Origin of the sequence: Amphritea atlantica (genome assembly GCF_900111095.1) — a bacterium.
Lineage (GTDB): Bacteria > Pseudomonadota > Gammaproteobacteria > Pseudomonadales > Balneatricaceae > Amphritea > Amphritea atlantica.
On sequence record NZ_FOGB01000004.1, the window covers coordinates 121,867 to 179,537 of the forward strand.

Sequence of the window (57,671 nt, forward strand, 5' to 3'; positions counted from 1 at the left end):
CTGAAATGTTCACTGCCGAGCAGGCAGCTTAGAAATATCGCCGCGAGCACTGCTTCGGCAATCAAACGTTCACTGCCGAGCAGGCAGCTTAGAAAGCAGGAACGGAGAGTTCTATCCATGAGAATTCGTTCACTGCCGAGCAGGCAGCTTAGAAAAGAACCATAACCTACAACGGCATGCTTCATTCGTTCACTGCCGAGCAGGCAGCTTAGAAAAAGGCCACAACTCACGTATTCTGTCGATGGTGGTTCACTGCCGAGCAGGCAGCTTAGAAAATTTCATGCCGGGGCGGTTTTATCGCCTGCGAGTTCACTGCCGAGCAGGCAGCTTAGAGAATGCTTATCGCCACTGCAAGCGGCTCCTACACTATGTGCTTTTCTCTGTGCTCTCTGTGTCCTCGGTGGTAAATACGCTTTTGAGTGGTGGTGTTTTTGTGCGAGGTGCGCCTCGCGCCGATTGCAGCTAAAAGTAATCGCGACGGGGTACCCAGAGGGCATGCTAACGTCGCTCCCACAGGTAACGACTGAGCATCGCGACGAGGTAACCAGAGGGTTGAGTTTGATCAGTGTTTTCTGCCGAACACGACTCCAGGGATGGAGGAGGTAGAACGAAGCAGGCAGCTCGAGTCGAGGCCGCTTAGAGAATGCTTATCGCCACTGAAAGCGGCTCCTACACATGTGCTTTTCTCTGTGCTCTCTGTGGCCTCGGTGGTAAATATGCTTTTGAGTGGTGATGTTTTTGTGGGAGGTGCGCCTCGCGCCGATTGCAGCTCAAAGTAATCACTCCCACAGGTACGACTGAGCATCGCGACGAGCTACCCAGAGGGCTGAGTGTGATCAGTGTCTTAGACCGCTACCATGTCAAGGTAGGGGAATAGAAGCGGCTTTCAGAAGGTATGCTGGTGTACTCAAAATGGCGTCATGAAACGAACTAATGTGTTGGAAGCAGTATAAACTTAGTTCTCAATCTAAACGTAAAACCTCTGTTCCTGGGGAGCGTGAGGTTTTATCTGATAGACTTCAACTGTTGCACTGTCTCGCTGGACCGCACTTTCAGGCCGCTGATTATTATCATGGAAACTCCGGGTTTTAGTATTAACAGCCATCGTCAGATGGATCATCAATGTTGGGCGGACCATAGTTGTGGGTTTGCAGCGCGTCTTGTTGTGTTGCTGTTAGTGCTGTTGATCAGTACCTTTTGTCAGGCTCAGCCGCTGATTCATCTGTCATCCAGCATGGCGGATGTCAGCACCGGGATGAGCGTTCGCTATCTGGAAGATGCCGACCATGCTTATACGCTGGAACAGGTGCGCCGCGAGCCGCAGGCTTCTCGTTTTGCGCCGCTGCCGGATGGTAAGAGTAACTTTGGTGTCAGTGGCTCCGGTTTCTGGTTGCGTATTGATCTGAAAAACAGTGGTGACGAGCCTCTGGTATCGCTGCTGGAAGTCGTTCACCCCCACTGGGATCATGTGACTTTCTATACTGATGGTGGCGCAGTTCAGAGCGGTGGTGATCACCTTCCAATCGCTAATCGTGCCGTTGCTGCAGAGAGCAACCTTTACCCTGTAACGACACCATCCGGGGGCGTGCAGAGGGTATGGGTGCATCTCTCATATAATCAGCCGGGGCTGGCTGAGACCAAGTTGTCCCTGTGGACGCCTGATGAGTTCGCCCAGCATTATGCCAAGCGTTATTTTCTTATCGGGTCTTTCATCGGTATGGGCGTTCTGGTGGTGTTTTATAATCTGCTTATCGGTTACTCCACCAGAATGCCCGAGTATATCTGGTATACCCTGTATATTATGGCGGCGATGATGGCTCTGCTGGCCAATACCGGCCTGGGTTATCGTTACCTATGGCAGGGAAGTACAGAGTTTGTTGATTTAGCGCCGATCCTTTTTTCATTGCTGACGCTGGTGTTGGCAACCCAGTTTACCCGCAGTTTCCTGAATACCCGAGGGTCACAGAATATTGACCGGCTGCTGCAATCCCTGTTTGTTTTCGCTGCACTGGCGATGCTCTGCTATCTGTTTGGTGAGCGCGGATATGCGTTAAAACTTACGCTGCTGTATGCGCTGGCGACGGTACTGTTTCCACTGATCGGTATCTGGCGATATAAAAAGGGCAGGAGCGATGCCCGGTTTTATGTGCTTGGCTGGAGTGTCTGGAGTCTGGCAATGCTTATCGCGGTGACGCGCAATGTTGGCCTTATCCCCGCTGATTTTGTCACCAACTTTTCACCACCACTGGGTTTCTGTATCGAGGGTGTGCTGCTTTCCCTGGCACTGGCAGACCGGATTAATTATCTGAAACAGCAAAAAGAGGCGGCTGAATTGCTGCATATTACTCATCTGCAGCAGGAGCAGGAAGAGCTTGAACGGCTGGTGTCAGAACGTACCGCTGCACTGGAACAGGCGATGAAGCAGGCTGAGTTGCTGGCGCAAACCGATTCACTGACCGGGGTTCTGAACCGCAGAGCCTTCTATGAGCTGGGTGAGAAAGAGCTTGAGAGAGCCCGACGTTATCAAACACCCCTGGCGGTGGTGATGATCGATCTGGATATGTTTAAGCAGATCAATGATAACCACGGCCATGCGACGGGGGACAGGGTGCTGATTGCGGCCATCAATTTATTGCAGACGCTGACGCGTTCCGCTGACCTGTTTGGGCGCATCGGTGGTGAGGAGTTTGCACTGCTGATGCCGCAGACCCATCTGCATGAGGCTGCAGAATTGGCTGAACGGTTGCGGGCGGCACTCGAGGGGCTGGAAGTCTGTGTTGCTGCGTTGACGGTCAGGGTAACGGCCAGCTTTGGTGTGGCAGCTATTGATGTGTCAAATGAATCACTGGCTGAAGCGATGGGACGGTCCGATGAGGCGTTGTACCGGGCCAAAGCCCATGGTCGTAACTGTGTTGAACTAGCGTCTGCTGCAACGATAAAAAACGCTGCACTTTCACAGACCCGAACATAAAACAGATTAACCACCCAGAGCACAGAGAATACCAAATAACGGGCACTTCTCCGTGTCCTCTGTGCTCTCTGTGGTAAAGCCTTATGCTATGTCTTTTCAGAGAGAAACATCCAGATATATGTGTACAGATCTATAGCATCCCGACATTAAGTTCGTAACCTGTAGCAGCTGCATCCTGCAGCGATCCGCTCTATGCCCGTACACCCAGAGGGCATGCTAAAGCGGCTCCCACAACAGTTGGCAGATCATCGATCATTGCAAAGTGGAGTTATCGCTTTAATCGTAGGAGCTGCATCCTGCAGCGATAAAAACCGCAGCACTTTCACAGACCCGAACATAAATCAGATTAACCACCGAGAAAACCAAATGACGGGCTCTTCTCAGTGTCCTCTGTGCTCTCTGTGGTAACGCCTAGTATTGTGTATTTAATCGCTTGAACCTGGAAGAGCTAAGGCGTGCGCCCTTTATTCAGTTTTTTCCCCAGTAGCAGCAACAGTGACGAGACCAGTTTTTCCCGGTAGCCCGCTTTTGATTCATCGGTGGGGATCGGTCGGCACAGGGCGGCGCACTGAATACCGATACGTGAGGTGGCGATACAGGCGCCGGCACCCTGCAGTGCCTTGGCGCCGATATTGAGGGCAGGGAAGTTGGACAGGTCGAGCATATCCAACCCGGTTTGGGACAGGCCGGAATAGGCGGTGCTTCTGCCAACCCGGTAGAGCACTCGCATGCGATTACCCACGTTTGGCCGGATGCCATAGGTGTCTGAGATCTCTTTGATCATGATGCTGGTGCGCCACAGGGTGAGCAGAGCATCCAGCGAGGGCATCGGGCTGGCGGCCACGGCTAAGCCGGTTTGCACACTGTGCTTGCGGATAATGTTTTCGACCCGCTTATCCAGAGGTTCGATAAAGAGTGTCTCCAGGTGTCGCAGCCGTTCGGCATCATCGAGATAATCCGGCATTAAACTGAGCGCCTTATCGAGCTGTTTTTCCTGTGGCGTATCGGTGTAGAAGCTCACCAGACTGTCGACAAACGGGGTGATCTTCTGACTGTTCTGCTGTTGCTGTAACGCCCGCGCTCTCTTTTGAAACTCCGCTATCTTGTCGATATCGTTGCTACCCCGGGCCCATTTGAACAAACCAATCCCCGATATCAGGATCAGCACTGCCAACACGGCTGATACGGCGACACCAAAGGCCCAGTGAAGCGCAGATGCGTTGTTGATCATCGAGATCAGGTCGTTAATCAGCGTCAGGCCGAATACACCACCCAAACCGATGGTGATCAGTTTCATCGTTCTGGAAAAGAGCGGCTGAGGGTGACTATTCCAGCTGACCGGGCCGGTGTTGCTGGGTGGGTATTCAATCTGTTCAGACTCAATCGAGTCGGGAATCATGCCCTCCAGATCGGTTTCCGATATTTTGAAGGTGCGCGGGATGCGGGTATCGCCATCCTGTTGAGATTTTATCGACATATATCACCCATTAAATTGTGCAGCACCTCATCCATACGGATGTGGGGTATCGCCTGGTCCTGATGGGCACGAATACCTTTCGGTGGCTTCAGTTCTGGTAGTTTCCAGTCTATGAACGCAGCAAACTCTGCTTCAGAGGGGATGTGATCAGGAATCCGGGGGTTAACAAAACCAATGGCTTCACCTTCAGTCGAGATCCCTTTGAGGATCTCCTCATTTCCCTGTGTCTGTGCATGGGAAGAGCGCACCGAAGCCACCGCTTCCACCCGCAGGTCAGCCTGTGCCCCCTGAATTCGTTCGAGGGACTTTCGCACAATACAGCTGAGCAGGTGGCGGACATTATCGTGATCCTGCGACACAACCTGATCTACCTTGGTGGCGGCATAGAGCACTTTTTCGATCCGCGAACGGAACAGTCCGCCGTTGTATTCGAAGCTTTCACCAATCGCTTCCAGCGCATGCATCATCTCGTGGAGATAGGGTTCGCCACCGTGCAGCACATTGAGGACATCGACCAACACCACCTGACGGTCGATTGGTTCGATAAACTCTTTGAAAAAGGGCTTTACGATATCCGACTTGTAACGCTCGAATATCGCTTCTAACTGCTTAAAGTTGCTGTTTTTACCGGCACTCTGCAACTGCGCTTCACTATAACCGGCACAGGCGATCAGGGGCACGAAATGCAGTGCAGGATGACCGGCCTGGGTGCCGGGTTCTATAAATCGTCCCGGTTGAATAATGGTCAGTGGCGGCGACTGTTTTTTGCAGGCGTGCAGGAAATCGATATAGATGGCGCGCTGAGTTTCGATGGTCGCCGGGTTATAGTCAGCAAACGGGTCAAGCTGTTTAAGCGACGCCTGTGGGTTATCACTAAAGCCACTTCGGGGCGCCCGCGACAGCTGCTTTTCGACCAGGACACACCAGTCGCGAAAGCTCATCTTCAGCAGTGGCAGGTCGACCAGCCACTCTCCCGGATAGTCTCTCAGTTCAATAAAAACACTTTTCGAGGTTTTTCTTCCAAACCAGCCCTGGTCTGCCAGTTTGATTTCCAGTAGCACGCCACTGATATCCCGGGTCGGCACCGGCCACTGGGGAGAACTTCCCGACAGACTGTCCACCGCCTGCTCATAATCAAAGCGGGGCAGATAGCGGTTTTCCAGCGGATGCTCTGTCACCTGGATAATCCTTTTTTTTAACCAGGGGGAGAAACCACCCAGCCGCGAGTTTTTCGCGCCATGCTGTTTAAGCTGGTTGATCAGGCTGGTGATAAAGGTTGATTTACCGCTGCGGCTCAGCCCGGTAATGCCGATACACACCCGATTCTGTATCGCCCGATTGATCAGGGTTTTCGCATCATCTGTCACATGGTGTAGCTTTTTTAAATAATCCGACTGTCCGTTGTTAGACATAGTGTTTCCAGGTTCTGCGTAAAAAATTGATCAACCGGTGTGGTTTTGCTGCAAAGAGCTGTATTCACCTATATGGCCGTGGTTAGCCCTCATTTCAAGGTCTGACCTGAAACAACGTCTTACTTGCAGCAACGCCTGAGGCTGGAGAGGTATTTGTAGCGCGCATCACTCGTTAGTCAAACAGATTACCGCGGTAATCTGCACAGTTACACCCGTGATATCAGGCACTACACAGCGATGATACTGACGACCATCAGCGCTGAATCACTGGTGTGCCTGCAGACCTGGAGGTTGTCCGCTTTACTCAGTCCTTTGATACGTTGCTGCTATTGCGGATATTGGCGGTGCGAAGTCGCTGGATGATGGTCAGCACTAATACCGACAGCGTCAGGATCAGGGTGACACTATTGGCAAGCAGTACCGGCATATCCTGGATAACAAAGCCGTAGATAACCCAGAGCAATACACCGAGAGTAAATATTGAGTACATGGCAACAGAGATACCGGCGGTATCTTTGCTTTTTAATATCTGCACCACCTGGGGCACGAAGGAAGCGGTTGTGCAACAGGCGGCTGAGATGCCGATGAATGAAGTTATATCCTGCACGGTTGGCCCCAGGTCAGAGTATCTGGTTGAATTCCAGCTTTTCGCCATCCGGCCCGCGGATCGCAAAGTACTGGCAGCCGTTTTTCCAGAAATCCAGATGGATGGGGGCCGTTTCGATAATATCTTCTCCGGCGGTTTTCATCTCGTCAAAGGCTGCCTGAATGTCGGTGACGGAAAAGGCGATATGATCCACAGTGCCATCGCGTCTGTTTGCGATCTCTTCCAGCTGGCTTTGCGGCAGCTGATAGAGTTCGATGATGACCCCGGCTCTTTGCATCATAATCGCGGTGGTTTCGCCATCGCCTTCCGGGAAGGTTTTCTCCATGACAGCGGTAAAACCAAGGCGATGGTAGAAGGTGATAGAACGCTGGATATCGGTGACCGGAATGCCGATATGTTGCAGGCCGTTAAAATTGTTCTCAAGCAGTATTTTCATCGTGGTTATGCCGTTTTTTTCTGTTTTGCTGTTGCCTGAGGAGTGATCGGTGCATTGCTTTTTGCAGCGGCAGGCTTTCGGGCAAAGTGCTGTTTAACCATCTGCATCAGGCCCTGAGTTGAGGCGTCGTATTCCGAACTTTTATTCTCAATATTGCGGCTGATCTCGGTTGCCAGCCGTTTACCCAGCTGTACACCCCACTGGTCAAAGGAGTTGATATTCCAGATTGCGCCCTGAACAAATACCTTATGTTCATAGAGGGCGATCAATGCCCCCAGGTTGTGAGGATTCAACTGATCCATCAGCAGTACATTGCTCGGTCTGTTACCGGGGCAACTGGCAAAGTCCTGGCGGTTATCTTTGGCATCGCCGTTCATAAACGCATTCGCCTGCGCCAGCATATTGGTGAGCAGGGCAAAGTGGTGGGCTTCGGTACCTTCATCGACCTGTAGCGAGGCGATGAAGTCGATCGGTACAAACCGGGTGCCCTGATGCAGTAGCTGGAAAAAGGCGTGCTGGCCATTGGAACCGGTCTGGCCCCAGACAATCGGCCCGGTGGCATAATCCACCGGATTACCCTCCATATCTACCGACTTTCCGTTACTCTCCATATCCAGCTGCTGTAGAAATGAGGGCAGTTGATGCAGTGCCTGATCATAGGGGATCACCGCCTGGGTTTCGGCGCCAAGGAAGTTGATATACCAGATGCCGATCAAAGCCAGAATCACCGGCATATTCTGATCCAGCGGCGCATGGAGAAAGTGCTGGTCCATCTCGAAGGCGCCCTCTAACAGTTCGATAAAGCGGTCGTAGCCGATGCTCAGGGCAATAGGCAGTCCGATACTGGACCAGAGGGAGTAACGTCCGCCGACCCAGGCCCAGAACTCAAAGATACAGTGCTCGCTCACACCAAATTCCATGGCAGCAGCTTTGTTGGTGGACACCGCGACAAAGTGTTTGCCCAGATCCGCCCCCGGGCAGTTGCTCTGTGCCAGAAACCACTGTTTTGCGGTGTTAGCGTTGAGCAGGGTTTCCTGAGTTGAAAAGGTTTTGGTGGAAACGATAAACAGGGTAGTCTCAGGATCCAGCCCCTTAAGAATCTTCTTGATATGTTGTCCATCGACATTAGAGATAAAGTGAAACTTCATCTCCGGGTGCTGATAGGGCAGGAGCGCCCGACAGACCATGTTGGGGCCAAGATCCGATCCGCCAATACCGATATTGACGACGTTACGAATACGCTTGTCGCTGTACCCTTTCCACTCACCACTGCGTACCTGATCGGTAAATGCCTGTAGTTTTTTCAGCCCCGCGCGGATCTCCGGCATCACATCCTGACCATTCACCACCACCGGTTCATCTCCCCGGTTACGTAACGCGGTGTGCAGCACCGGGCGCTTCTCGGTAACATTGATAATATCGCCGGAGAACATCTGCGCCTGGCGCTGGCGAAGCGGAGAGTGTTCGGCCAGTTTAATCAGGGTTTTGAAGATATCGTCGGACAGTCTGTTTTTAGAGTAATCCAGAAACAAGCCGCCCAGCTGCAGGCTCATCTTGTTAAAACGATCTGAGTCTGCGCTAAAGTAATCTGAAATCCGGTCATTTTCGGTTTGCAGGGCTAACTGCTCGAGTTTTTTCCAGGTGACAGAGGAGCTGAGAGTGTACATTGATGGCCTCGCGATATTTTATGCAACCGACGACATGCCGGGACCCGTTATCTGTGTCATTAGAACCGGGTGAGGTAAACCAGAAATGAACCGCTTCAGCGTGGTTTGTAATAATTGAAATTTTTATGGCGCATGTTTGTGTTATTTATACACTTATAAGAAGAATAAAATTGGAAACGTCTATGACAAACGCTGTCCAGCAAAAAATTTTGGTGGTCGATGATGAGATCGACATGCGGGAGTTGTTGCAGGATCTTCTGGAAGATAGCGGCTTCAGTGTCACCGCCGTGGCCGATGGTGGGGCGATGCGGCAGACGCTGGATACGGCTCCCTATTCGCTGATTATTCTTGATCTCAGGCTGAAAGGTGAAGATGGTATGCAACTGGCCCGGGAGGTGCGGGAACATTCCAGCATCCCGATTATGATGCTCACCGGCAAAGGGGATGAAACTGACCGGATTCTGGGGCTGGAGCTGGCCGCCGACGATTTTCTGATGAAACCATTCAACAACCGGGAGTTGCTCGCCAGAGTGCGGGCTATGTTGCGCAGAACCACCCAACTAAGCACTCCGGTGATACGTAAAGAGGATGCCTACAGTCACGAACGGTTGTCGTTTGATGGCTGGGTGATGGATCTGACCAGCCGGGAACTGACCGGCGTCGATGGTGAGCCGGTTTCACTCACCTACGGCGAGTATGAGCTACTGGAGATGTTTGTCCGCTCGCCTAACCGGGTGTTCAGCCGTGACCAGCTATTGGACGCGACCCGGGGGTTTGACTCAGATGTCTATGACCGTACTATCGATGTGCTGATTCTGCGGTTGCGCAGGAAGATTGAACCGAATCCGAAACAACCCTCCTATATCCGTACTGAACGGGGTGTGGGGTATATCTTTAATGCTTCAGTGATGCAGTGCTGATGGGGCATCGTGACAGCGAGTTGAACAGATGATCCTGTCGATCAGCCCCTTTAGTCGCCTGCGAGCACGCACCCGGTTATTGCTGGCGTTTACCATCCTGTCTGTTTCGGCGATGATTCTGGCGCTGGTGGGCTGGCAGGGGCTGAGCAACACCGACCGGGCGCTGAATATCTTTGAACAGCAGGCGTTGCCGGATATCTCCCGCTCTCTCGAACTGGCTGAACGTACCGCCAACCTGGCGGCGATCGCCCCCTATGTCACCAGCGCCGGTACCCCCTATATGTTAGAGGGGCTGAGCCAGACGCTGAAAGCCAAAATTGAAAAAGTGCTCTCACTGGCGCAGCGTATTCCACAACTGGACGCTGCCGCCCCTAATCTTCAGACGCTGCTGCAGCGTCTCGATAGCACCGTGAATGAGCTGATCGATCTGACCCGCCAGCATCTGTTTCTGCGGGAGGATCTGCGGGAATATGAATACCGCCTCCGAAGTCTGATGGATGGGGCTGAGCCGTTTGATACCGTGCATAGTGCGACACCCGTGACGCGGCTGGCTGAGATGCTGATGACGGCGTCCCATAGCCAGTCGGCCGATAGCCTGGCCATCACCCGGCAACGCTTTATCCGTCAGCTCGACAGTTTTCATCGCTCTGCCGTCGGTGGTGCTGATCACGATTATAACGAACTCTATGCTGTGGGGGTGGGGCCGGAAAACCTCTTTGATCTGCGGCTGAAGCAGTTGAGTCTGGAACAGCGCAGCGCTTTTCTGCTGGCTTCAACCCGGGCGATCTCCGAACAACTAAGTGGGGAGGTGCAACACTTTGTCGATCAGATTCAAAGCCGCATATCCCACGAAAGTCAGCGGGTGGGGGCAGCGGTCAGCTCGGGTAAAACTGGTATTTTACTGATCAGCTTCCTCTGTATTGTCGCGGCACTGGGGGGCGTGTGGATGGTGCGCGAACTGGTGATGAATCTGGCGTCGGTTACCCTGGTGATGAGCCGTCTTGCCGAAGGGGATACCCATCAGCAGACCCCGGCTATCGAGCGTAGTGATGAGATTGGTGATCTGGCCCGGGCATTTCAGGTATTTCGTGAGAATGCGGTTCAGATCGACCGGATCAGTCACGATCTGCAGGAACAGTCGCATCTGCTGGAAACGGTGTTCACCAATATCAATGATGGGTTGAGTGTTTTTGACAGAGAGGGGCGGCTGATCGCCTGGAACCCTCAATACCTGCTGATTCTTGAGTTGCCCCAGAACAGTCTGGAAAAAGGGATGTCGATAGAGCAGGTGCATGGTTTGTTGTCGAAAGAGGCGCAGGAGAGCTGGGCGCTGGATGGTATGGCGCTGGATAAGGATGAGGTCAACCAGATGCGACGACAGCAACCGCAACACTTTGAGCGGCACTTTGCCAACGGGCGGGTGGTTGAGTTCAGAAGCAGCCCGATGCCGGATGGTGGGTTTGTGACCCTGTATAGTGATCTGACGGAGCGTAAAACCGTTGAAGCACAGTTGCGCCAGTCTCAGAAGATGGAGGTCCTGGGGCAACTGACCGGTGGGGTTGCTCACGACTTTAACAATCTCCTGGCAGCGATGTATGGCAACCTTCAGCTGCTGGAATCGACACTTTATGATGCCCCCAAACCGCTTAAATATGCCCGCCGGGCGCTGGCCTCAGCAGAGCGGGGGAAAAACCTGACGCAGCGCTTATTGGCGTTCTCCCGGAAACAGCACCTGACGCCGGAACCGACAGCCGTTGACCCGCTGATTGAAGGGATGCTGGATCTGATTGAATACAGTGTGGGGTCGGCGATTAAAATAAAGCTGGAGCTTGGCGCCGCTGACTGGCTGGTGGATGTCGACCCGGGGCAGCTTGAAAATGCCCTGCTGAACCTGACGATTAACAGCAGTGCCGCGATGCCTGACGGGGGGACTCTGACATTCTGTACCCGTCAGTGCCATGGGATTGAGCTGAATGGCGGCGTCTGCGATGCGGTGCATATCGAGGTTGCTGATACCGGCTGCGGTATCTCCGAGGCCCATCTGCGTCGGGTGTTTGAACCCTTCTTCACCACCAAAGAGATCGGCCAGGGCAGTGGGTTGGGGCTGAGTATGGTGTATGGCTTTGTGAAACAGTCAGAGGGGGATATCAGGGTTCAGAGTCAGCAGGGGCAGGGGACGACGATCGGTATCTATCTGCGCCGCAAAGCTGAGTCAGCCGCTTTACCCAGAGCAGATACGGTGACTGCGTTCAATGATGGCCAGAATCGTTGCGTACTGATGGTTGAGGATGATCATCAGGTGAGAGAGGCGGGACAGGCTCTGCTGGAAAAGCTTGAATACCGGGTGATCGCAGTGGCATCCGTCGATGAAGCGCTGCAGCAGCTTCATCAGCGGGATGATATCGATATTGTGTTTACGGATATCAACCTGGGCACTGCCGTTAATGGTTTACACCTGGCGAAAAAAATTGACAGTCAATGGCCTGAAATACCGGTGCTGCTGACCTCGGGGCTGAGTGTTCAGCATCTGAGTGAGCAGTACGGTTTGCAACAGACCGGTATTGTACTGGCTAAACCCTATAAGCTGGAGGAGCTGGCAATGGCGCTGGATAGCACATTTACACGGCATACAGATCAGGGAGGCAGAGACCTGTGAACAGAATTAAGCGGGGCATGAGGGGCGCGCACCGGTTGCTGGCGGCTCTGCTGTTGGCCGGAGCTGCGCTACCCTCTGCTGCCGCAGAGAAGACCCTCTCTATCGGTATCTCCGTCTCGGATCTGGGTAACCCCTATTTTATTCAGATCGCCCGGGGCGCTGAAATGCAGGCAAAACAGCTGGTGGGCGATAATGCTGAAGTGGTGGTTGTTTCCAGCGCCTATGATGTTAAACGTCAGATTGAACAGATAGAAAGCTTTGTCGCGCAGGGGATGGATATGATTCTGCTGTCCGCCGCCAGTTATGATGGTGTTGAAGCCGCAGTATTAAAAGCCCGGGAAGCCGGGGTTAAAGTGCTGGCGGTGGATGTCAAAGCGAAAGGTGCCGATGCGACCATCACCACTGATAATACTCAGGCCGGCATGATCGCCTGTGACTACCTGGTGAAACAGCTGGGAGGGAAGGGCGATGTGGTGATTATCAACGGTCCCAAAGTGTCCTCGGTAAAGGACCGGGTGGCTGGGTGCAAAGCGGTGCTGGCGCAATCCCCAGGTATTCAGCTGCTGTCCAGCGATCTGAATAGTGGCGGGGGACGTGAAGGCGGGCTGGAGTCGATGACCTACCTGCTGACCCAGTTTCAACAGATCGATGGCGTATTTTCCATCAATGACCCCTCTGCACTGGGTGCACAGGATGCCGCACAGTTTGCCGGTCGGGGTGAGTTTATCATCGCTTCAGTCGACGGCGCACCGCTGGCGCAACAGCAACTGCGCCGTTCAGACTCGCTGATCTGCGCAACGGCGGCACAGTTTCCCAACTATATGGCGGCAAAAGCGGTAGAAACCGGTTACCGGTTAATGCAGGGCGAGACACTGGAGCAGACCACCATACTGATTCCCGCAAAGCTGATTACCCGGGAAACGGTGGATAGCTATCAGGGGTGGTGAAACTTAGACGCAGTTATCAATATTGAAAGGTTCAATGTACCTGATATACTGTGTACAAAGTACATGGATTGTTATGTTTACATTTATAGAACTAAGCGGCTTCAGTAAACACAGAAAGGATTTACTGAGCGATGATGAGTTCAGCGAGTTGCAGAGGGCATTAATTGCAAACCCGGAATGCGGTAGCACAATATCCGGTACTGGTGGATTCCGAAAGCTTCGATGGTCCAGGCCAGGTATGGGAAAAAGTGGTGGAGTAAGAGTGATATATTATAATTTATCTACTCAATCGGGGCGGTTATATCTGGCGCTTATTTATTCTAAAAATGAAGCCGATAACATCACCGATGCCCAAAAATCCCAACTAATGAAAGTCTCAGGCAGGCTAAAATAGCGATGAAACAAACAATGAAAGATGAACTGTTTGCTGACCTTCTTAGCAGTGCTGAAGAGATGGTTGCGATTGAAAAAGGTGAAATAATACCCGACAGTGGCGTCGTACATCACTACGAAACGCTGGATGTTAAAGCGATTCGTGAAGCATCAGGTAAAAGCCGTAAAGAGTTTGCCGATATTATTGGTGCTAGTTATGAAGCGGTAAAAAGCTGGGAGAATAAACGGAGAAATCCCACCGGCCCCACAAAAAAGTTGCTGACGCTGGTGAGAGAAAATCCCCGGCAGATGGTAGCGATTCTCGAACAGGAAAGCGCTTAACCGTATAAGCGATTTACTCCGGGTTAAATAGCTGACTAAGTGCTGTATGCATCACTCCGGTGTCCACTGTGATACCGGTCCAGTAGTGGATGCCGATAGCGCCCTGATGAACCAGCATCTGCTGTCCATTGACGAATTGACAACCCTTTTGCTGAGCCGTTCGCAGTAGCGGCGTCATCGGCGGATTATGGATACCGTCGGCGACCACCATATCCGCGCTTAGCGTTTCCCAGTCAATATCAAGCTGTTGGTCGATATTTGGGTAGAGGCCGATGGAGGTGGCGTTGATTACGATGTCGGTGTCTGCGGGGAGAGGGAAATCGCCATCCCATATTGCAAACGTTGCTGTGGCTGGTGTTTTTTCGCAGATCAGTCGGGTCAGTTCTTCGCCCCGTTTACGGGAGCGGTTAACCACCGTGATATGGACCGCTCCGGCAAAGGCCATCTCCACCGCGACAGCACGGGCTGCGCCGCCCGCGCCAAACAGAACCACCTGTGATCCCCGTGGATCGGTCACCTCTGTCAGGGCGGTAACAAAACCCCGGCCATCGGTGTTTTCGCCAATATAGTCGCCCGTGGCACTGCGCACTATGGTGTTGACGGCACCGATAATCTCTGCCGACTGTCCGAGTCCGTCCAGATGTTCGATCACCGCTACTTTATGGGGGATTGAACAGTTAAAGCCCGCCCAGCCCATCGCCCGGGCGCCGCGTACCGCATCTTTAAGATGCTCCGGTGACACTTCGCAGTTGATATAGCGCCAGTCGAGCTGGTGGTGCTGATAAGCGGCTTCAACCATGGCGACGGTCGGGTTCTCCATCGCCGGCATGGCAAATGAACCGGTCAGATTGCTGAGAAAATTGATCTTCATTGGCTTTTCCCAAAAAAAGCCCTGATGTTGAGTCAGGGCCAAGGCTTTACTTTGTTCAGACTGCGAATGCGCCTGCAGCATGTTCATGAGGGTCCATCGCCCCGGTCATAATCGCCACGGCTTCAGACATAGTGTGGGTGTCCGGTTTGATCACCGCATGGCGTTTGCCCAGCCGGTGGATATGGATGCGGTCGGCCACTTCAAATACATGGGGCATGTTGTGGCTGATCAAGACCACAGACAGGCCCCGGTCGCGTACATCTTTGATCAGATTGAGCACCCGGCGGGACTCTTTTACCCCCAGCGCCGCGGTGGGCTCGTCCATAATCACCACATGCTTGGCGAAGGCCGCCGAGCGGGCCACGGCCACCCCCTGGCGCTGACCGCCGGACAGGGTTTCCACCGCCTGGTTAATGTTCTGGATAGTTAACAGTCCCAGCTCGGATAGCTTCTGACGGGCGTTATCGTGCATCGCTTTCTTATCCAGCATACGGAACACCTTCCCCAGAATACCTGGCCGCAGTTGTTCACGGCCGAGGTAGAGGTTATCGGCGATATCCAGCGAGGGGGCGACGGCGAGGTTCTGGTAGACGGTTTCGATACCGGCGTTGCGGGCGTCCATCGGGCTTTTGAAGTTCACCGTCTCATTATCCAGTTTGACGGTGCCCCGGTCGGGTACCAGCGCACCGGACAGGGCTTTGATCAGAGACGATTTACCGGCTCCGTTATCACCGATGACAGCCAGAATTTCACCTGGATAAAGGTCGAAATCTGCGCCATCCAGGGCGGTAACATGACCATAACGTTTAACCAGTCCGCGTGCCTGTAATACTGTAGATTTACTGTTATTCATGATTACACCTTCCGAATCCACTGGTCCATGCCAACGGCAACTATGATGAGCAGGCCGACGGTAAACTCCTGCCAGAGTACATCGACTCCAGCCAGCGCCAGACCGTTGCGAAACACCCCGACAACCAGGGCGCCGATAAGTGTGCCGAAGATGGATCCCCGGCCCCCGAACAGGCTACAGCCGCCGATCACCACGGCGGTGATACTGTCGAGGTTAGCGGTCATGCCCGCTTGTGGGCTGACCGAACCGATGCGGCCGATCAGTGCCCAGGCGCCGATGGCGCAGATCGCTCCGGCAACGATATAAACCGACATCAGGATACGGTTGGTACGGATGCCTGCCAGACTGGCGGCGCCCGGATCATCACCGGTGGCATAGACATGCTTGCCCCAGGCGGTCCAGTTGAGGGCGTACCAGATCAGCGCAAACAGCGCGAGCATCAAAAGTGAGCCGTAAGTCAGTTTGGCTCCGAACAGCTCGATGGTGTGTCCGGTCCAGTGCAGTAGCGGTGCAGTTTGTTCAATGGCCTGAGAGCGGATGGTTTCGCTTTTGGAATACCACAGGTTCAGGGCAAAGAAGATGTTCCAGGTGCCCAGGGTGACGATAAAGGGGGGCAGGCGGAACAGGGTGACCAGTATGCCATTGATGTAACCGGCGATGGCGCCGGCAGCGATACCGGCCAGCAGGGCTATCTCGGGGGGCAGACCGACGTCGATCGCCATCTTACCCATGATAACGGAGGTTAGTACCATGATAGCACCTACCGACAGGTCGATACCGGCGGTGAGAATAATCAGGGTCTGGGCGATACCCAGAATACCGATGATGGTTACCTGCTGAAGAATCAGCGACATGTTGAAGGGGTGCAGAAAACGGTCGCCGATAATCATGCTGAACGCGATCACGGCGAGTAACAATACGATGGCGGGAGCCGCCGTTGGATTTGCATGGAAAAAGCGGTGAGTCTTCTCAACAAATGACAGTGTCTCTTTTTCAAATGAGGCAACTTCCCCACCTGCAGAAGCGGCGACCAACTCGTGATCAGCTGTCTGTGTCGTTTTGAGTGTGCTTGAGTCAGCCATGGGATTCTCCTGGTTTTACCTGATAGCCAGCAGGGTATGGCTACCCTGCTGTTGTGTCGTGCTTATCTGTCCGGGCTTAGCCCCAGCACATAGACAGACCTTCAGATGAGCTCCTGGCATCGATATGACTGACAGGCTTATCGGTAATCAGCTCAACGCCGGTATTGACGAAATCCAGTCCCTCAGTGGCCTGAGGCTTTTCGCCGGTCTGGGCAAATTTGAGGATGGCATCGACGCCCATTGACGCCATGCGCAGCGGGAACTGCATCGAGGTGGCACCGATCACGCCGTCTTTGACGTTCTCAACACCGGGGCAGCCGCCATCGACAGAGACGATCAGCACATCATCGGCACGGCCAGCAGATTTAAGCGCTTCATACGCGCCAGCGGCAGCCGGTTCATTGATGGTGTAGACCACATTGATTTCGGGATCTTTCTGCAGCATGTTTTCCATCGCCCGGCGACCCCCTTCCTCAGCACCGCTGGTGACATCGTTCCCGACAATGCGTGGGTCGGTTTCATCGCCGATACGGTTTGGGTCATTCAGGTCGATACCGAAGCCTTTCAGGAAGCCCTGATCACGGGCAACATCGACCGTGATCTGGCTGCTGTTCAGGTCCAGCATTGCTATTTTAGCCGTTGCTGCTTTATCACCCAGGGTTGCGGCCGCCCACTGACCGATCATCTCACCCGCTTTAAAGTTATCGGTGGCAAAGGTGGCATCTGCTGCGGTTGCAGGACTCAGTGGTGTGTCCAGCGCAATCACAAGAAGACCGGCTTCACGGGCACGATCGATGGCGGGTACTATGCCTGCGGGGTCACTTGGAGTAATCAGAATGCCTTTCGCGCCAGCTGAGATCAGGTTTTCGACCGCCTGCACCTGAGACTGGTTGTCACCATCAAACTTGCCGGAAAAAGTGCGCAGATCAACACCCATCGCATCGGCTTTCTGTTGCGCGCCCTCACGCATTTTGACGAAGAATGGATTGGTATTGGTTTTGGTGATCAGGCCTACGACAGGTTTGTCGGCTGCCATGGCGAAAGGCGCAGACAGGGCTGTGGCCAGCATCATAGCTTGAACAACTGATTTCTTATTCATGGCGTACTTTCCTTTTATTTTTATCTTTCTGGTTGTCGTAAAACGGTGGATTCAGAATCCGTTGTTCATCAGTCCTTATGAGCAAGGTTATGAATGACGCTGCTCTGATGAATCTCAGTGTCTATTTAAAAGGAGGGGAATTAACGGGGAATTTCTGCTGTGAGTTATCGTGTTAACAATTGAAATATTGTGCGCTTCCGAGCTGAACTATCAGGGGGCATTGCTATGAAAAGACAGGTTTTTATGAGATGACAGGTGCTTGGGGTGAGTAAGCTCTTTTGACTAAATCTGCCTGTTTCAGGCGTGATTAGAAAACGGCGCGATCAGGGATGGATAGTTGATCCTGGTTTAAACAAAAAACCGGCACTCACGGTATTGAGTGCCGGTTTCACTGACCGTATTGTATGCAGACCCCCGAAGGGGGTGGGGGTCCGGATGCGAAGGTCAGGCCCTGTTTATATGAGCCATGAAAACGGGGTCTTCAAAGGCCAGTTAAAAGGTGTAGTTGAACCGAACCCGGGCTGCAGTGGTTTCATCGTCCACGACATTTGATGCGCTCGAGTAGGAACCGGCAAAGGTGACGGTTGCTTCTGGAATACCAAACAGAGGTACTGAGTAAGCGATATAGCTGGTGGTCACATCAGGGTCAGGACCGGTGGCGTTATCCTCGTCGGAGCGGATGATACCCGCGCCCAGATTGCCGTAGGTGAAGTTCGCCGCATAGGAGTTCACTGTCTGGTCGGTGTTGTCATCTTCCAGACGGGATGCAGAGATATTGACGTTAGCGCCGGACAGATCAAAGTTCGCCGTTAATGCATAACCGGTCTGATCAACATTGCCGCCCGCGGTCAGGTCGTACTTAACACTTTCAAAACCTGCCGTCAGGCTGAAGGCGTCAGCGCTCCAGGTAACAGAAGGGCGGTAACCGGAAACCGCGGTACCATTGTCACCGGCGGTGTCATCATCACCATAGAGGGTATCCAGTTCAAACTTCAGGCTGTCCGAGGCTTTGAAGTGCAGGGCGATCTGACCCCCATCGTCACCGGCAAAACCGCGCACTTTGTTTGCTTCATAAACCGATACGCCACCGGCATGGGCAACCAGGGTGTCTTTACCCAGAGGGAATAGATTGATCGCCTCGAAGCGGCCGATCTGCGCATCCCAGCTGTTGTTGCCCAGCTGAATATAGGCATCACGCACCACCACATTTTTATCGCCATCGGTGGTCAGACGCACGCCGCCTTTGGCAGCAACGAAGTATTCTCCGTTTTCATGTTTTGAGGCGACATTCAGTTCGACAAAACCGTTCTGGTCATAGGTTGTGGAGGAGGTTGCGGTATCAACCGCATCGGTATCCAGTTCAAGATTTGCATCAAACGCAAGTTGTGCCTGTGCCAGGCCTGATAGCGTGCAGCCAAGAATTGCGCCGGTGAGTAAAATTGATTTATTCAAAGTGAAACCTCTTACGATTATTATGTTTATTTTTCGTATTTTTGTTTATCAGTTTTATTTCTGTGATCTGATGAGATTTATTTAATAGGAGGTGGATATTTTGAACAAATACAAAAATGATGGATGTTGTGTATTTTTTTGACTATGGATTATATCTGTACTTTTAGGTGTCTGAATTTATACTTTTTTGATTGTTTGATTAGTCTGTTTTTAGGGTGTGATTTTTTATGGTTGGGGCTTCCCATATATCAGATTCTGGCCTGTATCAGAGGCATGTCGTAACTATTTGTCGTAACTGTTTGTCGTAACTATGTTTCGTAACTATTTTTCGTAATTGTGAGTCGTAACTATTATGGATTTTATGGTATGGCTTTTTATGGATGATTATTGTTGGCAGGCGGCTAAAGGTTTTTGTGATGGTATCTGTTGTGATTTTTTTTATGAGATAGAAAAATGCATTGGAAGATGGTTATTCTAATGCTTTCTGTTTTTAAATTATTTATCAGGCTGGCTTGGTTGAAAAAGGTTTATTAAAAAAATGGCACTCATATTTAAAATATAAGTGCCCAAAGACCTTTGTATACACTCAGGTCATTCCGCGAACGAGCAGTTTTTCAGACAAGCTAATCAGATAAGCTGTTTAAGTAAGCCTTGCAGCTTAGACTCTCACCACTTTCATGGTGTTGGTGCCTCCCTGAGCATTGAGGTAATCACCCTTAGTGATAATAACCATATCCCCTGGCACTACGATTTTACGCTCAATCAGTTCCTGGACCGCCTTGGTATTGATCTCTTCGGGATCATACTGTTCGGCATAAAAGGGGATGGTGTAGACACCGCGATAGAGGCCCACTCTGAACTGCGTATCTTCACGGCCTGACAGGGCGAAGATCGGCACTGAGGTGCGTAAGCGCGACATCAGTTGGGGGGTAGCACCCGACTCGGTCATGCTGATGATCGCTTTAATGCCTACCAGATGGTTGGCCGCATAGATTGCAGACAGCGCGATGGTTTCATCGATGTCGTGGAAATCTTCATTGATCCGGTGCTTTGATCGTTTCGATGATGGGTGGCGCTCAGCCCCGAGGCAGACCCGCTCCATCGCCTGGACGGTCTCTGTTGGATAGTCCCCTGCGGCGGTTTCTGCGGATAGCATGACCGCGTCGGTATAATCCAGCACAGCATTGGCAACATCCGAGACTTCAGCACGGGTAGGCATTGGGCTGCTGATCATCGATTCCATCATCTGGGTGGCGGTGATCACGACGGTATTCAGGGTGCGGGCACGGGCGATGATATGTTTCTGTACCGCGATCAGTTCCGCATCACCAATCTCCACTGCCAGGTCGCCCCGGGCCACCATCACCGCTTCTGAGGCGCGGATAATATCGTCCAGTACTTCAGGGTCGGCGACGGTTTCTGCCCGTTCAATTTTAGCGACCAGCCCGGCAGTCGAACCGGCGGCCTTAAGCAAAGCCCGTGCTTCATGCATATCAGCGGCATCCCGGGGGAATGATACTGCCACGTAATCCACGCCAATAGCTGCAGCGGTTTTAATATCGTCTTTGTCTTTATCGGTGAGCGCCTTTGCCGAGAGTCCGCCACCTAAGCGGTTAATCCCCTTGTTATTGGACAACCAGCCGCCAACCAGAACCTCAGTATTCAGCTTGTTTTCGAACGTTTCAGTTACTTTTAATTCGATACGGCCGTCATCCAGCAACAGAATGTCGCCCACGCGGGCATCTTCTATCAGTGCTTTGTAATCAAGGCCCACCCGGGTGACATCGCCGGCATCACGATCCAGTGTTGCATCCAGAGTAAATGGCTGGCCAATTTTCAGTTTGACCTTTTGCTCAGCAAAGCGGGAAATACGGATTTTCGGACCCTGAAGGTCGCCCAGAATGGAAACAAACCGGCCGTGCTTTCTGGACAGTTTACGTACCAGTTCTGCGCGTTGACGGTGGTCTTCCGCTTCGCCATGGGAGAAGTTGAGGCGCACTACATCAGCCCCTGCGAGAATCAATTTTTCGAGTTGCTCTTCACTGCTGGTTGCAGGTCCCAGCGTGGCAATTATCTTAGTACGTCTCAACATTTTCATCATTTCCTCAGGCTGGCGCGTGCATCAGGGCCAGAGTGTTATCCAGCATACGGTTGGAGAACCCCCACTCGTTGTCATACCAGGACATCACTTTTACCAGTCGTCCGGATACCTTGGTTTGAGAGGCATCGAAGATTGAGGAAAGCGGGTTATGGTTAAAGTCAACTGACACCAGCGGAGCTTCGTTATAACCCAGCACCGCTGAGTGGGCGGCAGCGTTGGCAAGCAGTTGGTTGACTTCATCGACGCTGGTTTGCCGTTCGGCGATAAAGCTCAGGTCGACCAGAGATACGTTAATGGTAGGCACCCGTACCGCCATGCCATCAATTTTGCCGGCCAGTCCGGGCAGCACCAGGCCGACCGCTGCTGCTGCGCCGGTTTTAGTCGGAATCATTGACTGAGTGGCAGACCGTGCCCGGTACAGATCAGAGTGATAGACATCGGACAGGTTCTGATCATTGGTATAGGAGTGAATAGTGGTCATCAGGCCGCTCTCAATACCGATCTGCTGTTGCAAAACCTGAGCTACCGGTGCCAGGCAGTTGGTGGTGCAGGATGCATTTGAAATCACTTCGTGAGACTGACGCAAAATCTGATCGTTGACGCCATAGACCACGGTGGCATCAACGTTTTTGCCGGGGGCAGAGATAATCACTTTACGTGCCCCCGCAGTGATATGTTGCGCGGCTTTAGCGCGTTCGGTGAACAGCCCGGTACACTCAAAAACAACATCGACGTTCAGCTCTTTCCAGGGAAGTTCCGCTGGATTGCGTACGGCGCTGATGGTGATATTGTCACCGTTGACGACAATATTTTCATCGTCGTGGCTGACTTCGCCTGTAAACTGACCGTGAACCGTATCATACTTAAACAGGTGGGCGTTGATAGTGGCATCGCCCAGATCATTGATGGCGACCACCTGAATTTTATCGCGGTAGTTATTTTCATAAAGTGCCCGGAGCACATTGCGGCCGATGCGGCCAAATCCGTTGATTGCTACGCGAATTGTCATTGAATATACCTCGGTACTGGCGTTGTAAGTGTTATTTGTTGTTAATATTACGTAGTTTTATGCAAAAATCAATGGAGCTTTGAAAAATAAATTAGTAAACTTACCGATATAAAGGTATCGAACACAGGTTATATTGCAGGCTTTATACTCAGTTTGCGTCTGACCAAAGAGAAGCTCAGGAGTTACTATGCACACCGTTGTTAAACAGGTTACAGATCGAATCATTGCGCGCAGCCGGGCAACCCGTGAAGACTATTTAAGCCAGATGCAAGGCGCAGAAGAGAGGGGGGTGCACCGGGCCCGTCTATCCTGCGGTAATCTGGCGCACGGTTTTGCAGCCTGCGGGGCTGAAGATAAGCAGGCGCTGAAAATGGTTAACGCGGTGAATGTTGGTATTATTTCGTCATATAACGACATGTTGTCCGCCCATCAGCCGTTTGAACAGTTTCCTGATCAGATTCGTGAAGCGGTGCATGAGCTGGGGTCTGTGGCACAGTTTGCCGGGGGGGTGCCCGCTATGTGCGATGGTGTCACCCAGGGGCAACCCGGTATGGAGCTGAGTCTGTTCAGCCGTGATGTGATTGCGATGGCGACCGCGGTGGGCTTGTCGCACAATATGTTCGATGCTGCGCTCTATCTCGGTGTCTGCGATAAAATCGTGCCCGGCTTGCTTATTGGTGCATTACGATTTGGCCATCTGCCAACGCTGTTTGTGCCAGCAGGCCCCATGCCGAGCGGTTTGCCGAATAAGGAGAAAGCTAAGATTCGCCAGCTCTATGCCGAAGGAAAGGTGGGCCGTGATGCATTGCTGCAGTGTGAATCCGATTCCTACCACAGCGCCGGTACCTGCACCTTTTATGGCACCGCGAACAGTAACCAGATGGTGGTTGAGGTGATGGGCCTGCATCTGCCGGGTTCCTCCTTTGTTAATCCGGGTACTGAGATGCGTGAAGCGCTGACCCGTGAGGCGGCCAGGCAGGCTGTTCGTCTGACGGCTCAGAATGGCGAGTTCACTCCCCTGTATAAAATTGTTGATGAACGTTCTCTGGTGAATGCGGTGGTTGCTTTGCTGGCAACCGGCGGCTCCACCAACCATACCATGCACCTGATCGCGATCGCCCGGGCAGCGGGGGTGATTATTAACTGGGATGATTTTTCTGACCTGTCTGCTGTCGTGCCTTTGCTGGCAAAGGTTTATCCCAACGGTGAAGCGGATATCAACCACTTTCAGGCGGCGGGTGGTGTAGGTTATCTGGTCCGTGAACTGCTGGCTGGCGGCTATCTGCATGAAGATGTCATGACCGTCGTGGGGCAGGGGTTGTCACGCTACACTCAGGAGCCCTTCCTTGAGAATGGCAAACTGGTATGGCGCGAAGGGGTGCAGGAATCGCTGGACCCTGCCGTGCTGAGTTCCGTGGAGCAACCCTTCAGCCCGGATGGTGGGTTGAAACTGATGCAGGGTAATCTCGGTCGCGGTGTGATTAAAGTATCTGCCGTTGCACCTGAACATCAAATCGTCGAAGCCCCGGCGATTGTGTTTGAAGATCAGAATGAGATCGGTGCGGCCTTCGAGCGGGGTGAGCTGGAGCGTGATTTTGTTGCCGTGGTGCGTTATCAGGGGCCAACGTCCAATGGTATGCCAGAGTTACACAAGCTGACGCCCTTTTTAGGTACGCTGCAGGACCGGGGCTTTAAGGTGGCGCTGGTGACCGATGGACGGATGTCCGGCGCATCGGGTAAAGTGCCGGCTGCGATCCATGTCTGGCCAGAAGCCAGTCTGGGTGGGCCGTTGGCGCAGGTGGCCGATGGTGATCTGATCCGGGTTGATGCGACCACTGGCACTCTGGAACTGATCGCTGAAGATTCATCCTGGTTATCCCGAGGCCTGACGATGCCAGCTTCTGCGGCACAACATCATCATGGGATGGGGCGTGAGCTGTTTGCGCCGATGCGCGAGCAGGTTTGCTGTGCAGAAGAGGGTGCAACCGTTTTTAATTTTTCTGGAATAAAGTGAATGATCCAGTACGCACTCGTTGGTGACATCGGTGGCACTAATGCCCGTTTTGCATTGGTCCGGCCTGGCTCCGTGGTGTTAGAGCATGTGGATACCCTGCAATGTTCTGAGTATGACAATATTGATGCGGCATGCAGCGCCTATTTCAGCCGTGTCGGTATCGCCGGAATTGAGCGGGCCTGTCTGGCGTTTGCCTGCCCGGTGCAGGGTGAAGTGATTAACATGACCAACAATCACTGGCACTTTAGCCGCACAGGTCTGGCGCAACAGCTTGGCCTGAAACAGCTGAAGCTGGTGAATGACTTTACCGCGATGGCGCTGGGGATGCTGCATATCGCTGAGGATGAGAAAATTCAGGTGGGCGCTGGTCGCTCTCTTGAGGGTGCAGCGCGACTGGTCATCGGCCCGGGAACCGGGCTGGGGGTATCCGGATTAGTCAAAGCCAATGATGACTGGATTCCCTTATCAACGGAGGGGGGGCATATCAGTTTTGCCCCTGCAGATGACGTTGAGATCGATCTGTGGCGAGCACTGGTCGCCCGTTTTGGCCGGGTCTCGGTTGAGCGGATTCTCTGCGGCCAGGGGTTGCTGAATCTGTATCAGATCTTATCAGAGCTGCGGGGAAGCGAGATCGTCTGTGATTCGCCCGCGGCCGTGAGTATTGCTGCGGTAGAGGGAAGTGATCCTGTTGCGGTAGAGGCGCTAAGCCGGTTTTGTCGTATTCTGGGGGGCGTGGCGGGTGATAACGTATTAACGCTGGGGGCCCGGGGAGGTGTTTATCTCTGTGGTGGAATATTGCCGAGGGTGGTTGAGTTTTTCCTTCAGAGTGACTTCCGGCGGGCCTTTGAAGACAAAGGACGTTTTACGGCTTACATGCAGGCGGTTCCGGTCTGGCTCTGTATCGCAGATAATCCTGGGTTGTTGGGTGCGGCGGCGGCACTGGATAACAGTGAAGTGGCCGGCTGAGTTGTTAGACTATAATCTGTTCATCATAATGACTGCCCATTAGGGCCTGCACGCTGTTCAGGCTGGACAGGCGGCACTGATGTTGAGTGTCAGGCAACGTGGCTGTAACAGAACCTAGCCCCGGATTTTTTGAAGGAAACGTATCGTGTCGAGTGAGCAGACAAAGCGCATTTTGATTGTTGATGATGATAATGAGATTCGTGAACTGCTGGGGTCTTACCTCGGCCAGAATGGCTATGAAACGCTATCGCTTGAAAACGGTGAACAGCTGATTAAACAGCTGCAGACCACTCAGATTGATCTGATTATTCTGGATCTGATGATGCCGGGTGAGGATGGCTTCAGTCTTTGTCGCCAGGTACGTATCGATTCTGACGTGCCCATTATCATGCTCACCGCGTCCGCTGAGGAAACTGATCGTATTGTCGGTTTAGAGTTAGGCGCTGACGATTATGTCGCCAAACCTTTTAATCCAAGAGAGTTGCTGGCCAGGATCAAGGCGGTTTTACGCCGCAGTCGCTCGGCGGGTACGTCTGGGTCGAAAGGGCGCTATTTCTGTTTTTCCGAGTGGCGTCTGGATACCGTTAACCGTGATCTGATCGGTAGTTCCGGTGAAGTTATTCCGTTGAGCGGGGCCGACTATAATCTGCTGCTGTTGTTTCTGGAAAATCCAAATAAAGTGCTGAATCGTGACGATCTGCTCGGCGCTACCCGGGGACGGGAGTCCAGCCCATATGATCGCAGTATCGATGTGCAACTAAGCCGGCTGCGACAACGTCTCGGTGAAGATGCCAAAGACCCCCACATCATTAAGACCGTCAGGGGCTCGGGCTATGTGTTATCCGTTGAAGTCGAGCGTGAGATGTGAAGCGTTGGTTCTGGTTTCCCCGTTCACTGCTGGGTCGAATGCTGGCGGTGATGTTGCTTGGCGTGTTGCTGGCTCAGGTGATGAGCAACCTGGTCTGGGTGCAGGAGATTAACCGGGAGAATGAGAAGATGGCCAGCAGCATGGCTGTGGATCTCGCCGAAAGTGTTTCCTCTACCGTTACTTTTTTTAAGGCGCTGCCCAGTGAATATCGGCACATCGTTTTGTCCCAGCTACGGGATATGGGGGGGACCCGTTTTTTTGTATCACTGAATAAAGAGCTGATCGCAATTGAAGATATTGAGGACTCTAAGCTCAAGAGCATCGTGATTGATAATTTTATTCAGGGATTACGTAAAAAGCTGGGTAATAAAGCGGAGATTATCGTCAGTTTTTCCCGCCCCGAGACGCTTCATGTGTTTAATAATCAGACGCTGTTGTTGGATCTTCCGCCACGATGGTCGCAACAAAGTCTTATTTATGATCCCCAATCACCACCTATTTTAGTCGCTCAGATCGGCATGGAGGAGGGGGAGTGGTTGTATCTGGCGGCGTTGCTGCCCAAACCTGATCTCCTAATTAAGACCGATTACCTGCCCGCAGACCGGCTCTATTTTCTGGGATTGTTACTGGTGATCCTGCTGCTTTTGGGCGGGATGATTGTTCGCTGGCTCACCCGTCCTCTGGATAAACTGGTGCAAGCGGCGGAGCAGTTGGGGCGGGAGATCGATGTGCCACCCCTGAAGGTGCAGGGGCCTCTGGAGATTCAGGCAACAGCTCAGGCCTTTAATCGTATGCAGGAACGCATCACCCGTTTTATTGATGATCGGCAGCGATTGTTTTCGGCGATCTCCCATGATCTTAAAACGCCGATAACCCGACTGCGGCTGCGGGCAGAGATGCTGGATAAGGAGCATGACCGGGAGACGTTTGGCCGCAACCTGGAAGAGCTGGACAGGATGGTGTCTGGTGCTCTGGAGTGCGCCCGGGGGACGGATCTTCATGAAGAGGTGCGGCCGACTGATATTATGGCATTGCTGGGTGCGTTACAGGATGATGCAGCGGTGCAGGGGCGAAATGTTAACGTGGTTGGTGATGTGGGGCCGGTCTTCTGGGGACGACCTATCGCGCTTAAACGCTGCCTTGGAAATCTGATCGATAATGCTATTTTCTACGGACAGCAGGCTGAAGTGTTTGTCCTGAACAGTCCTGATCTGCTCACGCTGCGGATCTGCGACCGGGGTGCAGGTATTCCCGAAGAGATGATTGATCAGGTGTTTGAACCCTATTTCAGAGGTGAATCATCCCGCAATCGTTATACCGGAGGGTCGGGGCTGGGGCTTGGTATTGCACGAAATATTGTTCATGCGCATGGGGGTGAGTTAGAACTGCATAACCGTGAGGGTGGTGGGCTGGAAGTGTTGATCCGACTACCACGGCATTAGAAAAGGGGTGTTTGCATACCTGTTTTTAGTATTGCGGTTTTTAGCATTATTGCTCTCTTCCCCTTGATGGGCATCGCTGGTTCTTCAAGGTTAATTTATTCTTTGTAACACTTTGTTACACTTCCTTTCCTGCTGTAACCCTAACCTTTTAAAGGCCGTGCTTTAATGCAATCACCTGTCATCGAATGTGACTGGAAAAACCTCAAAGCCTAATAAAAACAAACAAAGGTAAAGGTCAATGAGTCTTAAAAGTGCAAAAAAAGCCGTATTAGCGACAGCGTTATCCGGTCTGGTTTCAATAGCTGCTCAGGCGGGTAATGTTGAGGTCCTCCATTACTGGACCTCCGGTGGCGAAGCTAAATCTGCCGCTGTGCTGAAGCAGTTGCTCGAAGCTGAAGGTCATCAGTGGAAAGATTTTGCTGTGGCCGGCGGTGGCGGTGAAAGTGCCATGACTGTTCTTAAGTCCCGGGCTGTTTCGGGCAATCCCCCAAGTGCTGCACAGATTAAAGGTTTAGATATCCAGGAATGGGCTGAGCTGGGCTTTCTCACGCCGTTGGACGCGGTTGCAGACAAAGCGGGCTGGGATAATCTATTACCGACTGTGGTTAGTAACGTCATGAAGTATGACGGCCATTATGTGGCGGTGCCTGTCAACGTTCACCGGGTTAACTGGCTCTGGGCCAACCCTGAGGTGTTCAAAAAATCAGGGGCTGAAGTTCCAACCACCTGGGAAGAGTTTTTCACTGCCGCCGATAAGATTAAGGCGGCTGGTTTTATCCCTTTAGCCCATGGTGGTCAGGCCTGGCAGGATGCGACCCTGTTTGAAGCGGTTGCCCTGGGCATGGGTGGTGCAGATTTCTATCGCAAAGCGTTTGTAGAGCATGATCAGAGTGTACTGACGAGCGCTAAAATGACTGAAATTCTGGCAACCTTTAAGCGTTTAAACCAGTACATTGACGCCGATGCGGCCGGACGTGACTGGAATATTGCCACCTCAATGGTGATTAATGGTAAGGCTGCCATGCAGGTGATGGGTGACTGGGCTAAGGGGGAGTTTACTGCCGCCGGTAAGCAGCCTGGTAAAGACTATCTTTGTGTGGCTGCACCCGATACGCAGAATGGCTTCACCTTCAATATCGACAGTTTTGCGATGTTTGATCTCAAAGATGCCGATGATAAGCAGGCTCAGGCCGATCTGGCCCGTTTGATTATGGAGCCTGAATTTCAGGAAACCTTCAATCTCAACAAGGGATCGATCCCGGCCCGTCTGGGAATGCCAAGAGATAAATTCGACAGCTGTGCTCATAAATCGATGGATGACTTTGTCGCCACGGCAAAGTCGGGTGGTCTGGTGCCCAGCATGGCTCACGGTATGTCCACCACCTCTGCGGTTCAGGGCGCCATCTACGATGTCGTCACCAACTACTTCAACAGCGATTCGCTGACGCCTGAACAGGCAACCGAAAAGCTGGCCCGGGCAGTTAAAGCGGCGATCTAAAGCGCTTATCTAAACTTCTCACTTCTGCTTGAATGCTCCTTAGGGAGCGGTTCCGGGGTATCGCCATAGGTGATACCCCTCTCCAAACTCGTATGAGGATGACCTCTATGAAGACGAATGCTACTTCCGATGCTGCCGGCACCCTGTCCACCAGGGGCCTATTGGCAGACTCATCCGCACAGGGGGCAGGTTCTTCTAATCTGTTAGATCTGATGCAGCGCTGGCTGCCGAAACTGGTGCTGGCGCCCACGGTAGTGATGACGCTGCTGTTTATATATGGCTATGTTATCTGGACCGGGGTGCTGTCCCTGACTAAATCACGTTTTTTGCCCAACTATAACTTTGTCGGTTTTGCCCAGTACGAGAAGTTGCTGGACAACGATCGCTGGTCGGTGGCTTCGCTGAATATTGTTATCTTCGGCGGACTGTTTATCCTGATCTGTCTGTTCATCGGTGTGGTTATGGCGATTCTGCTGGATCAGAAGATTCGTGCAGAGGGTTCAATCCGCACGGTGTTCTTATACCCGATGGCGCTCTCTTTTATCGTTACCGGTACCGCCTGGAAGTGGATTCTTAACCCGGGCCTGGGGTTGGAAAAACTGCTGCATGACTTTGGCTATGAGAGCTTTCAGTTTGACTGGCTGGTTAACCCGGATATGGCGATCTATACCCTGGTGATTGCAGCGGTATGGCAGTCATCCGGTTTTGTGATGGCGCTGTTTCTTGCTGGCCTGAGAGGTGTTGACGGCTCGATCGTTAAAGCAGCGCAACTGGATGGTGCCAGTATGCCGATGATCTATCGTCGTATTATTCTGCCCCATCTGCGGCCGGTATTTTTCAGTGCCTTTATTATCCTTTCCCATATTGCGATTAAGAGCTTCGATCTGGTGATGGCGCTGACCGGTGGTGGGCCTGGTTATGCGACCGATCTGCCGGCGACATTTATGTATGTGACCACTTTCAGTCGGGGACAGATCGGTCTGGGGTCCGCCAGTGCGATGATGATGCTCGGTGTGGTTCTGGCGATTCTGATCCCCTACCTCTATTCCGAACTGCGGGGTAAAAACAATGCCTGATTCAATCTATACCAACGCCCGTAGTATCAGGGTCGGCCGAATGGCGCTGTATGCGGTCTTGCTGTTAGCGGTGCTGTTCTATCTTTTGCCATTGGTCGTGATGTTGTTAACCTCGCTGAAAAGTATGGCCGATATCCGCGCCGGTAACCTGATCTCCTGGCCCGAGGAGTTTCTGCTGGATGCCTGGGTAAAGGCCTGGTCCTCAGCCTGTACCGGCGTGAGTTGTGAGGGGGTGGGGGCGTTTTTCTGGAACTCATTTCAGATCACTATTCCGGCGGTGCTGATCTCCACCTTTCTTGGCGCGTTGAATGGCTATGTGCTGACCAAGTGGAAGTTTCGCGGCAGCGATATCTTCTTTGGCCTGATGCTGTTTGGCTGCTTTATTCCGTTTCAGGTGGTGATTCTGCCGATGGCGCAAACCCTGGGATGGCTGGGGCTGGCGAATACCACAACCGGTCTGGTGTTTGTGCATATCGTTTACGGGATGGCCTTTACCACGCTGTTCTTCCGTAATTTCTATGTCTCGGTGCCCAGTGAACTGGTGAGCGCAGCGAAGATCGATGGAGCCGGTTTCTTTACCATTTTCTGGCGCATTATTTTGCCGCTATCAACCCCCATTTTTGTTGTCTGTATTATCTGGCAGTTCACTCAGGTGTGGAATGACTTCCTGTTTGGTGTGGTGTTCTCCGGCGGGGATACCCAGCCCATCACGGTCGCACTAAACAACCTGGTCAATAGCTCAACCGGGGTTAAGGAGTACAACGTTGATATGGCTGCGGCGATGATTGCCGCGCTGCCTACTCTGGTGGTGTATGTCCTGGCGGGTAAGTATTTTGTTCGTGGTCTGACCGCGGGAGCGGTGAAAGGCTGATCCAGACAGATTAAAAATAATAACAGGTACAAGGTTATGGCTACGTTAGAGATTTCAAGTGTTAAGAAAAACTACGGTAAAGTCGAGGTACTCAAAGGCATTGATCTGAGTATTAATGACGGTGAATTTCTGATTCTGGTGGGGCCGTCCGGTTGCGGTAAATCGACTCTGATGAATAGCATTGCCGGGCTTGAGGATGTCAGCTCCGGTGATATTCATATCGGTGGTACGAATGTGACCGGATTAGCGCCGAAAGACCGCGATATCGCGATGGTGTTTCAATCCTATGCGCTTTACCCGAGTATGACGGTGCGGGGCAATATCTCATTTGCGCTGGAGATTCGTAAGGTGCCAAAGAGTGAGCGGGAGGAAGAAGTTGAGCGGGTTGCTGATCTGTTACAGATCAGCCATCTGCTGGATCGAAAGCCCTCTGAGCTTTCCGGTGGTCAGCGTCAGCGGGTGGCGATGGGGCGGGCGCTGGCACGTCATCCAAAGATCTATCTGTTTGATGAACCGCTGTCTAACCTGGACGCCAAACTGCGGGTTGAGATGCGCACTGAAATTAAAAAACTGCACCAGCGTCTGAAAACCACCATTGTCTATGTTACCCACGATCAGATTGAGGCGATGACTCTGGCGGACCGAATCGCAGTAATGAAGGACGGAGAAGTTCAGCAGTTTGGTACTCCGCAGCAGATCTACGATGACCCTGCGAATATGTTTGTTGCGGGCTTTATGGGCTCACCGGCAATGAACTTTCTCACCTGCACGCTGGAGTGTATTGACGATGGTTATGGTCTGAGTGTGACAACTTCAGATGATGAACGTTATTTTCTGCCACTGCAGCATGGTGATAGCTCACTGCAGGAGTGGATCGGCAAAGAGGTGATACTGGGAATTCGTCCTGAGCAGATCACTCATGTGATCCCCCATAAACAGGAGCAGAGCTGTGTTGCCCGTTTTACCGCAAAGGTCGCCGTGGCTGAACCCACCGGTCCCGATACCCTGGTGTTGATTAACCTGAATGGTCAGGAGGTTGATTGCCGGGTTCACCCGATGGAGGAGAAGCCCGCCGGTAGTGATATGGAGTTTATGGTGGATATGTCGAAAGCGGTGCTGTTTGATCCCAGGACAGAAAAAAGATTGCTTTAAATCAGATAGCTGCAGTGAGGTGTATTTTGTTTTAGCTATAAATGACCCTGCAATCTATGGAGAGCCAGCCTAAGCTAGCCTGGCTTTCCCTGTTCTGTTATTGGGATGAGCGATCTATGATCAGGAATAAAGAGCGAATTCAACCAGCGTTTAAGCCCTTAGATTCTATGGGAGGGACGTCGATACGATACTTTGAACAGGATAAGTCAGCCACTCAGGATAACTGTCTTCACTATCATGATGACTATGAGTTACACCTGACGACTGATGGCGAAGGGCGAGTGTTTGTGGGTGACTATATGGGGCACTTTGCTCCTCAGAGTCTGATATTGATTGGTCCGAATCTGCCACATTGCTGGGTTAACCAGTCAGGTGATAATGATGACCAGGGCTGCACCGAGCGGATAATCAACTTCTCACCGGAGCTTGTTTCAGCTCATACTAAGGGGGTGCCGGAAATGCAGGCGCTGACCCCTTTTTGGGAGAGAGCGCAATACGGTATTGAGTTTCTTGATGTTGATGCGATTGCCAACATTCAACAGATTTTTGATGATATTGCAGCGTTATCCGGTTTTCGTCGGGTGCTGCGATTCTGGTTTTTGATTGATCTGCTGGCTGCGGTGACTGAATACCGGGTGTTGTCTGATGCTGCCTATTTGTCCTGTAAAGATGATACCAAATCAGTACGACTGGACCAGGCGGTAGCCTACATTATTGAAAATTATAATACCGGGATTACGCTGGAGCAGGTGGCCGCACATATTGGCATGAGTGTCGGGCATTTCTCCCGGTTATTTAAGCGGGAGACTGGTTGCCGGTATATTGATTTTGTTAATGGAATTAAGATTAATAAGGCATGTGAGCAGCTTACCCACAGTGACCGGTCGATTACTGAGATCTGTTTTGATGTCGGTTTTAATAATATTGCCAACTTCAATCGTCGATTTTACGACGTGAAAAAAATGACGCCCTCTGAATATCGCAGGGTCGCTTTGAAATCTTTATACGGCTATAAGTCTTTCAGCGGTGCCAGCGGCCTTTTGGTCAGTCAGTAACCCCTGAGGCATTATTACTGAGACTGACGATAAACCCGCTGAAGCTCCATGGCGATGTGTGGACAGCTGTCTGCTGGATATGCAGACACCGGTATAGCCGGATATAGCAGATAGAAGACGGGCCATAGAGGCCCGTCTGGTTTTACCATTTTAAAGCTGCTAACGTGCAGTTTTTGGTGCTTCATGAGCCTTGCTTCGATCGCTTAGGAGCGGGTTTCGCTGGCTGTTTAGTCCCCATTTTACTGCGTACAATATTCATCAGCCCCTGAGTTGATGGGTCATACTCAGAACTCTTCAGCTCAATATTACGGCTGATCTCAGTCGCCAGGCGCTTACCCAGTTGCACCCCCCACTGATCGAATGAGTTGATATTCCAGATCGTTCCCTGCACAAACACTTTATGCTCATACAGGGCGATCAGCGCGCCCAGGTTGTGGGGTGTTAACCGATCCAGCAGCAGGGTGTTACTGGGTCGATTACCCGGGCAGGTCTGATAGTCGAGGATCCCTTCCTGCTGATCTCCATTCATAAACGCGTTGGCCTGGGCGAGCATATTGGTGAGCAGGGCAAAGTGGTGCTCTTCGGTTTTCTCGTCGGGCTCAAGGGAGGCGATAAAATCGATCGGCACGAAGCGTGTACCCTGGTGAAGCAGCTGGAAAAAGGCGTGCTGACCATTCGAACCCGTCTGGCCCCAGACGATGGGACCGGTTGCAAAGTCGACCGGATGACCCTCCATATCCACCGACTTGCCATTACTTTCCATATCCAGCTGTTGCAGAAATGCCGGAAGCTGGTGCAAGGCCTGATCGTAAGGGATGATAGCCTGGGTTTCTGCCCCCAGGAAGTTTATATTCCAGATGCCGATCAGGGCCATCAGTACGGGCATATTTTTGATCAGGGGAGCTTCAACAAAATGGCGATCCATTTCGTAAGCCCCCTCCAGCAACTCGATAAAACGGTCGTAACCGATGGACAGGGCGATTGCCAGACCGATGCTTGACCAGAGAGAGTAACGCCCACCCACCCAGGCCCAGAACTCGAAGATGTTTTCCCGGCGGATACCAAACTCCATCGCTGCCGCCTGATTGGTCGACAGGGCAACAAAGTGCTGGCCGATGTCAGACTGACCGGTGTTGTCCATAAACCAGCGTCGTGCGGTACTGGCATTCAGCAGTGTTTCCTGGGTGGAGAAGGTTTTGGTAGAAACGATAAACAGGGTGGTTTCGGGGTCAAGGCTGGTCAGCACTTTCTTAATATGCTGCCCATCGACGTTGGATATAAAGTGAAAACTCAGCTCAGGATGCTTGTAGTTCAGCAGCGCACGGCACACCATATTGGGGCCCAGATCGGAACCACCGATACCGATGTTGACGATACTGCGGATCCGTTTGCCACTAAACCCTTTCCACTCACCGCTTCTGACCTTGTTGCTGAACGTTTCCAGTTTTTTCAGACTGGCACGAATGGCAGGCATGACATCCTCACCGTTGACGACCACCGGCTCTTCACCCCGGTTGCGCAGTGCTGTATGCAATACCGGCCGTTTCTCCGTTACGTTAATAATATCACCGGAAAACATCTGAGCACGGCGTTGATGAAGGGGGGAGTGATCTGCCAGTGTGATTAATGTTTTAAGTGTCTCATCGCTGATCTTATTTTTCGAATAATCCAGAAATATTTCCCCCAGCTGAAGGCTCATTTTATTAAAACGTTCAGGGTCGTTTTTAAAATAATCTGAAATTTTATCGTTGCTGTTTTTTTCAGCCAGTTTAACAAGTTTTTTCCAGGTGACTGAAGAGCTGAGTTGATACATAAATATCTCTCTTTTTATTGTTAGCCTTGATTAAAGGCGCTGTTAACGCTGTCTTTTTATCATGTTGTCGATGTCATATCTGATAGCAGACAGGTCGACCGGTAGCACCGGGGAGCTACTATCAGATAGCTTTTAATGTAACATAACGTATAAATACTAACTTTAATTAACAATATATCACTAATTATATGTAATAAAAACAAAATAGTTGTATCTGTGTACTGTTTGTGCGTGAGCCGTGAATGGTGGGGGGAGGCTCTGCACTTCTTCGTTCTATCCGTCTGTATGGCAGATGCTGGTTTTTATGGAAACGTTGTATGTTTACTAAATTTTTTATCGTTTTAGTAAGTGTTTAGAACGTTTTAGATATTTAAGATGCAGTGTTTAGATGGTTTTTATTGCGGCTGTCATTCGTTTTCATAATATCTATCGAAGGATTTATTGATCCTGAATATTTTATCTTCCAGTGATAACCGGAAGTTAATACTTTATTTCCGGTTACCTATAAAAAAAGACGGAGAAGTATGAAGTGAATTACAATAAGAAAGAGTTTGTAAAGTCGATGCTTGGAGCGGCTATTCTGGTGGCTTTGTCCAGTCAGAGCATGGCCGGTACCGATTTCAATGCTAACCTCGAACTGGATACTGATGCTACGGATACTGCAGCCGCAGATACGACTTATGATCAGAATGGTCGGGTCGAGGTCAACGTGCTTTCCCGTCGTGAAAAAGGCGAATATTTTGTTCAGGCAAAAGGGACCGTGCTGCTCACCGTTGATGGCACAACCTCTGTTGATGACGCCTATGTTCAGTTCGGCTCAAAAACCTGGGATCTGCAGGCCGGGCGCTTTGAAGCGGTAAACCTGTTCCCGAAAGCAAAAGATACCCTGATTGTTCATGCGGGCGGTGTGAGCGTCTATGAAGCCAATATGGTACGTGGTCGTATCGGTGATGGCGGCGGCCAGTTCGCATTGCACTACAATGCAAACGACAATGTTAAGTTTGAACTGGCAACCATTTTTGGTGATGAGAATGCTTCGGGCGATGACACGACAGCGGTTTCCGGCGTACGCCCTTCTATCACCTGGAGTACCGAGGGTTTCAGTCTCTTTGCGGGTTACGAGAAAGTTAAATATGATCTGACCGCTGGTGGTACTCAGGATAAAAGTGGTTTCGGTATCGGCACTAACTTTGATCTGGGTGCAGCTAATATCAATATCGCAGCTGCCCGCTCAAAAGATGAAAACAGTGACGAAAAGGTCACCTCATACATTGCCAACATGGTTTACGGTAACTTCGGTGCCGGTGTCATTCGTTCAGATGTTGATCAGGGCAGCAATACCGATCCAAACGTCACCACCGCTTATCTGGCGTACAGCGTTCCGCTGCTGGATATCGAAGGCGCAACGGTTACCTTTGCAGGCTCTTTCTCGTCAGCTGATAATGTCACTGATGATGAAGCGACAGCACTGCGTGTGCGCTTAAACTATACGTTTTAAACACTGATGTTATCCCCCTGGCGGTTTGGTGCAATGGAACCCCTTCCCATTGTGTCATCTCGCCGGGACTGATTCACCTGAGGAGTTTATCGACTGGCGGCTGCTGGCAGCGCTAACACATAAGCTTCTGTGCCATTTGCCGACAGAGATCTCTGATGCCTGTCGGTTTTTTTATATCTGGATCAGGGCATGGGGCAGCTTTCGCGGATAAGCAGCTCAGTTGGCAGTATTGTTTCGCGAGGAGGGGTTGGTTTTGTAAACAGGCTTGCTGCAATCTCACCTTTGGCAAAGTTATCCTGCTTAACGGTTGTCAGTGAGGGGGAGCTGGTAAGCGATTCGGGGACGCCATCAAAACCTATTATTTTAAGCTCTTGTGGGATTCTGATTCCCATTCGGGTTGCCTCTTTTATGGCAGTTAATGCATAGGTGTCGGTCATGCAAAAAAGGGCATCCGGCCGGGGGGTGCAGTGCAGCGCTTCACGCACGGCAAGCAGGGCTGAGGCTTCCGTGTTATCCGGGATATGCCAGAGTCGCTCATTGGGCAAAATCATATTGTGTTCACTCAGCGCCCGACGGTAACCCTGCAGGCGAAGCGCCGCGACTGAAATGGTGTTGCTGAACAGATCGTTATCGTTGTAGACACGACACACATGTTTGGAGTTGATGATGCGTAATCCCAGTATGGCGGGGTATTTCGGACAGTGCTGCAGTGCCAGATCTGCGCTGTTGAACGCGCCGCCGAAATTGTCACTGGCGATGCTGCTGTGATCCCCCATAGCGCAGTCGACGGCAATCAGTTTTTTGCTTTGCAGCGTGAGCTGATCAAAAATGGCGTCGTCCTCAATATGGCCGTAGACAATAAAGCCATCGACGGTTGATTGTAACCGGCGTACCTGGTTGGTGCTGGATAGCTCCCGGGAGTGGATCAGTAGCATGCTCAGATGCTGACTCTCCAGCTCGGTGGTCACGCCGTTGAGGAATTGATTGGCAACACTGTCGTTCAGGTTATAGCTGAGGCAATCTGGCAAAACTATGCCAATCACACCCTGGCTACCGCTGCAATCTGCTTTACGGGGGGAGCCAGAGCTGCGATATCCCAGTTGCTGGCACTCAGACAAGATGCGTTCGCGCAGCTCCGGTGAGAGTTGATCCGGATGATTGAATGCATTCGAAATAGTCGCTGTTGAGACACCTATATGGTTAGCTGCATCCCGGATAGTGGGGCGGGGTGCTTTTTTGCTGTCAGCGATCATAGCCTGAGTCTCCGCTGTGAAGAGCCGTCAGAGGTTCTCTCTTTAATGTTTCATGGGTGAAACATTTTAAATAAGCAATCAGTTTCATAATGGATGCATTCTTATTGTTATATGGCTTAAGAGATGGAGTGATATGACTTACTCTGATATCAGGTCATACCGGTCTGCCGTAACAGGCTTCTCTGAAACAGAAGTGGATTTTTTAACTTATTGTTTAATATTAACTTTACCTCTTTTACTTAACGCGACAGGCTTTCTTTGTCAGGCTCAATCGAGCGTCTGAAAAGCCATTGTCGGGTTAAAAACAATCCCTGTCAGCATTTTGAAGTTTAGCTCTGCTTTGGTTTGTAGTTAAAAAAATCTAATCATTGAGGTGAATAATACTCAAACAATATTGACAACTCAATGGCTCCGATCTAGTATTTGACAACGTTGTCAATAGATGGTCGTAAGTTGATGGTATCCATTAAGCAGGTGGCGAAGCAGGCCGGAGTTTCTTTTAAAACCGTTTCCAGGGTGGTGAATAATGACCCTAATGTGCGTGAAGAAACCCGGGCCCGGGTGCAGGAAGCGATCGCTGCTTTGAACTACAGACCTAACCGGGCCGCTCGTATGATGCGTAATCAGCAGTCGGGTGTTATCGGTTTTATCTCCGATGAAGTGGTGACTCAGCCCTATGCCGGAGACCTGTTGATCGGGGCTCAGGAGGTGGCGAGCCAGCATGATAAGGTTTTAATGGTGGTTAACATTGAAAACGATCGTATTGGCAGGCAGCGAGCCATTGATATGTTGCTGGAGCGACGGGTAGAAGCTCTGGTCTATGCGAGCTATTACCATAAAGAGGTGCAGGTGCCGCAGGAGATGTTGCAGGTGCCATCTGTGTTAGTGAACTGCTATGCGGAGAACGAAACGCTGACCACCTTTATTCCTGACGAAGTTCAGGCTGGCTATGACGCTACGCGGCTGCTGCTTGAACAGGGCCATAAACGCATTGGGCATATTACTCTGAATCCGGATATTGTCGCTTCGGTAAAGCGACTGGAGGGTTACCGCAAGGCACTCGCTGAGGCCGGTATTTCGTATGATCCGCAGTTGATTGTTCAGGGGGAGTCACGCTTTGACGAAGCCGGGGATAGTGCCAGTGTTGAAAAAGCGGTTGCAGAGTTGTTGAAACTGACTCATCAGCCAACCGCCTTTGTCTGTGGGAAAGATGAATTTGCAATGCAGGCCTACTTTGAATTTTCTAAGCGTGGCTTGCAGGTCGGCAGAGATATAGCGGTCACCAGTTTTGATAATCAGCGCATGATAGCGCCAGGTTTGTCGCCCGGACTGACGACCATGGCATTGCCTCATTTTGAGATGGGCCAGGCCGCGATGAACAGTATTTTCAATCAGGGGGATGATATGGTCACCCGGTTGATCCCGTTTTCGGTTATTGAGCGGCAGTCTCATTTGCTGAAAAATTAGTGCTTATAATCAAGATAAAATAACAATAAGGGTCAAAACATGAAAAGAATGAACATCTCTCTTTTGTCTTGCGCTGTAATGACAACGTTGACATTCAGTGTTGGCAGCGTCATGGCTGCGACGTCTGAAATCAAGCTGTGGCGTCATGAGACGAGTAATATTAAGGAGATCGAAGTCAATAAGGCGACGATAGATCGTTTTAATCAGTCACAAACGAAATGGCATATTACTGCAGAGATGATCCCCGAGGGTTCATATACCCAGACGGTCACTGCAGCAGCACTGGCCGGAGATCTGCCCTGTATTCTGGATATGGATCAGCCGGTTGTGCCTAACTTTGCATGGTCAGGTTATCTGCGTCCTCTTGAAGGGCTGCTTTCTCAGGACGCGCTTGATGGTCTGATTGGCAGTGCGAAGGGCACATACAAAGGTAAAGTCTTTTCTGTTGGTCAGTTCGATGTCGCGCTGGCGTTGTTTACCCGTAAATCGATTCTTGAGAAATATAACCTGCGTCAGGCCACCTATGTGCAGCCGTGGACTAAGGCTGAACTGCTGGATGCCCTGGCTAAACTGAAAGCATCCGGTGAGTTCCGGTATCCGCTGGCAATGCGTACCGGCTGGACCGGTGAGTGGTACTCCTATGGTTATGCACCGATGCTGCAGAGTTTTGGTGCAGACCAGATCGACCGTGACAACTATGTCACCTCTGAAGGTGTGCTCAACGGTGAAGCAGGACTGGCCTGGGGTACCTTCTTTCAAAGCCTGTTTGACAAAGAGTATGTTGATCGTAACCCCAGTGATGACAAAGCGTTTGTTCAGGGGCGTGCGGCATTGGACTACGTTGGCAGTTGGGAGATGGCAAATCACTCTGAGCAATGGGGCGATGACCTGGTTGTGATGCCGGTACCTGATTTTGGTGGCGGTCCGGTTATCGGTGGTGGTTCCTGGCAGTGGGGTATTACCCAGTCATGTGCGAACCCGGAAGGTGCTGCTGCATTCGTTGATTTTATGCTGCAGCCTGAAGAGATTGCCGCTATGTCAGTGGCAACGGGCATGATTCCTTCCTCTCCTGAAGCTGCCGAGCTGACTGAGCATTATCAGGTTAACGGTGACTGGCGTTTTTTCTACGATTTTTCAGCCGCGTTTGCTGTACTGCGTCCAGCGACCCCAGCCTACCCAATTATTTCCAGCACCTTTGAAAAAATGGCGCGGAATATAAAAGATGGTGCTGATGTGCAGGATGCCCTGGATGAAGCGGTCGATACTATCGAGCGCAACATTTCTGACAATAAAGGCTACGGTTTTACTCAGTAAACCGGTCTTTCCAGATTGTTACTGTGCTCTGTAAACGGGGGGCAGTAACAGTCTGATAGTGAAGCAGCGAGAAATCTGTATGAATGCTAATACGTCTGTTAACAGTAGCGACACGCTAACCGTGTCATCCGGTCGGCCTGCTGAGACCCGCCGTCCACCGAGAAAGCGTTATGTCTTTCTTATGAGTGCTCCGGCTCTGCTGGGTCTGTTTATGTTTATGGTTCTGCCGTTTTTAATGGCACTGGGGATGTCGTTTACCGATCAGCGTTTGTTGTCGCCTAATGCGACAGAGTGGGTTGGGTTACGTAACTATGACCGCTTGTTGAACATTAGCTGGTTGGTGCAGGAGCCAGTTTCAGACGCAGATAATCATCTGAAACGGACCGCCGAGGGTGAGCTGGTCTATCCAAGACTGCGTTCAGTTCTGCGTAAGAACCCTGAATATAAAGAGTTTAAGGAGTTCACCCACTGGTCTTTTGGCGATAAACGGGTGGTTCTTCTGGCGAAGGATCCGAGCTTTATCCAGTCCATTATCAATACGTTACTGTTTGTCATTCTGGTGGTCCCCATCCAGTGTGGTACCGCCCTTGGATTAGCGCTGCTGATTAATCAGAAACTGCGGGGAATCTTTCTGTTTCGAACGGTATTTTTCTCGCCGGTGGTGACATCGATTGTGGTGGTGTCGATCGTCTGGAGCTTTCTGTATCACAAAGATTTAGGGTTATTTAATCACTATCTGAATGCGATGTCGTTTGGACTGATCGGTCCGGTTGACTGGCTGGGCGATCCGGACTGGGCAATGCCCTCGATTGTACTGATGTCTGCCTGGCAGGCGGCCGGTGTGCAGATGCTTATTTTTCTGGCGGGTTTGCAGGGCATATCCGGCGATCTTTACGAAGCTGCTGAGCTCGATGGAGCCGGTCCCTGGGGCAAGTTTGTTAACGTGACGCTGCCGGGGCTGAAGAACACCACAATTTTCGTTGTTATCAGTACCACGATTCAGGCCTTTGGTCTGTTTACTCAGGTTGATGTGATGACCCGGGGTGGTCCACAGGGCTCTACCTCGACGGTTATGTATCATGCCGTGACCAAGGGATTCCGCGAACAGGATATTGCCTATGGTTCGGCGATCAGCGTGATTTTCTTTCTGGCTATTCTGGCAATTGCGTTGCTACAGAAACGCTTCTTTGACAAGCGGGAGGATGCGTAATGAAACGTTTACAAAAGCTGGGCGCTTATCTCTTTCTTCTATTGATCGGTTATGTGTTCCTGTTCCCGCTGCTGTTTATGATTATGTCTTCATTTAAGCCGGAGCAGGTGATCTTTGCTGATCTTTACAGTATTCGTGCGATTTTGCCGGTCGGCGATCTTACCCTGGATAACTATCGTCAGGTATTTGAAAAGAGTGATGTTTTGCTCTATTTCCGTAACTCAATCCTGATTACATCGGCGACCGTGATTCTCGGTCTGTTCGTTAACAGTTTACTGGCATTCACTCTCTCCCGTATGCGCTGGAGTGGTCGCAAATATATTCTTGCGGCGGTGGTTGCGCTGATGATTATCCCTATTGAGGCGATTGTGGTGCCTCTGTTACTGCTGGTCTCCAAGTTGCCAACAATCGGTTGGGAGCAGGGCGGTCTGGTGCTGATGGGGTCCTGGTTAAACTCGCTGGAAGTGCAGATTCTGCCGTTTGTTGCGAACTCCTTTTTTATCTTCCTGTTCTATCAGTTTTTCAGGGATATCCCGAAAGATTTTGATGAAGCCGCTGAGCTGGATGGTGCGACACCGTTTCAGATCTACCGACACATTATTGTGCCGATGTCCGGCCCCGTATTTGCCACCGTGGCGATCCTGCACTTTCTGCTGATGTGGAATCAGTATATCTGGCCGATTATGGCGGTGCAGGGGGAGGACGCCCGTCCGGTTATGCCGGGTATTCAGATCTTCTTTGGCAGACAGACCAGTTGGGGGGAGATTATGGCCTACGCCTCATTTGTTACCCTGCCGGTGCTGGCCGTGTTCCTGGCGTTCCAGAAGAAGTTTGTAAGCAGTCTGGCCGGAGCCGGCATAAAAGGCTGACCGGTTGTTGGAAAAATAAGAATTTATGTACTTGATCGCCTGTACGGCAGGCGATCTTGGGAGAAGAAAAATGGCAGACGTAAAACTGACCAAAGTCGTTAAGCGCTATGGTGATGTTGAAACAATTCACGGTATCGATCTGGATATTAAGGATGGTGAATTCGTTGTCTTCGTTGGCCCATCCGGTTGTGGTAAATCTACACTGCTGCGCATGGTTGCAGGGCTTGAAGAGATCACCGAAGGTGAGCTGCATATTGATAATGAATGTGTCACCTCTGTTGCAGCATCCCGTCGGGGGGTGGCGATGGTGTTTCAATCCTATGCCCTCTATCCACATATGACGGTGCGGGAAAATATGGGGTTTGGCCTGAAAATGGCAAAAACGGATAAGGTTGAGATTAAACGGCGGGTGGATGAGTCGGCCAAAATCCTCCAGCTAGAGCCATTACTGGATCGCAAGCCTAAAGCGCTTTCTGGTGGTCAGCGTCAGCGGGTCGCCATTGGCCGGACCATTGTGCGCAACCCCAAAGTCTTTCTCTTTGACGAGCCATTATCGAATCTGGACGCCGAACTCCGCGTTCAGATGCGGGTTGAGATCGCTAAACTGCACTCTCAGCTGAAGAATACCATGATCTATGTAACCCATGATCAGGTGGAAGCGATGACCATGGCGGATAAGATCGTCGTTTTACGGGGTGGAAATATCGAGCAGGTCGGCAGCCCGATTGAGCTATACCTGAACCCGGTTAATGAGTTTGTTGCGGGTTTCATCGGCTCTCCCCGGATGAACTTTTTTGACTGTGATGTTATCGCTCAGACCGATGATTCTCTGACGCTGAAACTGCCTTGTGGTGAAGTGTGTCAACTGGCGGCGGATGTTAGTCATTCTCCGGGCATGACCCGGGTGAAACTGGGTATCCGCCCTGAGCATCTGAAAGAGGATCAGAGTGGCGAAATCAGGATTGGCGTCGATGTTGATGTGGTGGAGCATCTCGGTGGCTCAACCTATGTCTATGCCCGTTACAGTGGTGAGCATGAGCTGATTATTCAAACCGGTGGGTTAAGCCCGGTCAGACGGGGCGATCATTGTGATTTCAGCTTTAACCTCGACCAGTGTCATCTGTTTGATTGTAACGGTCTGACACTCAGAGCGGCCAAACCAGTACCGCTTCACACCCAGGCACCTGTCGCGCAAGCCCTCTCAGGTTAATCACAGCTTTTACGTTTCTCAGCACACCAGCAGCGTCTGGTGTGCCCTGACTATTACCGGTATTTTATGACTTCTGTTGCTAATTTTTATGCCCCATTGCCTGTACGGCCCTTGCTCCATTTTACGCCACCGACAGCGTGGATGAATGACCCTAACGGGCTGGTTTATTTTGACGGTGAGTATCATCTGTTCTATCAGTATCATCCTGAGGGGCTGGAATGGGGACCGATGCACTGGGGGCACGCGGTCAGTCGCAATATGATTGACTGGCAGCATCTGGATATTGCGCTGTTTCCCGATGAGCGGGGGATGTGTTTTTCCGGTAGTGCGATTGTTGATCACAACGATAGCAGTGGGTTGTTTGATGGTCAGCCGGGTCTGCTGCTCTTTTATACTGCGCACCGGGTAACCGGGAGCGCCGCTGAGGATTATGAGCAGGACCAGTGCATCGCTTATAGTTGTGATAAGGGGCGTAGCTGGCAGAAATATGCTGGGAATCCGGTGATCCCGGTGCCGGGTTTCCGGGACTTTCGTGACCCTAAAGTGATCTGGCATGAGGCTTCGCAGCACTGGGTTATGGCACTGGCCTGTGGCCAGACAATCCGTTTTTACCGTTCTGAAAATCTGCTGGACTGGGCGTTATGCAGTGAGTTTGGTGAGCATCAGGGTTCTCATACAGAGGGCCCCTGGGAGTGCCCTGATCTGTTCGAACTGCCGGTTGAAGGCGGCACAGGCAGTCGCTGGGTGCTGGTTGTCGGGGTTGGGGCAGGCGAAGATAGCTGGGGCTCCTTTACTCAATATTTCATTGGCGATTTTGATGGCACCCATTTTCATAATGAAAATGCCCCGGATAAAGTGCTGCTGATGGATCACTCCCGCGACTTTTATGCGGTACAAAGCTGGTCGGATGCACCGGATAATCGTCGCATCGCCATTGCCTGGATCAATAACTGGTTGTATGCCAATCACATTCCCGAAAATGGCTGGCGTGGCATGATGACCATTCCCAGAGAGATCCGTCTGGTTGCCACCACTGAAGGGGTGAGGATTGGACAGCGGTTTGTGCCAGAACTGGGTGAGCAGCGGGCCTGGCAAAGGACTATGATCACCTGTGGCGCAGTTGATGAGGGCGGGCAGCTTGCCCTGACGGCGGTACAGGAGCGTATCAAACCTGTTCATGGATCGATCAGCTTTGCTATACAGCCGGAAAGTTGCATTGGCCTTTATCTGAGTCAGCCTGAGCAGCCCGATCTGACTTTCAGGCGGACGGATAGTGGGCTGATCATCCGTTATCAGCGTGCGGGACAGAATGGTAATGATGCATTTGATCGCTTTTTCCCCTGTCACTTTGATCTGCCAATCGTTCAGAGCGAGGCTTCAGTAACGCTGGAATGGATCAGTGATAATGGTAGTCTTGAGCTGCTGATTAATGATGGCATCTACTCATTAACCAGTCTGCAGCTGTGCCAGTCTGATTCCGTTGTCGATAATATGCCGAAGCTGAGGGTCGTCAGTGGCGGCATAGAGATAACGGGCGGTCAGACTAACGTTCTTGGTTAGCAGGTTTTGCTGTACTATTCAGCTCTGCTACATGCCAGTTGCACTGAATGCTTAGCCGTCTGTTGATGACGGCTTTTGCTTGTATGAAAAATCTGATCGAGGCCGGTAATTATGGATCATTCACCGTTTCAGGATAGCCTGGAAAACACAGTGTCAGGCATGGCTATGGGTTGCCACGCCCTGCAATGGAACGGATATGAGCTGATTGTTTATAAGGCGCTCTGGGGTGAGCTGGTCCTCTCCCTGCTGGGCGGGCAGGTGCTGTTGTTTCGTCCGGCGGGAGAGAAGCCTCTGTTATGGCTGACAGAAAAGCCTGCTGGCGCACCTGCGGCGATCCGTGGTGGGATCCCGGTCTGCTGGCCCTGGTTTGCGGAACATCCTGAAAAACCTGAGCTGCCTAAGCATGGTGTGGCCCGCACCGCTCGCTGGCAGATCGATGATCAACACGTTGATGATGCCGGTGGACGGTGGCTGATGTCACCGGAGCGCTCGCTGTGTGACGGGATTCAGCTACAACTGGAGATCACTGTGGCCGGTGCTGAGCTTTCGCTGGCGCTGACCACCACTAATGGGTCTGATCAGCCGCTGGCTGTGACTCAGGCACTGCACAGTTATTTTGCGGTGTCTGATAGCCGTGAGACTGAGATACTGGGATTAGCGGATTGCCGCTGTCTGGATAAGGTTCAGGGGATGCAACCGGGAGTGATGCCGTCATCCCTGCGTTTTACTGCGGAAACCGATCTGGTGGTTGAACAGGCAGATAATAGTGAAGCCGTGGTGCTGATTGATCATGGCTGGAAACGTGGGTTGCGCATCACTAAGAGGGGCGGTGGCTCAACGGTTGTCTGGAATCCGGGAGCTGCGGCGGAAAATATCGGTGATGTAGGGATGGATCAGGTGGCCCGGTTTGTCTGTGTCGAAGCTGCCAGAACCCGGTTTTTCGATGATCAGACGCTGGCTGTCGGAGCAACGCAGACGCTGGCGACGTCGGTCAGTGTGCTGCCATACCCTCAGCGCGATCAGCTGGAATAAGCCCACCATTATCACAAATTATCACAATTTATTTCTACGCATCAGGGCAGAGTCTTTCTGCCTTTTTTTGTTTACGGCTTATTGAGCCGTTTCTGCAGATAGCTTTCATAATCCGGTACGCTATAGGGGTGCTTCTGACTCAGTAGCGGTGAGCTGATCATGAAGTCGGCTGAGCTTCGGCTACAGGCAACCGCAACATTCCACACCGCCGCAACCCGCAACAGCGCTTTAACATCAGGGTCGTGGGGCATCGGCTCGAAGGGATCCCAGAAGAATACAATAATGTCGATCTTCTGTTCGGTCAGCATCGCGCCGATCTGCTGATCGCCACCCAGTGGGCCGCTGATCAGTTTGGTGATCGGGATTTGCAGGCTGTTTTCCAGCAGGTGGCCGGTGGTACCGGTGGCATACAGTTGGTGCTGACGCAGCGTGTTAAGGTTCTTTTGTGTCCAGTCGAGCAGATCCTGTTTCATATTGTCGTGAGCGATCAGTGCGATGCGTTTCTGTTCCGGCATCTCAATCTGCTTCATATCCATTCAGGCCTCCTTTTTTGTATTATGTCTATTGATGTTGATAAATAAAAAAAGCCCGCATAGCAGCGGGCAAGCCTTACATCAGGTAACGGTTAGCTGAAGTTGAAATTCCCGGGTTTGCATCGCTTTAAAGGCCGCTTTGAGTAGCGCTTGAGACGGCTTCTTTCGCCAGGCGCATGATGCCTGCCCAGTCTTTATTAGCGATCAGCTCATCCGGTGTCAGCCAGGTGCCACCAACGCACATAACGTTTGCCAGGGCGAGATAATCTGCCGCGGTGTGCACCCGGATACCACCGGTGGGGCAGAACCGGATATCAGCAAAGGGGCCGCCGAAGGCTTTCAGTGTTGCTGTGCCGCCGGATATCTCTGCCGGGAAAAACTTAAAACGCTTATAGCCCCGCTTGATCCCCTCCATCAGCTCAGAAACGGTCTGAATACCTGGCAGATAGATCGTGTCACTGTTTACGCCGTAGTCCAGTAGCTCGCCGGTGATACCCGGGCTGACAATAAAAGAGCTGCCGCTATCGATACAGCGCTGAAAGCTTTCCGGATCGATAACGGTGCCGGCGCCGACTTTGGCCTGAGGCACTGAGTGGGCTATCGCTTCGATCACTTTGAGGGCATTCCCGGTGCGCAGGGTGACTTCAAGTACAGGGAGTCCGCCTTCAACCAACGCTTCGGCAATAGGTACGGCATCTGCTACATTTTCGATGGTGAGCACCGGAATAACTGGTCCCAGGCTGCATAGTTGATCTACTTTCGCAGTCATCTCGGCTGATAGTGTTTGTTTAGTCATACATAATCCTGTTATTTTTTGGGCCTGAGCCAGTTAAATATGATCGTTTTATACACAGGGTGATGGTTATGGCGCCCAGTAGATCATTATCGGGTGTTGCAGAAACAGTTTGATGGGCATCGACTCAGGCTGACTGGTAAGTGCCCGGGACAGAGTCTCCAGTTTGTCGTTTCCACAAATATGTAAAATCCTCAGCTCGCTATTTAGCAGACGCGCGGGTGTAAGAGAGATCCGGGCGTAAGGTGCTGTGGTTGGGTTAACGGCTACACAGTCAGCGTTGCTGGCAAGTGCTGCTTCAAGCTCAGAAGAGCAGGGGAAGAGTGATGCGGTGTGACCATCGTTACCCATGCCTAAGATCACGATATCCAGCGGTCCATCGATTGCTGCCAGCCGTGTGTTACAGCGATCAACCGCCGCTTCGGCTGAGCTATCGGGCTGCCAAAGCGGGATGTAGTGAGCCTCTGTAGCCCGGTTTTGCAGCAGATGAGTATGCAGCAACCCGTCATTGCTATCGGATTCATCAGGGCTGATCCAGCGATCATCAACCAGAGTTACTGTGACGCTTTCCCAGGCGAGCTCAGCATGGCTCAGTTTCTGGAACAGCGGGACCGGGGTTGAACCGCCGGAAACGGCCAGGCTGGCTCTGCCTCTGTTTTCGATTGCTTGCAGTAATCGATGCTGCAGAAGGGTCGACAGGTTGTCTGTCAGCGCCTCCCTTGAATCAAATGCGCAGACCGTTACATGGGCCGGTAAATTCAGATCACTGATCTTCATGCCAGCTATTCCCGTCTTTGATTAACATGAGATCAGATGCTTTGGGGCCCCAGCTGCCAGCAGAATAGGGCTGGGGCGGTTTGGTATCATTCGCCCAGTGTCCCATTAACTGATCACACCAGTTCCAGGCATGTTCAACTTCATCCCGCCGGACAAAGAGGTACTGGTTACCCTGGATAACCTCAAGCAGCAGTCGTTCATAGGCATCGGGTATACGACTTTGTTCAGACGACTGGGAAAAGTTCAGATTCAGCGACTCGCTGCGTAAACGCATCCCTTTATTCAGTCCGTGATCCTTATTCAGAATCTGCAGGGAGATTCCCTCTTCCGGTTGCAGGCGGATAACCAGTTTGTTCTGAGCCAGGTGTCTCTGACTCTCATCGAAGATGAAGTGTGGCTGCGGTTTAAAGTGAACGGTTATCTGTGATAGCTTTTCTGGCATCCGCTTTCCGGTTCTCAGATAGAAGGGCACGCCCGCCCAGCGCCAGTTATTGATCTCTGCCTTGATCGCGACAAAGGTTTCGGTTTTGCTATCCGGGTTTGCGCCTTCCTCCTCCATATAGCCTGGTACGGGATTGCCTTCCAGGACCCCTTTGGTATAACGGCCGCGAACCACATGGGTATTGCACATCTCCAGAGTGATAGGGCGCAGGGCTTTGAGTACCTTCACTTTTTCATTGCGGATCATATCGGCAGACAGATCGTCAGGTGGATCCATTGCGGTCAGGCAGAGCAGTTGTAACAGGTGGTTCTGTACCATATCGCGCATCTGACCCGCTTTATCGAAGTAACCCCAGCGGCCCTCTATGCCGACTTTCTCTGCCACGGTGATCTCAACGTGGGAGATATGACTCTGGTTCCACTGAGAGCCAAACAGAGGGTTGGCAAAGCGCAGGGCGATCAGGTTTTGTACTGTTTCTTTCCCCAGATAGTGATCGATACGGTAGATCTGGGTTTCATCGAAGTACTCAGCTACCTGATCGTTAACCTCATTGGACGATTGGAGGTTATGACCGATCGGTTTTTCCAGAACAACGCAGCTGTTGGTGTTGGTGCAGCCACTCCTGGTCAGGTTTCTGCTGATCGATCCGTAGATGGATGCGGGGGTTGCATAGTAAAAGATCCGGGCCCGTTCAGCGCTTTGATCGAGTATCGCTTTCAGGTTCTGGTAGCTCTCTGTTTCAGTAAAATTGACAGCGCAGTATTCGATTTTGTCCAGAAACCGGGCCAATATTTCAGGCTCAAGCTCGTCTGCCTTAATATATTTTTGCAGACTTTCTTCGCAGGTGTTGGTGAAGCTGGCGGTATCTTCTTCATGTCTGGCGACGCCGATGATTCTCGATTCCTGGCTGAGCAGGCCTGCGCGATCAAGCTGGTAAAGGGATGCAAAGAGTTTGCGTTGCGCAAGGTCACCCATGGCTCCGAAGATGACAATGTCGCTGGAAGTATTAGGAATGGACATGGTTGAACCTGTTTTGTAGTTATTAATGCAATATAATGGCTATACTATGTCTTATTAATTGTATTTTCAATACAAAAATACGTAATATAACAACATAATATTCATCTATCTGTGCCTTGTTTGTCGATATTTGCCCCAAAATAGTGCTGGAAGCGATTTTGGTCCGGGGTTATAGTCACAGTTATATATTTAAATGTAGTTAAATAACCACCATTTAGTCTAGTCGTCTGGCTAAACGGTCTATTGAACCAGAGTAAATAAGCTATGAACCTGTTAGAGCAGATTTACGATCGCCTTGAATCGTTAAATAAATCTGAGCGTAAAGTTGCTAATGTCATCATTGGTGATCCGGCGACGGCAACGCGATTGAGTATAGCGTCACTGGCGCAGGCTGCTTCAGTCAGTGAGCCAACTGTGAACCGCTTCTGTCGTAATTTTGAAGCGAAAGGTTACCCGGATTTTAAGATTCAGCTGGCCCAGAGCCTGGCGGGGGGCACACCCTATGTCAGTCGCAGTGTTGAACAGGATGATTCGACAGAAGAATATACCGATAAAATTTTTACCTCGACGATTGCGGCGCTGGATATTGCCCGTAAAGGGGTGAATGCCGGATTGATCAGTAAAGCGGTTGATTATCTGATTCAGGCAAAACAGATCTCTTTCCTGGGATTAGGGGCATCAGGCCCGGTCGCCACCGATGCACAGCACAAGTTCTTCCGTTTTAATCTGCCGGTCGCCGCGTATGAGGATGTACTGATGATGCGGATGGTTGCTGCAGCGGCGCATACCGGGGACGTATTTGTGGTTATCTCCTACACCGGTCGCACCCGGGAGTTGGTCGATGTTGCTAAGATCGCCCGGGAGAATGGTGCAACGGTGATCGGTATCTCTGCGGAAAACTCGCCATTGGCAAAAGAATGTACGGTGTTACTGGCGGCACCGACACCGGAAGACACCGATATCTATATGCCGATGACCTCACGGATTGTGCAGCTAACCTTGCTGGATGTGCTGGCAACGGGTGTTACGCTGCGCCGGGGCGTTGATTTCCATCAGCATCTGAAGAAGATTAAAGAGAGTCTCAAGGCGACCCGCTATCCCAGTGAGTGATAATTTTCAGGCGCTGTCATTATCAAAAAGCCCGCAACAGCGGGCCTTTTTGCGCCTGCTGATACCGTTATGCTGCGCTGATCCCATAGCGGGGCAGGATTTCACTAATCACCACGAAGCGATGGGCCATCAGCGCGTCATGAAAATGCTTCCAGTCACTGTCGAGGAAAGAGGGGTGATAGGTAAAAATTACGTTCTTTAACTGTTTTGAGCGGGTGTCACTAATCGCTTTGTGTTTCCACGAGCCTTTACCTTTGGCGATATATTCCAGCTTTTCAGGCGGGAAGCCAAACTCGCCATTTTCGATCGCTTTAAGCCAGACTTTGTGGCGTTTGTCTCCATCTTCTTCAATGATACTGCGAAACATTGAGTCCAGCTTTATCGAGTCGCTCTGGTTGAGCCCGGCGACGCTGGCATCGGCATCGCCCAGCTGAAAACGCCGCATCGCTTTACACATCTCCTCAGCCGCTTCCAGAAAATCCTTAGGGTTATCCCGCTCAACAAAGCTGCCTTCGCCATTGGTGTAGTGCCATTTCAGATAGGGACGATCCGGGTAACTCAGTGCAGCACCATGGCCAAGGGGCAACATATCGCCGACAAAGTCTGAGGTGATATCGTCAAACCGGTCGGAAAAGAACTCTTTTACCCTCCCTAACAGGCTGGGGTCCGGGTTATTGTTTTCATCCAGTACATCTTTTACCAGATTGATCCTGTCATTGATCCCTGCAAACCCCTGATGAGCCCAGGTATCGGCATAGACATGCATGGTGATTCCCAGCCGGTGCAGGGCGTTGGGTTTGCTGCGATCTTCAATACAGGCACGCACCATATCCCGGGCAACGAAACTATTGGGTTTGCAGACGATTTTATGGCGGAAATCGGCATCAGGATTCAGCCCTGCCGCTTTGCCTTCGTTGCCTGGCAGAAAATGAAACGGTATCCAGACCTGATGGTTGGCCAGCTTTTCGATGTTTTTATAGTCGAGCATTTTATGGGCCGAGGCGATACGCTTATACATCGCCAGGTTATCAAAGCAGATCAACCCATCATTGGTGGCATCATCAACATATTGCGCGGCATGAGCGATGATCTCTGCTTTCGCATGGCCGAAGCCTGATAGTCTGGCAATCACATAGGTTGTCGCATGGTGAAAATCGATCTGCATAGTCGTTCTCCTTTGCCTCTCAGGCGATGACTGTTTAACGGGTCTTCGTTAAGACAATGCGGTTTTTTCCAGATGATCTAACACAAAGGGATAGACATCGATCACCGCGTTTCTACCGAAAATACAATCGATATGGCCATACCCCGGAATCTCCTGGCGGCTGTACTGGCCTGCACCAAAGTGCTGGCACAGGATGTCATAGGTCAGTTTGGTGCTCATGGGCAGATAGCATTCGTTTTCTGCACCGGAGATAAACAGGATTGGCAGATCAAGCCGGGCCAGGTTGGGCATATAGACATCGTTGCCATCGGCATCAACCAGAGTACCTTTACGACACATCAGTGCCAGGTGCTCAAAGGCGCCGATATTGGCCTCGGCAAACAGTTCATCAAGATTATCGTGTAACAGGTCGGTCAGGGTGCTGTGCTTGTAGAGTGAGGCGTACATAAAGGTGATGCGGTGACAGGTCTCACTGTGGCAATGTCCCTGAGCCTCTGCCATCGCGTACAGGTTGAGAGCCTTATCATAGAGCTGTGTCAGTACCGACCCGGATTCAGGCACCTCTGCGGTGAGGTGATCGACATTCAGCCGCTCCAGAAATGAGGGCAGGTGCAACCCGGTTTTCAGCGCTGTTGTTGGCGGTACGACGAGATTGGTGGCGATCTGAGAGCAGACGATACTGCGAACGCCCTGAAGTCCGGCCAGCATCGACATAAAGAAGGTTGTTGCGCCATAGCAGTGGACCACTGCCTGAATACTGTCTGCCGCGGTGACTGAACATATTTTGCTGATGGCTGCGGGGTAATCGTATTGGGCTACCTGATCGCCATTGGAACGTTGTTTCGCTGCGGCTAACAGGATGCTGACCCGGCAATCGATCAGCCACACATCATATTCATGGGCGACCAGATATTCGACCAGATTGGTGTCGATCATATCGGTGCTGAAGATCGAGGATGCCACCCCCAGGCCGTGAACCAGCATGACCGGCCCTTTTGTGCCCCCCTGAAAACGGGTGAGCTGTAAACTGACACCATCAGCGGTGGTGAATGGGTGGATCTCGGGCGCTGGCGCCCGCAAGGGGCGTTTCTTTCGTGGAGCTTTGGGTTCATCACAATGGCTATCGTAGAATATCCCGCCGTAATTCTCATACAGTACACCGGCAAAGAATTTACCGAAGCGGGCTATTGCGCTGAGTCTCTGTTCCATATTCTCAGCATGGGTGACCTCCATGGTGGTCATCTGTACCGCAAAGTCAGCGGGCAGTATATTGAGAACCCCTTTACCCGCCAGCAGGCCGCTGTCATCACTGCCTTTATAGACGGTTACATAGAGGGTTGAGGTATCCGGCCAGATATGCAGGGCATCGGGATCGTTACTGATCAGCTTATATCCCTTGAAGTAATAGAGTACGCCCTGTTCGGTGGTTAACAGCATGGAGTAGATCATATGCCGGGTATCTGGCGGAGATGGCATCTGCTCGAACAGATTGAACTCGCCTTCACTGACACTCATCGGCTTATCCGAGAGCGCAGGGCAGGTCACGGTGCCGCTGATCTGGGCGCTATGATCATCACTTGTGAGCATCGTTTCCAGGTCATGGGAGTGTATGGTCAGGGTAAACTCCATCGGTAATGCTGTCGCGTTTGCTGCAGCGTTGCGATAGCTTTCCAGTGCTTCGCCGGTATCGGCTGTGGTCGAGAACTGCCCCCGCATCGTTTCTGTAAAACGGATGCCTAAGGTGGGTGAGGGGTGCGGCTTAACCGGTGCCGAAGGCAGTGTATAGTCTATCTCCCAGCCCCGGTCGGCGGCGATCAGTGCGCAGCAACGCTCGCTGATGGCACTGATGGTCAGCAGAGGGTTTACTGCCAGCGATGTCGGTATGACGGAGCCGTCGGTGACATAGAGGTTTTCATAGACCGAGGTGTCGGAATCGCTGAACAGCTGACCTTTATGATTGACCACTCCCTGGGCGCCGCTGATCGCCATATTACAGCCACCCAGAGGGTGAACGGTAACCAGACTCTGTTTGAACAGAGGGGTCCATAAAGGATTTTCCACATACTGCCCCCCCAGCGCCTTAGTGGCGCTGAGCAGGTTTTTATTGCCGTTGATAAAGTTCTGTTGATGCCCCACATTGGGCCACTCAATCTGTAGCCGGTCGTTGACTAAGCGGGCCTGACCTTCACCACTGTCATGACTCATGATCAGATAAGTCTGGGTATTATGAATGGCACCATGGTAGGGGCCCCGCAGTAAACTCTCCGTGACCCGGGTTTGCTCCTGTATCTCATCGAGCATGCCACTGTCGGTATCTTCACCGATAAGGTTTTCAGCGGCTGCCAGTGCCGTTGGCAGGAAGTTGCCAATCGCACCGGGCAGTGAGCCCTCCTCAATGACCATACGTTTGCGCCAGTCGTCATGTTCGGTGCGGATAACACTGGTGATGCAGGGGCCAACGGGCTGTCGGCCATCAGGTTTGAGGTTGCCAAAGCCGATACCGTTAATCGTCTGGTCGCAGTTATAACCAAAACCGAGAATATCGCCATTGCCGCTGAAACCATAGCCCAACTGGTCACTTATCGGCAATCCCCTGGCTTTACTGCGTAACAGAATCTCGTTAGAACCCAGGGTTCCTGCACTGAGGATAACGATATCAGCTCTGATAAACAGAGGGGTGGCATCGAACTTTTCGCGTCCGACCTCTACCTCCTGATAGTGAATTAACCAGCCGGCATCGGTTTTCTGCAGATAGCGGACATCCGCCTGACAGAATATCTCCGCGCCATGGTTCCAGGCATCGGGCAGATAGTTCATCCGGGTGGTGTTTTTGGCACCATAATTACAGCCTGATACACAGTCGCCGCAATTGGTGCAGGCTTGCTGCTCAACGCCGACATGGTTTACACCACTGCCGGGTGTTTTAAAGGTGACATTGATCGGGGTGCGACAAAAGGGTTCATTCATCGCAGTCGCTGAACGCTTATGTGCTTCGGTTTTTGCCAGGGTGGGCCAGTCATCTGGGTAGAGTGTCGGCTTGAGCATCTCTCTGGCTCGCTGATACCCCTCTTTCAGCAAACTGTCCTTATGCTGCAGAATCTCCGGAGGCCAGCAGGGGGCTTCGAATACATCCGGGTCGGGTTCCAGGGAGACATTCGCATTGATCAGCGATGTGCCGCCTAAACCGCAGCCGACCACTACATTCTGTTGTGCATGAACGTGGATATCAAAGAGACCGATACGGGAGCCGATATGCCCCGCAGGGGTGTGGAACTGTATATCCTTGAACACCTCATTGGCGGTGTCGGGAAATTCGCCTACCAGAAACTCCCGTCCGCGTTCCAGCAGACAGACCTTCTTTCCGGCTCTGGACATTCGGGATGCGGCGATGCCTCCGCCATAACCAGAGCCTATAACGACCACATCATAGTGGGACTGAATCTCATCGAGCGGCAGTGCGATCGGTTTCATGGTGGCTCCCTGTTAAGTGGTTATTTTAAGTTAATTTCGTACTCGTCAAAGTCCCGTGCAGGCAGGTTTTCGCTGTCCCTTTCCCGTACTCGCCAGGCGTTAACTTTAAGCCTGACTTCACCGTTGTCGTCCCGATTGAAGCTGGCGGTCATAAAGTGCTCCCGGGTCCGCGCCTTTGGATAGGCCGATAATGGCCAGCCTTTTTTTGTGCTGACCGCGAATGATTTGTCATACCGCACCGGTTTTGCCGACCATCCGGGAATGCTGAACAGCGTGGGGTCGGGAAATTTTTTCGGTTTGAAGCTGGGGGTTGCAGTCGCGATGCCGTTGAGACCAGTGAGATTTGACAGGGGAGAGGCTATCACTTCGATCAGGCGGCCACCCTGTGGCCCCAGTGAAGCGACCGCAATACGGCCAAAATGAACATCGCCACTGAGCAGAACAATATCGTGACCGCTCTCCCCCAGTGCCTCTATCAGTTGCTGATACTGCTGCTTAAAACTGAGCAGGTTCCGCTCGGTTTTGTTCTCTTCAACAATCAGCGGCTGGGGGATTACCAGCACTCCGGGTGCGGTCAGTGACCGGGCCCAGTGGGTCAGGCGGTCAAAATCAGCATCTGGCAGGAAACTGTGCTGATCCCGGTAGGAGCGCAGATCAGCGAGACAGAATGACAGTTCATCACCAAGCTTAAAAAAATCGAGCCGTGGGCTTTGCTGAACTCTCTGAACCCCATCGTATGCAGCCCTGCTCCAGGTCTCCCGGACCTGTTTAATTTTAAGTGTCAGCAGGGTGGGAATCAGCGAGTCGTAAAAGGGATAATCGTTCCAGTATTCATGATCATCGGGCAGCATCCAGGTAGCTCCCCGGTTAAGAATACTGCCCAGAGCCTGCCAGTGAAGCGCATAGTCGTCTGCTACCCGCTGTCTTATTTCGCTGTTAACAAAGGAGAGTGAATCAAAACCGATATCCAGATACACCTGATCGCCGGTGAGAAAGGTGATCGCGGGTTTGACGGCCTCATCCCCCCGGTCGTACAGTGCTTTGTAAGATCCAGCGGCCTGGCCCCCGTCCCGGTGGTTATAGAAGCAACTGCCAAAACCGACGGTAAAGGGTTTCTGACTGCTGTCGGGAAGCTGGGCAGGCAGGGTTTCAAATTGCCCTGTGCGAAGCTGCTGCCAGGACTCATCCCTGACGCCCTCAATTGCCTCAATGCGCCTCAGAAAATTGATTTTATAATGTGTGCCGGGCTGCAGGTTGTCAAAGCTGGCGGTGACATAGAACCGTTTACGGAGATAACTGAAGGGTCTGTTCCAGTCTGCTTTAGTGATCTCATGGACCACTGTGTGGTCGGGTGATACCAGCTCAATTCTGGCGTGATCAGGCATTTTTAATGTTGAGAAGAGTGTGCCTGCCCAGACCTTCACCGAGTTCTGAGTTGCCCGCAGCACCACCAGTGACCATTGACCGGTATTTGTCCTTATTGCATCGCTCATTGTGATTATTCCTTGTTTTTCAGATCCGGGAGCCATCCGCTACCCTCTGAGCGTCCATAGATCAATGTAGGCAATGAGATGGGGGTTAGCCAACAAAAACCTCATACAGGCATATGAAGTAAATTCATACAACTGTTTTAAGTGGTAGTTTTTTGCACCTATATGGAGAAAAACATGTTAAAAAAGAGAGCCGGGTAACGACTTAAAGTGGATATCTGATAGAGGTCATTGTGCTATCGCAGCGATTATATTCAGATAGGATGTGTAGCGATTTTACGACTACGCTATACCTGCAACGGTGTAAATGTCATGAAGGATGAGAATATGAATAACCGAATCCAGGCGATCATTCAGCGTTATCAGACCGACCGGACCCGCCTGCTTGATATGCTCTGGGAACTTCATCATCTGTATGGTTACCTCCC

General features: G+C 51.7%; 45 protein-coding genes and 1 CRISPR repeat array (1 of these 46 running past the window's edge). Of the genes, 24 read left to right on the plus strand and 21 right to left on the minus strand.

All coding sequences use genetic code 11. The annotated features are described in order from the left end of the window. Positions 1–7 precede the first annotated feature (7 nt). Positions 8–333: direct repeats of the CRISPR family, unit length 26 nt; unit sequence GTTCACTGCCGAGCAGGCAGCTTAGA. Between the two features lie 778 nt (positions 334–1,111). Further along, the gene (locus BMY09_RS08495) at positions 1,112–2,971 is read left to right on the plus strand and encodes a sensor domain-containing diguanylate cyclase (protein WP_091357128.1); all 1,860 of its coding nucleotides are present in this window, start codon (positions 1,112–1,114) and stop codon (positions 2,969–2,971) included. Positions 2,972–3,419: 448 nt separating this feature from the next. Here the strand turns inward: BMY09_RS08495 and BMY09_RS08500 are convergent, their stop codons facing one another. The 5 genes from BMY09_RS08500 to pgi (BMY09_RS08520) all read right to left on the minus strand — a co-directional run bounded on the left by BMY09_RS08500 (position 3,420) and on the right by pgi (BMY09_RS08520) (position 8,570). Further along, a complete protein-coding gene (locus BMY09_RS08500) occupies positions 3,420–4,448 on the minus strand; it encodes a YcjF family protein (RefSeq protein WP_091356627.1) in 1,029 nt (342 codons plus the stop codon). Then, positions 4,439–5,860: a YcjX family protein gene (locus BMY09_RS08505; RefSeq protein ID WP_091356630.1), complete on the minus strand. Its 1,422-nt coding sequence runs from the start codon at positions 5,858–5,860 to the stop codon at positions 4,439–4,441. Before BMY09_RS08505 ends, BMY09_RS08500 begins: the two co-directional genes overlap by 10 nt. Positions 5,861–6,164: 304 nt before the next feature. Beyond that, positions 6,165–6,467 (minus strand): SemiSWEET transporter, encoded by a 303-nt coding sequence (locus BMY09_RS08510; RefSeq protein ID WP_245756530.1) that lies wholly within the window; start codon positions 6,465–6,467, stop codon positions 6,165–6,167. Between the two features lie 13 nt (positions 6,468–6,480). After that, positions 6,481–6,903 (minus strand): VOC family protein, encoded by a 423-nt coding sequence (locus tag BMY09_RS08515; protein WP_091356635.1) that lies wholly within the window; start codon positions 6,901–6,903, stop codon positions 6,481–6,483. Positions 6,904–6,908: 5 nt separating this feature from the next. Next, entirely contained in the window at positions 6,909–8,570 is a 1,662-nt protein-coding gene (gene pgi / locus BMY09_RS08520) for a glucose-6-phosphate isomerase (RefSeq protein WP_091356638.1), read from the minus strand. A 182-nt stretch (positions 8,571–8,752) separates the two neighbouring features. Between pgi (BMY09_RS08520) and BMY09_RS08525 the strand changes: the two genes are divergently transcribed. The 4 genes from BMY09_RS08525 to nadS all read left to right on the plus strand — a co-directional run bounded on the left by BMY09_RS08525 (position 8,753) and on the right by nadS (position 13,807). Continuing rightward, the gene (locus tag BMY09_RS08525) at positions 8,753–9,490 is read left to right on the plus strand and encodes a response regulator (protein WP_091356642.1); all 738 of its coding nucleotides are present in this window, start codon (positions 8,753–8,755) and stop codon (positions 9,488–9,490) included. A 28-nt stretch (positions 9,491–9,518) separates the two neighbouring features. Then, the gene (locus BMY09_RS08530; protein ID WP_091356643.1) at positions 9,519–12,146 is read left to right on the plus strand and encodes a PAS-domain containing protein; all 2,628 of its coding nucleotides are present in this window, start codon (positions 9,519–9,521) and stop codon (positions 12,144–12,146) included. Then, positions 12,143–13,093 (plus strand): ABC transporter substrate-binding protein, encoded by a 951-nt coding sequence (locus BMY09_RS08535; RefSeq protein ID WP_245756531.1) that lies wholly within the window; start codon positions 12,143–12,145, stop codon positions 13,091–13,093. Before BMY09_RS08530 ends, BMY09_RS08535 begins: the two co-directional genes overlap by 4 nt. Positions 13,094–13,489: 396 nt before the next feature. After that, positions 13,490–13,807 carry a NadS family protein gene (nadS, locus tag BMY09_RS08545; protein WP_232846553.1) on the plus strand — a complete coding sequence of 106 codons (318 nt, stop codon included), beginning with the start codon at positions 13,490–13,492 and terminating at the stop codon, positions 13,805–13,807. A 13-nt stretch (positions 13,808–13,820) separates the two neighbouring features. Here nadS and aroE read toward each other — a convergent pair whose 3' ends face one another. The 7 genes from aroE to gap all read right to left on the minus strand — a co-directional run bounded on the left by aroE (position 13,821) and on the right by gap (position 22,274). Then, the gene (aroE, locus tag BMY09_RS08550) at positions 13,821–14,678 is read right to left on the minus strand and encodes a shikimate dehydrogenase (protein ID WP_091357132.1); all 858 of its coding nucleotides are present in this window, start codon (positions 14,676–14,678) and stop codon (positions 13,821–13,823) included. Between the two features lie 55 nt (positions 14,679–14,733). Then, entirely contained in the window at positions 14,734–15,531 is a 798-nt protein-coding gene (locus tag BMY09_RS08555) for an ATP-binding cassette domain-containing protein (RefSeq protein WP_091356649.1), read from the minus strand. A gap of 2 nt (positions 15,532–15,533) precedes the next feature. Beyond that, positions 15,534–16,613 carry an ABC transporter permease gene (locus BMY09_RS08560; protein WP_091356652.1) on the minus strand — a complete coding sequence of 360 codons (1,080 nt, stop codon included), beginning with the start codon at positions 16,611–16,613 and terminating at the stop codon, positions 15,534–15,536. A 76-nt stretch (positions 16,614–16,689) separates the two neighbouring features. Further along, a complete protein-coding gene (locus BMY09_RS08565; RefSeq protein WP_091356654.1) occupies positions 16,690–17,712 on the minus strand; it encodes a sugar ABC transporter substrate-binding protein in 1,023 nt (340 codons plus the stop codon). A 492-nt stretch (positions 17,713–18,204) separates the two neighbouring features. Further along, positions 18,205–19,164 carry a carbohydrate porin gene (locus tag BMY09_RS08570; protein ID WP_091356657.1) on the minus strand — a complete coding sequence of 320 codons (960 nt, stop codon included), beginning with the start codon at positions 19,162–19,164 and terminating at the stop codon, positions 18,205–18,207. 658 nt (positions 19,165–19,822) lie between these two features. After that, positions 19,823–21,256 (minus strand): pyruvate kinase, encoded by a 1,434-nt coding sequence (gene pyk / locus BMY09_RS08575; RefSeq protein ID WP_091357135.1) that lies wholly within the window; start codon positions 21,254–21,256, stop codon positions 19,823–19,825. Positions 21,257–21,269: 13 nt separating this feature from the next. Next, positions 21,270–22,274, minus strand: coding sequence for a type I glyceraldehyde-3-phosphate dehydrogenase (gene gap / locus BMY09_RS08580; RefSeq protein ID WP_091356660.1), 1,005 nt, complete (start codon positions 22,272–22,274; stop codon positions 21,270–21,272). A gap of 187 nt (positions 22,275–22,461) precedes the next feature. On the opposite strand from gap, the gene edd reads away from it, so the two are divergent. The 9 genes from edd (at position 22,462) to BMY09_RS08625 (ending at position 33,216) form a co-directional block, all read left to right on the plus strand. Further along, positions 22,462–24,288 (plus strand): phosphogluconate dehydratase, encoded by a 1,827-nt coding sequence (gene edd / locus BMY09_RS08585; RefSeq protein ID WP_091356662.1) that lies wholly within the window; start codon positions 22,462–22,464, stop codon positions 24,286–24,288. Then, positions 24,289–25,254, plus strand: coding sequence for a glucokinase (locus BMY09_RS08590; protein WP_091356665.1), 966 nt, complete (start codon positions 24,289–24,291; stop codon positions 25,252–25,254). It begins immediately after the preceding gene. A 145-nt stretch (positions 25,255–25,399) separates the two neighbouring features. Then, a complete protein-coding gene (locus tag BMY09_RS08595) occupies positions 25,400–26,122 on the plus strand; it encodes a response regulator (RefSeq protein WP_091356668.1) in 723 nt (240 codons plus the stop codon). After that, entirely contained in the window at positions 26,119–27,564 is a 1,446-nt protein-coding gene (locus tag BMY09_RS08600) for an ATP-binding protein (protein WP_245756532.1), read from the plus strand. Before BMY09_RS08595 ends, BMY09_RS08600 begins: the two co-directional genes overlap by 4 nt. 238 nt (positions 27,565–27,802) lie before the next feature. Beyond that, positions 27,803–29,062: an ABC transporter substrate-binding protein gene (locus tag BMY09_RS08605; protein ID WP_091356674.1), complete on the plus strand. Its 1,260-nt coding sequence runs from the start codon at positions 27,803–27,805 to the stop codon at positions 29,060–29,062. 212 nt (positions 29,063–29,274) lie between these two features. Continuing rightward, positions 29,275–30,138: a carbohydrate ABC transporter permease gene (locus BMY09_RS08610; protein ID WP_217647416.1), complete on the plus strand. Its 864-nt coding sequence runs from the start codon at positions 29,275–29,277 to the stop codon at positions 30,136–30,138. Beyond that, the gene (locus BMY09_RS08615; RefSeq protein ID WP_091356678.1) at positions 30,131–31,009 is read left to right on the plus strand and encodes a carbohydrate ABC transporter permease; all 879 of its coding nucleotides are present in this window, start codon (positions 30,131–30,133) and stop codon (positions 31,007–31,009) included. Before BMY09_RS08610 ends, BMY09_RS08615 begins: the two co-directional genes overlap by 8 nt. Before the next feature lie 36 nt (positions 31,010–31,045). Beyond that, complete coding sequence (locus BMY09_RS08620; protein ID WP_091356680.1) at positions 31,046–32,161, plus strand: ABC transporter ATP-binding protein; 1,116 nt, start codon at positions 31,046–31,048, stop codon at positions 32,159–32,161. A 116-nt stretch (positions 32,162–32,277) separates the two neighbouring features. After that, positions 32,278–33,216 carry a helix-turn-helix domain-containing protein gene (locus BMY09_RS08625; protein WP_091357137.1) on the plus strand — a complete coding sequence of 313 codons (939 nt, stop codon included), beginning with the start codon at positions 32,278–32,280 and terminating at the stop codon, positions 33,214–33,216. 181 nt (positions 33,217–33,397) lie between these two features. Here BMY09_RS08625 and pgi (BMY09_RS08630) read toward each other — a convergent pair whose 3' ends face one another. Then, on the minus strand, positions 33,398–35,029 hold the full coding sequence (pgi, locus tag BMY09_RS08630; RefSeq protein ID WP_091356683.1) for a glucose-6-phosphate isomerase: 1,632 nt from the start codon (positions 35,027–35,029) through the stop codon (positions 33,398–33,400). A gap of 529 nt (positions 35,030–35,558) precedes the next feature. Here pgi (BMY09_RS08630) and BMY09_RS08635 point away from each other — a divergent pair. Continuing rightward, positions 35,559–36,527: a carbohydrate porin gene (locus BMY09_RS08635; protein ID WP_245756533.1), complete on the plus strand. Its 969-nt coding sequence runs from the start codon at positions 35,559–35,561 to the stop codon at positions 36,525–36,527. A gap of 182 nt (positions 36,528–36,709) precedes the next feature. Here BMY09_RS08635 and BMY09_RS08640 read toward each other — a convergent pair whose 3' ends face one another. Next, positions 36,710–37,780 (minus strand): LacI family DNA-binding transcriptional regulator, encoded by a 1,071-nt coding sequence (locus BMY09_RS08640; protein WP_091356684.1) that lies wholly within the window; start codon positions 37,778–37,780, stop codon positions 36,710–36,712. A 456-nt stretch (positions 37,781–38,236) separates the two neighbouring features. On the opposite strand from BMY09_RS08640, the gene BMY09_RS08645 reads away from it, so the two are divergent. The 7 genes from BMY09_RS08645 (at position 38,237) to BMY09_RS08675 (ending at position 46,442) form a co-directional block, all read left to right on the plus strand. Further along, positions 38,237–39,247 carry a LacI family DNA-binding transcriptional regulator gene (locus BMY09_RS08645; protein ID WP_091356687.1) on the plus strand — a complete coding sequence of 337 codons (1,011 nt, stop codon included), beginning with the start codon at positions 38,237–38,239 and terminating at the stop codon, positions 39,245–39,247. Positions 39,248–39,286: 39 nt separating this feature from the next. Beyond that, positions 39,287–40,561: a sugar ABC transporter substrate-binding protein gene (locus BMY09_RS08650; RefSeq protein ID WP_217647411.1), complete on the plus strand. Its 1,275-nt coding sequence runs from the start codon at positions 39,287–39,289 to the stop codon at positions 40,559–40,561. Between the two features lie 79 nt (positions 40,562–40,640). Next, positions 40,641–41,771 (plus strand): carbohydrate ABC transporter permease, encoded by a 1,131-nt coding sequence (locus BMY09_RS08655; RefSeq protein ID WP_217647412.1) that lies wholly within the window; start codon positions 40,641–40,643, stop codon positions 41,769–41,771. Beyond that, positions 41,771–42,640 (plus strand): carbohydrate ABC transporter permease, encoded by an 870-nt coding sequence (locus tag BMY09_RS08660; RefSeq protein WP_091356692.1) that lies wholly within the window; start codon positions 41,771–41,773, stop codon positions 42,638–42,640. Before BMY09_RS08655 ends, BMY09_RS08660 begins: the two co-directional genes overlap by 1 nt. A gap of 70 nt (positions 42,641–42,710) precedes the next feature. Then, positions 42,711–43,850 carry an ABC transporter ATP-binding protein gene (locus BMY09_RS08665; RefSeq protein WP_091356695.1) on the plus strand — a complete coding sequence of 380 codons (1,140 nt, stop codon included), beginning with the start codon at positions 42,711–42,713 and terminating at the stop codon, positions 43,848–43,850. Between the two features lie 66 nt (positions 43,851–43,916). Next, positions 43,917–45,410, plus strand: a complete 1,494-nt coding sequence (locus BMY09_RS22430) for a glycoside hydrolase family 32 protein (RefSeq protein WP_091356698.1) — start codon at positions 43,917–43,919, stop codon at positions 45,408–45,410. A 111-nt stretch (positions 45,411–45,521) separates the two neighbouring features. After that, positions 45,522–46,442, plus strand: coding sequence for a D-hexose-6-phosphate mutarotase (locus BMY09_RS08675; protein WP_091356699.1), 921 nt, complete (start codon positions 45,522–45,524; stop codon positions 46,440–46,442). Positions 46,443–46,513: 71 nt separating this feature from the next. Here the strand turns inward: BMY09_RS08675 and BMY09_RS08680 are convergent, their stop codons facing one another. From BMY09_RS08680 to zwf, 4 genes are all read right to left on the minus strand, one after another. Further along, positions 46,514–46,978, minus strand: coding sequence for a methylglyoxal synthase (locus BMY09_RS08680; protein WP_091356702.1), 465 nt, complete (start codon positions 46,976–46,978; stop codon positions 46,514–46,516). A 124-nt stretch (positions 46,979–47,102) separates the two neighbouring features. Further along, positions 47,103–47,771 (minus strand): bifunctional 4-hydroxy-2-oxoglutarate aldolase/2-dehydro-3-deoxy-phosphogluconate aldolase, encoded by a 669-nt coding sequence (locus tag BMY09_RS08685; protein ID WP_091356704.1) that lies wholly within the window; start codon positions 47,769–47,771, stop codon positions 47,103–47,105. A 66-nt stretch (positions 47,772–47,837) separates the two neighbouring features. Continuing rightward, positions 47,838–48,545, minus strand: coding sequence for a 6-phosphogluconolactonase (gene pgl, locus BMY09_RS08690; protein ID WP_091356707.1), 708 nt, complete (start codon positions 48,543–48,545; stop codon positions 47,838–47,840). After that, positions 48,532–50,007, minus strand: coding sequence for a glucose-6-phosphate dehydrogenase (gene zwf / locus BMY09_RS08695; protein ID WP_091356709.1), 1,476 nt, complete (start codon positions 50,005–50,007; stop codon positions 48,532–48,534). Before zwf ends, pgl begins: the two co-directional genes overlap by 14 nt. A gap of 264 nt (positions 50,008–50,271) precedes the next feature. Here zwf and BMY09_RS08700 point away from each other — a divergent pair, with 264 nt between their 5' ends. Continuing rightward, entirely contained in the window at positions 50,272–51,117 is an 846-nt protein-coding gene (locus BMY09_RS08700) for a MurR/RpiR family transcriptional regulator (protein WP_091356712.1), read from the plus strand. A 67-nt stretch (positions 51,118–51,184) separates the two neighbouring features. On the opposite strand, the gene BMY09_RS08705 is transcribed toward BMY09_RS08700, so the two are convergent. Genes BMY09_RS08705 through BMY09_RS08715 form a run of 3 tightly spaced genes read right to left on the minus strand, consistent with a single transcriptional unit; the run spans position 51,185 to position 57,246 of the window. Further along, entirely contained in the window at positions 51,185–52,282 is a 1,098-nt protein-coding gene (locus BMY09_RS08705; RefSeq protein ID WP_091356714.1) for a DUF6765 family protein, read from the minus strand. 48 nt (positions 52,283–52,330) lie between these two features. Then, complete coding sequence (locus tag BMY09_RS08710; protein ID WP_091356716.1) at positions 52,331–55,753, minus strand: GMC oxidoreductase; 3,423 nt, start codon at positions 55,751–55,753, stop codon at positions 52,331–52,333. Between the two features lie 20 nt (positions 55,754–55,773). Then, positions 55,774–57,246: a metallophosphoesterase family protein gene (locus tag BMY09_RS08715; RefSeq protein ID WP_091356719.1), complete on the minus strand. Its 1,473-nt coding sequence runs from the start codon at positions 57,244–57,246 to the stop codon at positions 55,774–55,776. A 324-nt stretch (positions 57,247–57,570) separates the two neighbouring features. On the opposite strand from BMY09_RS08715, the gene BMY09_RS08720 reads away from it, so the two are divergent. After that, positions 57,571–57,671, plus strand: the 5' end (the start) of a protein-coding gene (locus BMY09_RS08720; RefSeq protein ID WP_091356720.1) for an NAD(P)H-dependent oxidoreductase subunit E. Its footprint extends 1,747 nt past the window's final position; only the first 101 of its 1,848 coding nucleotides appear in the window; its start codon is at positions 57,571–57,573; its stop codon lies beyond the right edge, outside the window.

What these genes read in the sequence shown, in the direction of transcription:
- BMY09_RS08590 (WP_091356665.1), top strand. Translation starts at nt 24,289, where the DNA reads ATGATCCAGTACGCACTCGTTGGTGACATCGGTGGCACTAATGCCCGT.
- BMY09_RS08525 (WP_091356642.1), top strand. Translation starts at nt 8,753, where the DNA reads ATGACAAACGCTGTCCAGCAAAAAATTTTGGTGGTCGATGATGAGATC.
- BMY09_RS22430 (WP_091356698.1), top strand. Translation starts at nt 43,917, where the DNA reads ATGACTTCTGTTGCTAATTTTTATGCCCCATTGCCTGTACGGCCCTTG.
- BMY09_RS08685 (WP_091356704.1), bottom strand. Translation starts at nt 47,771, where the DNA reads ATGACTAAACAAACACTATCAGCCGAGATGACTGCGAAAGTAGATCAA.
- BMY09_RS08700 (WP_091356712.1), top strand. Translation starts at nt 50,272, where the DNA reads ATGAACCTGTTAGAGCAGATTTACGATCGCCTTGAATCGTTAAATAAA.
- BMY09_RS08665 (WP_091356695.1), top strand. Translation starts at nt 42,711, where the DNA reads ATGGCAGACGTAAAACTGACCAAAGTCGTTAAGCGCTATGGTGATGTT.
- BMY09_RS08530 (WP_091356643.1), top strand. Translation starts at nt 9,519, where the DNA reads ATGATCCTGTCGATCAGCCCCTTTAGTCGCCTGCGAGCACGCACCCGG.
- BMY09_RS08655 (WP_217647412.1), top strand. Translation starts at nt 40,641, where the DNA reads ATGAATGCTAATACGTCTGTTAACAGTAGCGACACGCTAACCGTGTCA.
- BMY09_RS08605 (WP_091356674.1), top strand. Translation starts at nt 27,803, where the DNA reads ATGAGTCTTAAAAGTGCAAAAAAAGCCGTATTAGCGACAGCGTTATCC.
- BMY09_RS08615 (WP_091356678.1), top strand. Translation starts at nt 30,131, where the DNA reads ATGCCTGATTCAATCTATACCAACGCCCGTAGTATCAGGGTCGGCCGA.
- BMY09_RS08560 (WP_091356652.1), bottom strand. Translation starts at nt 16,613, where the DNA reads ATGGCTGACTCAAGCACACTCAAAACGACACAGACAGCTGATCACGAG.
- BMY09_RS08505 (WP_091356630.1), bottom strand. Translation starts at nt 5,860, where the DNA reads ATGTCTAACAACGGACAGTCGGATTATTTAAAAAAGCTACACCATGTG.
- edd (WP_091356662.1), top strand. Translation starts at nt 22,462, where the DNA reads ATGCACACCGTTGTTAAACAGGTTACAGATCGAATCATTGCGCGCAGC.
- BMY09_RS08650 (WP_217647411.1), top strand. Translation starts at nt 39,287, where the DNA reads ATGAAAAGAATGAACATCTCTCTTTTGTCTTGCGCTGTAATGACAACG.
- gap (WP_091356660.1), bottom strand. Translation starts at nt 22,274, where the DNA reads ATGACAATTCGCGTAGCAATCAACGGATTTGGCCGCATCGGCCGCAAT.
- pgl (WP_091356707.1), bottom strand. Translation starts at nt 48,545, where the DNA reads ATGAAGATCAGTGATCTGAATTTACCGGCCCATGTAACGGTCTGCGCA.
- BMY09_RS08620 (WP_091356680.1), top strand. Translation starts at nt 31,046, where the DNA reads ATGGCTACGTTAGAGATTTCAAGTGTTAAGAAAAACTACGGTAAAGTC.
- BMY09_RS08675 (WP_091356699.1), top strand. Translation starts at nt 45,522, where the DNA reads ATGGATCATTCACCGTTTCAGGATAGCCTGGAAAACACAGTGTCAGGC.
- BMY09_RS08640 (WP_091356684.1), bottom strand. Translation starts at nt 37,780, where the DNA reads ATGATCGCTGACAGCAAAAAAGCACCCCGCCCCACTATCCGGGATGCA.
- pyk (WP_091357135.1), bottom strand. Translation starts at nt 21,256, where the DNA reads ATGTTGAGACGTACTAAGATAATTGCCACGCTGGGACCTGCAACCAGC.
- BMY09_RS08710 (WP_091356716.1), bottom strand. Translation starts at nt 55,753, where the DNA reads ATGAAACCGATCGCACTGCCGCTCGATGAGATTCAGTCCCACTATGAT.
- BMY09_RS08680 (WP_091356702.1), bottom strand. Translation starts at nt 46,978, where the DNA reads ATGGATATGAAGCAGATTGAGATGCCGGAACAGAAACGCATCGCACTG.
- BMY09_RS08610 (WP_217647416.1), top strand. Translation starts at nt 29,275, where the DNA reads ATGCAGCGCTGGCTGCCGAAACTGGTGCTGGCGCCCACGGTAGTGATG.
- pgi (WP_091356638.1), bottom strand. Translation starts at nt 8,570, where the DNA reads ATGTACACTCTCAGCTCCTCTGTCACCTGGAAAAAACTCGAGCAGTTA.
- zwf (WP_091356709.1), bottom strand. Translation starts at nt 50,007, where the DNA reads ATGTCCATTCCTAATACTTCCAGCGACATTGTCATCTTCGGAGCCATG.
- BMY09_RS08565 (WP_091356654.1), bottom strand. Translation starts at nt 17,712, where the DNA reads ATGAATAAGAAATCAGTTGTTCAAGCTATGATGCTGGCCACAGCCCTG.
- BMY09_RS08660 (WP_091356692.1), top strand. Translation starts at nt 41,771, where the DNA reads ATGAAACGTTTACAAAAGCTGGGCGCTTATCTCTTTCTTCTATTGATC.
- BMY09_RS08495 (WP_091357128.1), top strand. Translation starts at nt 1,112, where the DNA reads ATGGATCATCAATGTTGGGCGGACCATAGTTGTGGGTTTGCAGCGCGT.
- BMY09_RS08515 (WP_091356635.1), bottom strand. Translation starts at nt 6,903, where the DNA reads ATGAAAATACTGCTTGAGAACAATTTTAACGGCCTGCAACATATCGGC.
- pgi (WP_091356683.1), bottom strand. Translation starts at nt 35,029, where the DNA reads ATGTATCAACTCAGCTCTTCAGTCACCTGGAAAAAACTTGTTAAACTG.
- BMY09_RS08555 (WP_091356649.1), bottom strand. Translation starts at nt 15,531, where the DNA reads ATGAATAACAGTAAATCTACAGTATTACAGGCACGCGGACTGGTTAAA.
- BMY09_RS08715 (WP_091356719.1), bottom strand. Translation starts at nt 57,246, where the DNA reads ATGAGCGATGCAATAAGGACAAATACCGGTCAATGGTCACTGGTGGTG.
- BMY09_RS08625 (WP_091357137.1), top strand. Translation starts at nt 32,278, where the DNA reads ATGATCAGGAATAAAGAGCGAATTCAACCAGCGTTTAAGCCCTTAGAT.
- BMY09_RS08500 (WP_091356627.1), bottom strand. Translation starts at nt 4,448, where the DNA reads ATGTCGATAAAATCTCAACAGGATGGCGATACCCGCATCCCGCGCACC.
- BMY09_RS08705 (WP_091356714.1), bottom strand. Translation starts at nt 52,282, where the DNA reads ATGCAGATCGATTTTCACCATGCGACAACCTATGTGATTGCCAGACTA.
- BMY09_RS08645 (WP_091356687.1), top strand. Translation starts at nt 38,237, where the DNA reads ATGGTATCCATTAAGCAGGTGGCGAAGCAGGCCGGAGTTTCTTTTAAA.
- aroE (WP_091357132.1), bottom strand. Translation starts at nt 14,678, where the DNA reads ATGAAGATCAATTTTCTCAGCAATCTGACCGGTTCATTTGCCATGCCG.
- nadS (WP_232846553.1), top strand. Translation starts at nt 13,490, where the DNA reads ATGAAACAAACAATGAAAGATGAACTGTTTGCTGACCTTCTTAGCAGT.